The following is a 56,044-nucleotide window of genomic DNA, read 5'->3' on the forward strand; positions in this document are numbered from 1 at the left end:
CCATCCTGACTTCGACATCGTCCCTTGCCACACGCATGATTCTTCTCCCTTGAAGAAATACTGCATAAATTAGACCGGTCGGTCTATTTCTACTCTACGCTTCACTCCGGCGCTCTCCTAGGGGTAGGAGCCAGATACTTTCTCGGCTTTCCGCGGCCTCCGTTGCGATGCGCACCGGGAACCGCAAGGTGGCCTGCGAGAATCGAGTTTTTATGCACGCCCGCAATTTGCACCGATCGGGGCGAGCGGTGACCGGCCAAGTTCCGAAGCCTGCGAATTTCGCCTCGCCAAGCATGGTTGAATCCCCAGGCCCGCGGATTGGCTCACCGAATCACGCATGGTCTTGGTCGGCAAAATTCTCAATGCACTCTGGCAGCGACGGGAGACAGCAGGAGCGCAACTGGGCTCTGCAAAGTCATTGCAGAGCCCAGTGGCACTCACTTCATGGTGCTGGCGGCTAGATCCGCACCAGCATCTTGCCGGTGTTGGCGCCGCGCATCATGTCCAGGAACGCATCCACGGTGTGCTCGATGCCGTCGACGATGGTCTCGTCGTAGGCGATCTTGCCCGCGCCGAACCAATCCCCCATTTGCTGCCCGAATTCTCCGGACAGGTGCAGGTAGCTGGAGAGGGTGAAGCCCTGCAGCTTGAGCCCGCGGGTGATCAGGTTGGCCATATTGTCCGGGCCGGCGGCTTTTTCGGTGGTGTTGTATCCGGAGATCGCCCCGCACAGTGCGGCGCGTCCACCGTCGTTGAAGGAAGCTAGCGCCGCTTCGAGATGCTCGCCTCCGACGTTGTCGAAGAACACGTCGATTCCCTCGGGAGCGGCGGCGGCCAGCTGGCCGCGCACATCGCCGTCCTTGTAGTTGAACGCCGCGTCGTAGCCGTACTTGCTGGTGAGCAATTCGACCTTCTCGGCGCTGCCGGCAGAACCGATGACCCGCTTGGCTCCGAGCAGCTTGGCGATCTGTCCGGCCGCGGTACCCACGGCACCTGCGGCGCCGGAAATGAAGACCGTCTCCCCGGCCTTCAACGAGGCAATCTCGGTCAGGCCAACATAGGCGGTCAACCCGGTCATCCCAAGGATATGCAGGCGCAATGACAGGGGCATGCCCGGAATCTCGGGAACCTGGCTGAAGCTGGAGGCTTCTTCCTGGACGGTATCGGACCAGCCGTGCTGGTGGAGCACCACCGTTCCGACCGGCAGCTCTTCGGCTGCGGACTCGACGACGCGGCCGATCGCGCCTCCCGTGATCCGTTCGCCAATCCCGTAGGGCGCAACGTAGGAACGCGCGTCGCTCATTCGTCCGCGCATATATGGGTCAACGGATAGGAATTCGTTGCGTACTCGCACCTGGCCGGCACGCAGCGGCCCGAAGGCGCTGGTGGTGACGTTGAAGTTTTCGGCAGTTGGCCAGCCGGTGGGACGGCTAGCTAGCTGGATCTGCGTACTGGTAAATTCGCTCATCCTGATGAGTACCTTTCTGGGGGCGGTTGTCGGGTACGGAAATAACCTAGAGGGCCAGACCGAGGATCATGAAGATCACCGCGAGGAGCGGCAGCACTCCCTGCTTCAGCGCCGCGGAGGCCTTGTCCGGACTGGAGATCAGCAGTACCGTGGCGGCAAGCACCATGGAACCGGCACCGGTGAGCACCAAGGTGGCTGCGATCACCGGCTGGCCCATGAGGAAAAGCACCACACCGAGCAAAACCGCGATTCCGAGGAACAGGTTGTAGAAGCCTTGATTGAAGGCCAGTTCCTTGGTGGCCTTCGCTTCCGCCTCGCTGGTTCCAAAAATTGCGCGCGCTCGCGGGGTGGTCCACCACACGGATTCCATCAAGAAGATGTAGACGTGAATGATTGCTGCCAACGCGCCAAGCACGAGTCCGATAATAACCATGATGGAGGGCTCCCTACGGGCTTAGTGGCCCAAGTTATTTTGTAATGACCATTTCAATATATACTGGAATGGTCGTTACCGAAAGTGGAAAGGTATGTGATGGCAAGAACACTAGCTTTCGACCGCGCGGAAGTCATCGAAAATGCTCGCTCGGTTTTCTGGTCGAAGGGCTTCGAGGCTACCTCAGTGCCCGAGCTCGAAGCCGCCACGGGACTCAGCCGCTCGAGTATCTACAATTCCTTCGGTTCCAAGCGTGGCCTGTTCGATGCGGCTGTCGTCAGCTACCTCGAAGAAATCGTGCGGCCTCGGCTGCTCCCGCTGCTCGCAGACCAGGTTCCGGACTCGGCGCTCACCGGCTACCTGCAGGGGCTCGCCGCCGTTTTTGCCCGCCCAGAATCCCTGCCCGCCGCGCATGGCTGCCTGTTGATCAATACCGCCAGCGCACCTTTGGCCCAGGACTCGAAGATTTCGCGCATCATCGGCGAATACCGCGCCGAGTTGCAGGCCGCGATACTCCGTGGCGTGGCCAGCGCGCTGCCCGAGGCGAGTGCGGAGCGCGCGGGCATGCTGAGCACCGCGATTACCGGCCTTGTGGTCGCATCTTTCGCCCTGGTGCGCATAGCGCCCCAGGAGGCCGTGCGGCTGCTGGCCACGGCAGAACTGCTGCTCGCCGACTGACCTCCGATTAAACGAGCACACCCGCAGATTCTAAGAAGAATCTGCGGGTGTGCTCGTGATGCGTAAAGACTAGTGGGTGTCCACTGCCTCGACCTCGGTGCGGTCACCGCTCCACTGCGTGTGGAAGGTGCCTTCCTTGTCGACGCGTCGGTAGGTGTGCGCGCCGAAGTAGTCGCGCAGCCCCTGGGTCAGCGCTGCCGGCAAACGGTCGCGGCGCAGGCCATCGTAGTAGGCAAGCGAGGAGGAGAACAGCGGCGCTGGGATACCCAGCTGCACTGCAACCGAGACCACGCGGCGCCAAGCCGGCACGGCCTTTGCGATTGCCTCGGCGAAGGCCGGAGCGAAGAGCAGGTTGACCGGCTTCTCATCTGCCGAGTAGGCGGCGGTGATGTCCTTGAGCAGGGCGGCACGAATGATGCAGCCTTCGCGCCAGAGCCCGGCGATCTCGTCCATCTTCAGTTCCCAGTTGTACTCACCGGCAGCCGAGGTGAGCATGTCCAGGCCTTGTGCGTAGGAGACGAGCTTCGAGGCGAACAGCGCCTGGCGCACATCCTCGATGAAGTTCTCCGGCAGGGTGACCTCGGTGGTGTTGGCCGCCAGGACTTCCTGGCCCACCGCGCGGATCTCGCGCTGCGAGGACAGCGAACGGGCGAAGACCGATTCGGCGATGGCCGAAACCGGCGAACCCATATCCAGGCCGGACTGCACGGTCCAGCGACCGGTGCCCTTCTGGCCTGCCGAGTCCTGGATGACATCAACCAGTGGCTTGCCGGTGGCGGCATCGGTGTGGCCGAGGACCTCTGCGGTGATCTCGATCAGGAAGCTGGAGAGCTCGCCCTTGTTCCAGTCGGCGAAGATCTCTGCCTGCTTCGCCGGCTCGATGCCAGCGGCATTGCGCATCAGGTCGTATGCTTCGCCGATGACCTGCATGTCGGCGTACTCGATGCCGTTGTGCACCATCTTCACGAAGTGGCCGGCACCGTCGGTGGAGATCCATGCACAGCATGGAGCGCCATCGTCGGCCTTGGCTGCAATCTTCTCGAGCATCGGGCCCAGAGCCTTGTAGGACTGGGCCGACCCGCCTGGCATGATCGATGGGCCGAGCAGTGCACCCTCTTCGCCACCGGAGACGCCAACGCCAACGAAGTGCAGACCCTTTTCGGTCAGTGCCGCTTCGCGGCGGCGGGTGTCGGTGTAGTGCGAGTTGCCGGCGTCGATGACGATGTCGCCCTCTTCGAGCAGTGGCACCAGCTGATCGATGACCGAATCAACCGGACCGCCGGCCTTCACCATGATCAGCACGCGGCGCGGGGTCTCGAGATTCGCGACCAGCTCTTTGAGCGATTCGGTGCGGATGAAGTCACCTTCATCGCCGTGCGCCTCTAGCAGGGCATCGGTCTTGGCGACCGAGCGGTTGTGCAGGGCGACAGTGTATCCGTTGCGGGCGAAGTTGCGGGCGAGGTTCGCGCCCATCACGGCCAGACCTGTGACACCAATCTGTGCAGGCATAAAAATAAGTCTCCATCAGTTACCGGGGAGTTGTACCGTTTTTTGGAAACCGGGAACTCACGGCCTCCATCACGGCCATGTGACGGGTTCTATTCTACGCGTGCGCACCCATCGATTCCCAGACCTGAACGCTTTTTAAAGCATATTTATTTTTCGCCTCGGCTGTGCCAGCGCATCTTGACCAGCAGATATTGGCTAAACTGACGCCATGGCAACTAGTCTGCACGCTCATGTGGTTGAGCACCTCGGCTCCCGAATCGTCAACGGGCAGATCCCGCGCGGATCGATCATCCTGGCCGCCGAGCTGGAGGCAAAGCTCCAGGTTTCCCGTTCCGTGATCCGTGAAGCGGTGCGCGTTCTAGCGCAGTGCGGCCTAGTCACCAGCACCAAACGCGTAGGCATCAGGGTTCTGGGGCCCGAAGAGTGGAATCCTTACGACACTCAGGTCATCCGCTGGCGCCTGGCGAGCGAGCAACGCGGCGCCCAGCTGCGCTCGCTGACCGAACTGCGCATCTCGGTGGAGCCGATGGCCGCAGAATTAGCCGCAGAGTTTGCCCCCGAAGCGATGCGCAAAGAGCTTCTGCTGATCTCGGCCCAGATGAATCATTACGGACGCCAGGGCGATTTGCGTCGCTTCCTCGAACTGGATATTCGCTTTCATTGCCTGGTGCTCGCCGCCTCGGGCAATGAAATGTTCGCGAATCTGGCCACCCCCATTGCCGCGATCCTGCGCGGACGCACCGAACTGGGCCTGATGCCCGAACGCCCGCATGAGGAGGCCCTGGCCTGGCACCAGTCGGTTGCCGAAAGCATCTCCCATTTGGATGCGCTCGGCGCAAGGCGCAATATGGAAAGCATTATGCGCCGCACGCACAACGAAATCTGCAGCCTGTGGGACGGCGCACCGCGCGTATTCGTCGATCCGAATACGAAAAAATAGCGCCGCGCGACCACGGACCCCGACCCGCCCCCGAGTGAGCCCGACACCTTTAATCGCTGGTCAGAGATTTATTCTGCGCTTGCGAGCTGTGGCAGAACACCCGAAAAAACTGTTTTCGATGTGACGTAAGTCAATTATGGTTAGTGGCACGCGGCGACAGGCCACGAACAATTGCATAGTCTTCCGAACACTCGTGGCCGGTGAATCCCGGAGCACGCTCGGACACCGGTGGGGCTCACTTCGGCCAGCCTCATTCACCCCCGAGCCCCGCCGCGTACGGAAACCTTGGGGCGCAGTTACCGGGCATAACGGTTCCCCGACGAGAAGTGCCTGAGTTGTGCATCGGGCATGAAACTGGTTCAACACGGCGCTCGCTTTCCGCCGTGAACCATGCGCTGAAGGGTAGACCGCTGATGTACTTCCCAGCCGTGGTGGACAACAATTCCACCGATATTCTCGCAGTAGCCAATTCGCCGGTGCTTTGGGCCTGCGCCGTCGGTGTTTTCTTGGTCATCGTGCTCCAGAGCATCATCTACATGAAGGCCGCCAAGATCGCGGCGCCTCATATAGGAATGAGCCAGGCGGAGATCAAGAGAAGCTTTAATGCAGGCGCCATCTCCGCTTTGGGCCCGTCGCTGGCAGTAGTCATGGTGGCGGTCGCCTTGCTCACGGTCTTCGGAACCCCGGCCGTGCTGGTCCGCATTGGGCTGATCGGATCGGTATCCTATGAAACCGCGGCCGCGGCCATCGCGGTGAATTCCACCGGCGCCGAACTCGGTGGCCCCACCTATACCCAAGCGGTCTTCGGTCTGGCGCTCGCGGCCATGAGCCTTGGCGGTGCCATGTGGATGATCGCCACACTGGTGCTCACCCCGCTGCTCAAACGCGGTGATTCGGCGCTGCGCAAGGTCAACCCCGCCATCATGATGATCGTTCCGGGGGCCGCGATGGTCGCCGCCTTTATGGTGCTCGGCATCGGCGAGCTTCCCAAATCCTGGATCCATGTGGTCGCCTTCGGTTCCTCGGCGGTGATCATGACCCTGCTGATGCTCCTCGCCAAACGCGTGGACCGGCCCTGGATCAAAGAATGGGCACTGGGCATCGCCATCATCTTGTCATTGGCCATCACGCACCTCGCTACGCGTGCCTAGCCCACACCGGATTCAAGGAGCACATCATGAGCAATTCCACCGAAATCCACGAGGCGCTCGGAACCTTCGACAAGACCACCTCGCGCTGGGGCCGGATCACCATGATCATTGGCCTCTTTTTCTCCCTCGCGGCCCCAACCTATCTGGTCTTCTTCTCCGGGCTCGATATTGAACTCGCCGGAGTCCTCGCCGCCTTCGCCGCCCTAGCGGCGGTTTTTGGCGTGATCTGGGTCGTTGAACCGCTGACCTATTACCCGATCCTCGGCGCCTCGTCCATGTACCAGGCATTCATGATTGGCAACATCTCCAATAAGCTGCTTCCCGCGGCCATGATCGCCCAGTCGACCATCGGGGTGAGGCCCGGAACCCGCAAGGGCGAGCTGTCCTCGGTCGCTGCCATCTGTGGTGCGGCCGCGGTTCACCTGACCTCATTGTTCATTTTCGTCGGGCTGCTCGGCGCCTGGCTGGTCAGCGTGATTCCCGCCGATATCGTGAACACCGTCCAGGTCTACATCCTGCCCACGGTGATGGGTGCGGTTCTCATCCAGGCAATCGTCAGCCAGAAGTCCCCGCGCGCCGCGGTGATCGCGTTGGTGGTCTCGCTGATCGTGGTCTTCGTACTGTCGCCGCTCTCCCCCAAGATGGCGCTGTTCTCCACCGCGATCGCCGTGATCTCCACGGCCGTGCTGGCCTGGGTGCTACGCGACCGCAAGAGCCTGCCGTCCACGGAAGACTCCGAGGGCGAGGTGCCGCCGGAGGGTCCGGTGTATTAGCAACGAGCCGATTCACTGCGGCGGTTCTGCGTGGTTCCGCCGCACCTACTTGTCAAAGGACCAGGAACTCCGATGAGCAACATCCCGCAGCCACTGAAAATGACCGAGGCCATGGCGGCCGATCTGCTCGACACCTACAAGCATTTGCATGGCAGCCCCGAACTTTCAATGCAGGAACAGCAGACCGCCGCGTACCTCGCGGCGCGTTTGGAGGCGCTTGGGCTTGAGGTATTCCGCTGCGGGGGCACCGGGGTGGTGGGGGTACTGCGCAATGGGGCCGGGCCGGTGATCGGGCTGCGCGCGGACACCGATGGGCTGCCCGTCCTGGAGGACACCGGCTTGGATTATGCCAGCCGGGCCAGCGGGGTTTTGGAGGACGGAACCGAAGTTCCGGTGATGCATGCCTGCGGGCACGACACCCACATGGCCACCGCGCTCAAGACCGCCGAGCTTTACGCGCAGGGAACGGAGCATTGGGCCGGTAGCATCGTTTTCATTCTGCAGCCCGGTGAGGAAACGGCCGCCGGAGCCAAGGCCATGGTGGACGACGGCCTGTGGGACAAGGCCCCAAAGCCCGAGGTGATCTACGGGCAGCATGTGATGAACGGGCTGGCCGGAACGATTACCATCATGGAGGGCGCCGCGATGACCACCGCCGATTCCTTCCGGGTCACCGTGTATGGCCAGGGTTCGCACGGTTCGATGCCCGAGCATTCCATCGACCCCATCGTGCTCGGCGCGGCGATGGTGATGCGCTTGCAGACGATTGTCTCGCGGCAGGTGGCCCCGCAGTCCGCCGCAGTGGTGACCGTCGGTTCATTCCATGCGGGGTTGAAGGAAAACGTGATTCCGGACCGGGCGATCTTCACCCTCAACGTGCGCACCTTCGACCCGAAGGTCCGCGAGACGGTCCTTGGCTCGATCCGGCGCATAATCACCATGGAAGCCGGCGCCTCCGGTGCCCCGGAACCACTGATCGAAGACATCTCGCACTTCCCGCCGCTCTACAACGATCCGGCGGAAACCGCGAGGCTCACCGAAGCATTCCACGCCGAATTCGGCGCGGAACGGGTCCTGCCGGGCCAAGCGGTGATGGGAAGCGAGGATTTCGGAGCCCTTGGCGCGGCGATCGGCGTGCCAAGCGTGTTCTGGTATTTCGGTGGAAACGACGCCAAAACTCTGGCCGCCGGAACCCCACCGGCGAACCACTCACCGTTTTTCGCACCGGTGCTCGAACCGACCTTGAGCACCGGAGTACGGGCCGCGGTGCGCGCCCTGTACTCGAAAGTCGGCAAGTAACGGCTGCGGTGGACTTAGCTGCCCGATGACAGGCGACCTACTACCCGGCATTCTTAAACAGCTTGCCTCCCGGAATCCACAGATTCCGGGAGGCAAGCTGTCGCCACATATCCAAGAGGCTAGGCGAACATGCTGGCAATCGCATAGAGCACCATGACCACGGCGAAACCGACGAGCGAGATCAGGGTCTGGCTCACGGTCCACACCCGCAAGGTGGTGGGAACGTCCATTTGGAAGAAGCGGGAGATCAGCCAGAAGCCCGAGTCGTTGACGTGGCTGGCAATGACCGAGCCGGCCGCCAGCGCAAGGACCATCAACACTACCTGCAGCGCGCTGAGCGAGGCGTCGGCCAGCACCGCAGGCTGGACGATAGCAGCCGCGGTGGTCAAGGCAACGGTTGCCGAGCCCTGCGCCACGCGGACGACGGCGGCAATCAGGAAGGCCGCAACGATCAGCGGCAGTCCGACATTCTCCAGCGAGGACGCAATGGCGTCGCCGATTCCGCTGGCGCGCAGGACGCCACCGAACATGCCACCGGCACCGGTGATCAAGATGATCGAGCATACCGGGCCGAGCGCCGAATCGACGATCGTCTCGATCAGGGTCTTGTCCTTGCCCTTGCGGAAACCCAGCAGGTACATCCCGAGCAAGACGGTGATGATCAGCGCGACTGGAGTTTCACCCAGGAGCCGCAACCATTGAACCCAGGTTGCTTCCGGATCAACCACGCCTGCGGAACCGAGCATGTTCAGCCCGGTGTTCAGGAAGATCAAGCCCAGCGGGAGCAGCAGCAAGCTGAAAACGGTTCCGACCGATGGGGAGGATTTGAAGTGGTTCTTGTCCTGGCCGTTGCCCAACGCGGCACCCAAGATATCGGGAACCGGGATGTCGAACTTGCGGCCGACGAACTTGGCGAAGAGGTGCCCGGCAATGTACCAGGCGGGAATCGCAACAACCAGACCCATGATCAGCACAAGACCCACGTTGGCGCCCAGCAGGCCGGAGGCTGCCACCGGACCCGGGTGCGGGGGTACGAAGATGTGCATGGCAGAGAATGCGGCCGCGGCGGGAATACCGTAGAACAGCAGCGATCCGCCGAGGCGGCGAGCCACGGTGAAGATGATCGGCAGCATGACCACGAGGCCCGCGTCGAAGAAGATCGGGAAGCCGAACAGCAGCGAGGCGACGGAGAGCGCCAGCGGCGCACGGTCCTCGCCGAATTTATCGATCAGCCAATTCGTCAGCACCTCGGCGCCACCGCTGGTTTCGAGCATCCGGCCGAGCATTGCACCCAGACCCACGAGGAGGGCCACGCTGGCCAAGGTGCTTCCGAAGCCGCTGGTCATCGTGGAGATGATCGAACCTGCCGGAATACCGGCGGCAACGGCCGTAAGTAGGCTGGTCAGCACCAGCGCCACGAAGGCGTGGACGCGGAATCGGATAATGAGCAGCAGCAGCAACGCGACGGCCGCCACGGCTACTCCAAGGAGGCCTGGGGTTCCCAGCGTCCAGTTCATTTCGAGCTCAGATGTCATTGTCTTCCTTGATCAATGGAGGTTATTAGCGCTTCGGGTCTAGTGCTGGAGTTGGAGCTGCTGGAGCAGATCATTGACGATTTGCTCTGGAGTGTGTGCAATATCCCCGAGGAGCACATGCTCATCGCTGCCTGGTTCTTCAAGCGTAGCCAGCTGGCTGATCAACAGGGAGCTCGGCATGAACTCGTGTTCTCGCGCCGCCATGCGTTCGCCAATCAAGTCCTTGCCACCGGTGAGGTGAACAAAGAGTGTGCTCGGTTCGTGGGATCGAATCAGATCCCGATAAGCCCGCTTGAGTGCAGAACAAGCGATGACCACCGGTGCGCCTGCCGTACGGCTCGACGCCAAGGTGTTGCCGATGATCTGCAGCCATGGGGTGCGGTCTGCATCCTCGAGGGCAATTCCCGCGGCCATTTTGGCGCGATTTTCCTCCGGATGCAGCGCATCCCCATCGATGAATTCCTGCCCTAGGTGAGCGGCGAGAAGGGCTCCAATGGTGGATTTGCCGCTTCCTGAAACGCCCATCACGATGATGGGCAGGTTGTTCAATGTCATTATTCACTCCGTCGTGCGCGAAACATATATCAGCTTTTATTGGCCTTGCTTGATATAAAAGCAGATTTAAACAGACTAGAAGCGCCACCCTCGCGTGTCAAGGAAAAAATCCCTCGAATCCGAGCTCCACAGAGTCCATGCATGTCAGCTCGCGGATCACCGCGAATACTCGTAAACCTTCATGCGGCGGTTGAGAGTTTTCCAAAAATTCTCTTAAAAAATTGCCAAGGTCGTGGAACTCCTACTCAAAGACGGGTAGTGTCACCACCAAGTAGGTCAAACCCGACCACTTCTGATAGTTAGACCATTGGAGAGAACCATGGGATTTATTGGATGGATAGTTCTGGGATTGATTGCCGGAGCTATCGCAAAAGCAATTTTGCCAGGCAAGCAAGGCGGCGGCTGGATCGCAACCTTGGTCCTCGGCGTGATCGGCGCGCTCGTTGGCGGATGGATTGGCAGCGCCATCTTCGGCAAAGGTGTCAACGAGTTCTTCTCGCTTTCAAGCTGGTTGCTCGCTATCGGCGGTGCGCTCCTTGTCCTGGTCATCTGGGGCTTCATCACCAAGAAACGGGCTTGATCAGCTCCCGAGGCGCCTACTCCTCGGGCTTAAGGTCTCAAGGGGCCCGGAAATCGACATTAATCGATTTCCGGGCCCCTTGCCTTGCCATCCGCCGCTAAACCCGCCAGCGTAGTCGCGCGTCCGGCCTAGATGCCTTGCAGGTCTAGACCTTTCCGGCTCTCGACTTACCCTTCTTGCCCGTGTCCGCATGCTTGCATTTCGATCCCGGGTGAATGCTGCCCGCCGCGTATCTGATCTTGATGTTCTCCGGAATCTGCGGCATGGCAGCGACTTTTTTACCGGTTGGCTTGATCGGCTTTACCTTGGCAGCCTTTGGCTCCGGCAACTTCTCAGGACCTTTTTCATGGCATTCTTTTCGGCCTTGGTTACCGGCAAGGCGTATTTTTTCTTCACGCTGATCTGGGTGGCCACATATTGGCACCGGAAGGATTTATTTTTCGGCATCCACTCGGCCGCGTTCTTGCGCCTTTTTGGCGATTTGCCGACGCCGAGGAAGCCATCAGTTTCAACGGTTCGTTGGCTAACGTCTGCCGCTGCGGCTGGGGCAGTTTCTGGCCTCCGGAAATCCACGCATTCTTCAGTGCCGCCACATGATTAATGTCGACCGAAGCTACCGAGCCAATCGCGAGCACGGCTAGAAGACGGCGCAGCATTTGCCTCTCCCATTTGCGCGAGTGAATGACGATGGTTGAGAGGTGATCGGGCTTGCTGATCGGCCACAGCAAGCTTTGACGGAATCTTCAACCACATAGGTAGCTTAACCCGCCAATTCCCCGAGAGCGCTCCGGCACGAGGGCCGGAGGCAGAACCGAAATTGAGCGCCTTGAACGACGAATACCTTTCGTTCACAGACACGTCATCGGTGCATTTGATGCCCAATAGTGTGGAAAACGAAGCTGCTGGTCTCACGTAGACTTCAAGCAACTAGGCACACGTCTTCGACTAGCTAAGGAACCGCATGACAGGCAACTTCTCCGAAGCCAACGAGCCGACCCCGCCGAGGAAACGTCGGGAGCCGACCCCAGGAACCGAACGGACCAGATGGCGCGGTGTCATTCATGCGTGGAGCACCCCGCTGGTCATCATCTTGGGCTTGCTCTTGGTGGTTCTCGCTCAGGGTGCGGCCGCGGAATGGTCTACCGCCGTATTTGTGCTCACCTCGATTACGCTGTTCGCGACATCGGCCATGTACCACCGGGGCAATTGGAGTCCGCAGACCATGGTCTGGTTCCGGCGCGCCGACCACGCGAATATTTTCCTGCTGATCGCCGGTACCTATACTCCGATTGCCATCCAGATCTTGGAGAGGCCGCAAGCCACGTTGACGCTGTCGATCATCTGGGCCGGCGCCGTACTCGGGGTTCTGGTGAAGACCTTTTGGCCATCAGCACCACGCTGGTTCTCCGTAGCGCTCTATATCCTGCTCGGCTGGGGTGCGGTCATGGATATCCCCTCCTATTGGGCAGCGAGCCCTGCGGTTCTGCTGCTCATTCTGGCTGGCGGCTTGTTCTATACCGTGGGTGCGGTGTTCTACGCGATGAAGCGACCGAACCCGATCCCTACGGTCTTCGGATTCCATGAACTATTCCATGCCTGCACGGTCTTGGCCTTCCTCTGCCACTGGACCGCGGTGCTGCTGGTAGTCCGCTAGGGGCGCGCAACGAAAAACGGCTTCGATCTTCCACAAGGGAAGATCGAAGCCGTTTGGCTTGGGGCCGCGCCCGAGGGCTAGCGCAGCTTGTAGCGCAAGCGAATGAAGGCCAGGCCGATCAACGAAACCACGGCGATGGCCATGTAGTACAGGCTCGGCGCGTCCAAGGATCCGGTCACGCTGAGCAGCCAGGTCAGCACCAGCGGCGCGATTCCGCCGAGCAGGGTCACCCCGACGTTGTAGGTCACCGAGATGCCCGAACCGCGAATGGCTGCCGGGAACAGCGAAGAAATCAAGGCTGGCAACGGTCCGAAGTAGAAGGACATGATCACGCCAAGCAAGGCGATCACCAGGATCATCACCGGGATGCTCGGGTTGCTTGTCATCAGCTTGAACAGCGGCCAGGCGAGCACCAGCGCGCCGACCGCAGCCCAGGTCATGACCTTTGCCGGACCCACCCGGTCAGCGAGGTGCCCGATCAATGGCACGCTGATCAGCGTGATGGTGCCGGCGACAACTCCGCCGAGGAACGCGGCATCGGCTGGGATATTCAGATTCGTCACCGCGAAGGTCGGCATGTACAAGATCATGTACACCGAGATCGTGGCCACGCCGATGGCCGCCGATCCGGCCAGGAGCCGCCCGTAGTGCTGGCTGAACAACTCTCCCAGCGGGGACTTGACCTTCTTGGTGGTGATGAACTCCTCGGTCTCTTCCAGGCGCGCACGAATATACAGTCCCACCGGACCGATGAGCAGGCCTACGAAGAACGGCACACGCCAGCCCCAGCTTTCCAAGGACTCCTGGGATAACTGGGTGGTCAGCACGTAGCCGAATCCGGAAGCCAAAAGCATCGAGACGCCCTGCGCGGCGACCTGCCACGAGGAGTAGAACGCCTTCTTGTGCGGCGCGCTTTCGATCAGGAATGCAGTGGCGGTGCCGAACTCGCCGCCGGCGGAGAAGCCCTGGATCATGCGTGAGAGCAGGATGATCAGCGCACCCCAGACCCCGACCATCGCATAGGTGGGAGCCACCGCCATGATCAGCGTTCCGACCATCATCAGCATCAAGGTGAGCGTCAGCGCCTTTTTCCGGCCCTTGCGGTCCGCATAGCTGCCGAGCACCATGCCGCCCAGCGGCCGGATGAGGTAGGAGATGGCGAAGGTCGCAAAGGTCAGGATCAGCGCGAAGCTCGCATTGGACTCCGGGTAGAACAGCTTGGCGATGGTGGTGGCGAAGGTGGCGTAGACAATGATGTCGAACCACTCAAGGGCGGCGCCAATGGAGGAGGAAATAACCGCCTTGCGGGCTACGGCCAGCTGCTGCGGGGTAGCTATCTGTTCGCTGGTGCTCATGCGGACAGCTCTTCGGCCAGACGCAGAATGAAGTTCTCGCAGTCAACGAGCTGCTGCAGTTCGATGAACTCATCCGGGGCGTGCGCCTGCGCGATGTCGCCCGGGCCGCAGACGACGGTGGGGATTCCGGCGGCGGAGAACAGGCCGGCTTCGGTACCGTAGGTGACCTTTTCGTCGGTGGCGATCGCACCGCAGGCGGCGCTGAGGCCAACGATCTCGGCGTCCTGGACGGTTTCCAGTCCCGGGGCGCCGGCAATCTGCTCGAACTCCACCGAACCTGCCGAGTTGACCTGTTGCATCTGCGCTTCGAGCTCGCTTGCGTAGTCGCGGAAACGCTGAATCAGCGCTGCGCGATCCACGACCGCCAGCGAACGGAATTCAAAGTGCACCACGCATAGCGAAGGGATCGTGTTCACCGCGATGCCCCCGTCGATGCGGTTCACGTTCATGGTGGTGGTCGGCTCGATGAAGGCGGCATCCGACGGGCCGTCGGTGCGCAGTTCCTTGGAGACCTCTTCGACGAAGCTGGCGAAGCGCAGCGCGTAGGAGATCGCATTCAGGCCCTCGCCTGGCAGCGAGGAGTGCGCCGCGACGCCGTTGAACGCCACTCGGAAAACGTTCATGGACTTGTGCCCGCGAATGGCGCGCATGCTGCTCGGCTCCCCCACGATCGCTCCGCGCGGGGCGAGTTCCTGGCGGGTGATCTCCTCCACCAGGCTGACCGCACCCACGCAGCCGACCTCCTCGTCATAGGACAAGGCCAGGTGGATCGGCTCGGCTAGCTTCGCGGCCGTCAGCTCGGGAAGCTTGGCCAGGATGACGCCGATGAAACCCTTCATATCGCAGGTGCCCCGGCCGTAGAGCTTGCCGTCGCGGACCTGGGCGCTGAATGGTTCGCTGGACCAGTCCTGCCCGTCGACCGGGACCACGTCGGTGTGTCCGGACAGCACGATGCCTCCGGAACGCGATCCGTCGGCCGCCGGGATGGTGGCCAGCAGGTTCGCCTTGCTGCCATCTTCGTTGTGGATGAGCTGCGAGCTGATGCCGGCCGCGTCGAGCTTGCCGACCACCAGGTCGATCAGTGGCAGGTTGCTGTCGCGGCTGGTGGTATCGAGGCTGATCAGTTCGTTGATCTGCGCCATGGTCGCTTCGGCTGGTGAAGCCATAATGAACTCCCGGTCTTCGTGGTAACTACGATCTGCCAATGCTTTCACACCAAGTCACCGCCGCAAAGAAGATTTCAGACTATGGCCAACACCTAGCGGGCCGATGCCCCGCCAGGTGGCCTCAGTCCAGCCCTGCGCCGCGCAGGTAAGTGGTGACGAGTGTGGCGAAGACTTGGTCCTGATCCACGCTCGCCGGACCTTGGGCGAGCGACTCGGCCAGCAGCGGGTACTTGCCCGTCCCCAGGGCCCAGATCAGTGCTGCTGCGCCCTTCCCGTCGCCGTCGCCCGCCGGTTCGCCTTGTTCGTTCTGCACGAAGGCCGAGGTGATGGCGGTCAGCATGGCGATGGTTTGAAGTTTTGCGGCCCCGGTGAGCGCGGTGAATTGCAGCGCCGCCAATCCGCGCTCCAGATACGCCAGCGTGTGCGGCCCCAGCGCGCGCTTGGCCAGCAGCAGCGGCGCCACCCACGGATGCCGGTGCATGATGTTCCGCCCCTGCCTGGCCAGGGCGAGCAGCTGCTCGCTGGCGCTACCGTCCAGGCCATTGAGCTCATAGCCGGAACTCACCTGGTCGATCATGAGATCCACCAATTCCTCAACGGAGTCCACATAGCGATAGAGCGAGGCCGCGCCCGAACCTATTTCAGCGGCTACCCCGCGGATGGAGACCGCGCCGATCCCCTCCCGGTCTGCCAGCTCCACGGCCGCCTGGGCAATCTTTTCGCGCGAGTGCTGGGGCTTCGGGCCGGTGCTGCGCCGGGCGCAGGCCCCAACGGTGGCCGGTTGCTTTTGCTTCACTACGGTGTTCCTCCCAATTGCGCCTTGGCTGGTGTAATCCCTTGCTTCCATTTGACTATATACTTAATTGCGAACGATGATCGCAATTAAGTATCGAGGGAGAAAAATGCGTGTACTCATGGTGACCCCAGGCACTCGGGGCGACGTGGCTCCGATGGCCGGGCTGGGCAAAAAACTGCAGGAGCACGGCTTTGCGGTGTCCATTGCCGCCAACGCCGTGCATGCGCCGCTGATCACCTCGGCCGGATGCGACTATCACGAGTTGCCCGGCGACATGAGTGCGCTAGTCAGCCCCGCCGCCCCGGGGGCCAAACCGAGCGCCAGCCAATTGTCCTGGTATATGCGCGAGCTCGGGGCCTATTTCGACTCGGCGGCCACCGGCACGCTCGAAGCGGCCGAACAGGGCGCGGATGTGATCATCGCAAATTCGGTCGCCCCCTACGCCTATGATGTCGCCGAAGCCTTCGGCATCCCGGTGATCGGCGCTCATCTACAGCCCAACGAGCCCAGTACGGCCTATGCGCCGATGGTCCTAGGCACCGCACGCAGCTTCGGCGCCCTGGGAAACAAGGCCTTGGGTTCCCTCATCGGCTCCGGCAAAGCACCGTACGACGCCCCGGTGGCACGGATCCGCGCCGCCCTCGGACTGCCCAAACGCACCCGGGCCTCCGGCGAACGCCAACGCAGGCGTGCCAACGCCCCGGTATTGCATGGCTTCAGCTCATCGATCGTCCCGCGCCCCGCGGACTGGCGCTCGGGCTTGAGCAACTGCGGGTATTGGTGGCCGGCAAGCGATGAAGCTTGGACGCCACCTTCCGCGCTGGCCGACTTCCTCGCCGAGGGCCCGGCTCCGATCTTCATCGGCTTCGGCAGTACCGAGGCGCTGGATCCGGAGTTCATGCTCGACGTGGCGCGTCGCAGCGGCCGGCGGGCGATCTTGCAGGGTGCCCCAGAAATCAGCGAGCCGGGCATTCTCGGGATCGGAGCTGCCCCGCACCAGTGGCTGTTCCCGCAGATGGCCGCGGTGATCCACCATGCCGGGGCAGGCACGACGGCCGCAGGCTTGCGCGCCGGAGTCCCCACGATCGCGGTGCCAATTTTCACCGACCAGCCCTTCTGGGCCGCCCGGGTACACGCGCTAGGCGCGGGCGTGGAGCCGGTGAAGTACAAGGATCTGAGCGTCGACCGGCTGGCTTCCGCCATAGATCAGACGCTGTCCACGGACCACTACGCCGCCAACGCCTCGCGCATCGCTCGGCTGCTGGCCGAGGAAGAAGACAGCTCGCTGCCGGTGGCCAGGGCCCTTCGCGAGGCCGCAGCGGCTCGCTAGCAACGCCGCCGCAATCGCATTGGACCCCGGACGCGCCAACGGCACCCATCGAATAATCGATGAGTGCCGTTGGCCAAAAATCGTTTACTTGTTCAGATCGTCGCGGACATCCTTGGCGGCGTCCTTCACTGCTTCGCCAGCCTGCTTGGCCTTGGCAGCTGCCTGGTCTTTGACACCTTCAGCTTGCAGGTTCTCATTGTTGGTTGCGTCGCCTACGGACTCTTTGACCTTGCCGGAGGCTTCCTGCGCCTTGTTTTTGAACTTATCGCCCAAACCCATTGGATGTTCTCCTATCAATTGATCGAACAACTTACTTTTCCGACGCTACCTGCCAAGGCCTAGTGCGAACTGTCCGGAACCTTGGCGTTGGCTGACAGTTCCGCTAAGGCGTTGTTGCCAGCAGTGCACGAAGCTGCTGCTTGTAGTTTTCGAAGGCCGCGCGGCCCTTGCTCGTGAGCGCAATGTAGGTGACCGGCGATCGCCCCTCGAGGATCTTCTCCACGCTCACGTACTGGCTGTCCTCCAACTTGCGCAGGTGCGTCGCCAAGTTCCCCGAGGTCATTCCCAGCAGCCCCTGGAGTTTGGGAAAGGACATGCTGTCGCCTGCGCGCAGGGCATCGAGCACGGTGATGGTGCGCAGTCTTGCCTGCGCATGGATCACCGGGTCAAGCTCTTGCATGCCCACCGCGAACCACCTCGCCCGAAACCAATGCGGGCCGAGCTCCATGCAGCAGCCCCAGGGCGATCAGCCCAAGTCCGCCGAGCACACCGGCCAAGAGGTTATAGGGGGCTGGCACCGCCAGCGAGATGAGCCCGACGAGAAGAATCCACGCGCCGAAGATCAATTGGGTCCGATCATTCCAGATCAGCGATCCGGCGACCACCAGCACACCGACCACCAGGCACAGGGCCGCCAGCGAGAAGGCCAGCAAGCCCATGGCGTCGAGCCCCGAGGCATGCAGGCGCCACCCGAGCAGTCCGGCGAAGATCATGCCCAGGGTGAAGGTATTTCCGTAGATCGCGCCTTCGACCATCGAAGGACCCTTGGTGCCCACCGCGCGCTTGGCCGAGTGAACGGCCGAGAATACGATGGCAAGCACGAAGGCGATCACCGCGATACCGACCCCGAGCAACCTGGGCAGCAACGGTGCGCCGAGCGGTGCGAACGTGAAGAAGATCGCCAGGAAGGCGATAACCCACCCGGTCCCCCAGAGCGAAAAGAGCAAGCGCTGATCCGGGCTCAGGGCCTCGCGTGTTTGCCGCGCGTCGACCTCGATGCCCTGCAGGATCCGGGCCGGATCCACCTCATGCCCATTCTTGTTGTCCATGGCGTTACCTCTCCCTCGCCGAGCCGTCCGCGCAATCCACAAAGTAGTTCGCGGTGGAAAGCACTTTGCATTACAAAGTTAAAGATAGCACTCGCCCACCCGATAGTGAAGAGACCATTTCCGCAAAGCCCGGCGCCGGCCAACCAGGTTTTCCCGAACCCCCTGGAACACACAGGTCACAGGCCCTCAGAGACGGTTTTGACCTAGTGAAAATGCAGCGGAACATATGCACAGCCAGCGCGTTCTGGGCGCAGGTCCGCTTCGCGCACGGTGATCTTCGTCAACGGCGGCAAGCCGGCGATCGGAGCACGCCGGCCCGGTTTCCTCGGTATCATTGGAACTATCGAACTTCGCAGCAGTTCTGCTCGTGCGCGGTTGCCAATCGGGTGAGCACCACGAAACGACGAGGTCGATTTTCATCTCCCACGCACCCAATGCTGCCGATCAATTGATCTCCTGGGAACACCAGAGTGTGCGCACCACGGCCACTTGGTGGTCGGCTAATGCGCGCTCGGCGCCCAAGGATCTAGTTGTCGTCGACGATCGGCTCACCGCGGATGCGGCCATGAGATACGCCGCCCGGGGCACCGCAATGCTGTGGCTCGGCGACTTCCACAATGCCAAGCAGCTGCTCGCGGCCATCGATCGCCGCCTGGCCAAGACTGGCAAGGCCTCCCGCAAGCAGCTGACCGACGCCGAGAAGTTCTATGCCATCCGGCAATCCCGCGCCCAGCGCTCACGGATGATGTCCCTGCTCCTGGTTCCGCTGAATTTCGACACCCCCGGAGGCACCGCGACGCTGCCGCTGTCCCGGGCCCCGCTGGTCGGTGCCGCGGTGGCCTTTGGCTACGCGCAGCAGGCGCAGCCCGCTTCGGGCCACGCGGTAGTCAGCCTGCAGGAACTGACCGGCATGCTCGGCGCCTACCAGTGGTTCCTCAACGGGGTTGACGTTCCCGCACTGGGAGCGAAGATCCACCCCCACTACGGCACCTTCCTGCCCACCCGCCACGAGTATGTTGATCTGGTGGCCAAGGCGCCGCTCAATACCAAGGAGCTGGCCTTCGACATCGGCACCGGCACCGGGGTGCTGGCCGCCGTGCTGGTGGCCCGCGGGATGAAAAGCGTGCTCGGCACGGACATCCATCAGCGCGCGGTGGATTGCGCGAACGATAATTTTGCGCGTCTGGGCCTCCAAGACGCTGCGCGAGCCGAGCTGACCAGCATGTTCCCCGCAGGCAAGGCCCCCTTGGTGATCTGCAATCCACCGTGGCTGCCCGGGAGCGCGCCAAGCTCGCTGGACGCGGCGGTCTACGATCCGGGAAGCAAAATGCTGCTGCAGTTCCTGCGCGGATTGCCCGAACACCTGACCGCGGATGGCGAAGGCTGGTTGATCATCTCGGACCTCGCCGAGCTGCTCGGCCTGCGCACCCGTGAGCTATTGCTGGAAGCCATCGATCATGCGGGCCTGGAGATCATCGACCGGCTCGACACCTCACCAACCCACGCCCGGGCCAAGGACCACTCGGACGTTCTGCACGCAGCGCGCTCGCGGGAAGTCACCTCGTTGTGGCGGCTGCAAGCCAAACGCTAAGACACAACTATGCGCTGCGTCCAAGCACGGCGACCAGGAAGTCGTCGGCCGCCCGATGCATATTCCAGGTGGAGTAGCGCTGCTGCAGCTCGAGTCCGGCCTGCGCGGCATCCGCTTCGAACTCGGCGAAATCGTAGCCCCGCCCGGCGCCAAAGCCGACAACGAGCCGGCCTTCCGACGCCAAATGCCCGCGCAGCCGTTGCAACGCAGGCAGCCGTTCATTCTGGGCAAGGAAGGTCAGCACATTTCCGGCGCAGACGATGAGGTCGAATTCTTGGGCTGCGCCGGATTCGTCGTTCAGCGTGAACGTCGCAAGGTTTCCGGCGTGCCACTGCGCTGCCGGGTAATCCTCGCGGGCGACCTCGATAAGGTGCTCATCCAAATCGACGCCGACTACTTGGTGCCCGTGCTCGGCAAGCCAGCCGCCGATGCGGCCGGTGCCGCAGCCGGCATCGAGTATCCGGCTCCCCCGCTCGGCCATGGCATCAATCGTTCGGGCTTCACCGAAAATATCGTTGCCCTCAGCGACAATTGTCCGCCAACGCTGAGCGTAGTTCTGGGCGTGGTCGGGATTGGCGCGCACCGCGGCGAGCCATACATTTTCTTCGGGAGCACTCATGCCTCCAGTTTCCCACGCCATCGGGCACAAACAGCATTCAAGGCGCGGCCATGGGTATTTTTACCCATGGGTCCGCGGTGCGACGTTGCATCAATCGCCCGACGCGGACCTGGCCGCTGGCTGCGTAAGGTGAAATCCATGATCGGTTCGGGGGCTTCCCGGCACCGTAAACCAGCGAGGTTTTCGCTGATTTCCATGGCTCGCATGGAGGATGTTATGTCCAACCACAAGCAGGAAAAATCAACACCCACCCAGCCGGCGCGCAACGTCGACACACTGGTCATCGGCGCTGGCCAGGCCGGGCTCTCCGCGGCCCAGCAGCTCAAGGAACGCGGCGGAGACTGCCTTGTGCTGGAAGCCGGGGAAAGGATCGGCGACCAGTGGCGCCACCAGTACGATACGCTGCGCTTGTATACCACCAATCGGGTCAATCATCTGCCCGGGATGAAGTTCCCCGGCGAACCGGGCGGCTTTGCCAGCAAGGACGAACTGGCCGACTTCCTGGAGCACTATGCGGCCAGCTTCGAGCTGCCGGTGCTCTGCCGGGCGCGGGTCAGCTCGCTCACCGGGTACGGGCAACGCTTCGTGGCACAAACCGCTGCGGGAGAAATCCACGCTCAGCAGGTCGTGATCGCCACCAGCCCCTTCGGCCAGCTGCCGGCCATCCCGCAGCTGGCCGATGAGCTCGACGAACAGATCCTGCAATTGCACTCCAGCGAATACCGCCGCCCGGGACAGCTCAAACCCGGCCCGGTGCTGGTGGTCGGCGCCTCGCATTCGGGCTGCGATATCGCGTGGGAAGTTGCCCAGCGGCACCCGACGATGCTGTGCGGACGCGACACCGGTGAGGTCCCAGTGCCCTGGGGCAGTCCGCTGATCCACGTGGTCGTTCCGCTGGTGATGTTCGCCCACACCTACCTGGAAACGCGCAGCACCGCCTTCGGCCGGCGCAAGCGCCTCGAGGTTCTGGAGCACGGGGCGCCGCGGCTCCGGGTGAAACGCGCGGATCTGGCCGCCAGGGGCGTGAAATGGCACGAGCAGCGAGTCACCGGGGTTCGCAACGGCCAGCCGGTGCTTGCCGACGGCACCGTGCTGGAGGTGGACAACGTCATTTGGGCCACCGGATTCCGCCACGATTACTCCTGGCTGAAATTGCCGGTGCTCGATGAATCCGGCTGGCCGCGCGAATACCGCGGCGTCGTCCAGGACGTGCCGGGGCTGTACTTCTGCGGACTGGCCTTCCAGCACTCTGAGGCTTCGATGAACCTCTTCGGAGTGGGGCGCGATGCCGCCTACGTCGCACGGCAGATCATCCCCCGTGCCTCGAGCCCGCACAAGGCCGCGGACACCGAGCGGATGATTGCATAGCAAAGTCCATGGGCGTAGCCTCGCAAGTGAGGCTACGCCCATGGATAATCCCGAATCTGACCCAGCGCACCAACCGGAGCATCAGGATCTGCTGCCCGAGCAGCTGATGGCCCGAGGCACGCACGCCCATTTGACCGGCGAATCCGCCCGCGGTCTTGACCTGCTGCACCAGGCTTTCGTGAAATTCGGCGAGCAGCATCAACCGGCGCAGGCATTGCAGGCGGCCTTCAGGATCACCATGGTCTATGGCACCAGCGGACAGCCTGCGCTGTTTAATGGCTGGTTGGCTCGCTCGCGCGCCCTGCTGGCCGAGCATGAAACCGGCGGCGTCTTGCCGCCGGCCCTCGAGGTGGCCGCCGGATACCACGGCGTGCTGCAGCTGCATCAGGCGCTGATGAGCGGCGGGTTTGCCGTCGTGACGGAGAAAGCCGCCGAAATCCTGCGGCTCGGACGCAAACACCGCAACGCGGACCTGCTGGCACTGGCCCTGGTTGCCAGCGGCCGCTCAAGCATCTACGCCGGGCGGGTGCCGGCCGGCCTCGACATGCTCGACGAGGCCATGGCCCTGGTCCTGGCCGGGGAATGCGAGGCCATACCCACCGGGCTTGTCTGGTGCGCCGCCATCGAAGCCTGCCAGGAAATCGGCGCCATCGACCGGGTATCCCAATGGACCGAGGCACTGGCCAGCTGGCGGGCGGAGCGCCCGCAGATTACCGCTTTCGGCGGGGAATGCTCGCTGCACACCGGGCAGATCCTGGCCCTGCGCGGTTCCTGGGGTGCGGCCATCGACGAGTTCACCACCTCTTGCCACCGTTTCGAGCTCCGCTCCCAGCCCTATTCCGCAGGGGTCGCGCAGCGCGAACGCGGGGATCTGCTGCGCATCCAAGGAGACTTCGATGCCGCCGAGACGGCCTACCAGGCTGCGGCGGAGCATGGCTGCGACCCACAGCCGGGACTAGCACTGCTGTGGTTGGCCAATGGCTCAACCGACGCTGCCCTGGCCGCCATCCGCCGGTGCCTGGACGAACGCCAGCTGCCCGCCCAACGCCTCGCGCTCTTGCCGGCCGGCATCGAAATCGAACTGCAGCTGGGCACCCGGGATGCGGCGGAGCGGTTGCTGAGCGAGTTGGACGGACAGGCTGATGCCACCGGCTGCCTGATCACCTTGGCCGCGGCCGCCTATGCCCACGCCGAGGTGGAGCTCTCCAAGGATGATGCCCACGGAGCACTGCCCTATGCCCGCAAGGCGGTACAGGACTTCGGCCAGATCCGTGCCCCCTATCTCTGCGCACGCTCCCGGGTCCTGTTGGCCCGTACCCTGCTGGCGGTCGGTGACACCCGCAGCTTTCATGCGGAAATGCAGGCCGCCACGGCCACCTTCGAGCAGCTGGGCGCCACTCCGCAACGCGCCGCGGCCCAGTCGCTGCAGCAGGAGGTCGGCCACGCTGAGCCCGCTCCGGGCGGACTGACCGCTCGCGAGGTCCAAGTGCTGCAATTGGTGTCTGCCGGACACAGCAACCGGCAGATTGCGCAAAAGCTCTATCTGAGCGAAAAGACGGTCGCCCGGCACCTGAGCAATATTTTCACCAAGATCCAGGTGCCATCGCGCACCGCGGCCGCTGCCTGGGCCTACGAGCACTCGTTGACCTGACTTCGCTCAGGTACGCCTCCGGGCCCGGTGCCTCGCGTGGGCCCGGGTCCGTACTTGGATTCTCCGGGCATGGCGAGCAATGCGGCCTTATATCGAGCTCCCTCGCTTTAAACTATGGAGATAGTCCGGGCGCACCCGTGCGCTCTGTGCCTGACCAACTGGGACTTGCCTCATGGATAAATCGCATGGCTAATCGGCAAAGCCTCAACTGGCCAAATTATCGAGCGACGTAAATGTGCGTGCACTACCGCCCCACCTCCTGGGCAGCCAGATGCAGCGCAACTATGGCCCGAGCAATCGCCAGTCTCCCGTAAGTCGGCTTCTTTCCGCCGGGCTCAAAGCACCGCACTGGCCCAATGGTTTTCGTTGTCGGGCCCTTATTCGACCAGTCTGGGCATTCGCATGCCGTGGCCATGGCAGTCTGGTCAGGCCGGATCGTCCCGTTTCGCGATCAAATACGAGAAAACCCGCTTCATTTAGCCTGATTAGACTAAATGAAACGGGTTTTGCTTGGTGGGCCCTACCGGGATCGAACCGATGACATTCACGGTGTAAACGTGACGCTCTACCAGCTGAGCTAAAGGCCCTGACCATTGCTGAACGAAGAACTTTCTTCGCGCCAACAGAGAATAACTTTACTTGCGATTCCCTATCGGCGCAAATCAACAGGCAGTGACGTGCGTCTCCCGCATCACGGCTCGGTCCAAGCTCACCCAGATTGCGCCACGACTGGAAGCGTTAAAACCAGGCCTGCGCAAGGAGCTGCAGGGAACGATCACGCACAGCTGGATCGAAGGCGTAGGTCGTCGTAATGAGTTCATCCGCACCGGTTCGCTGCACAAACGCATCCAGCTCAGCTTTCACCGTCGAGGCATCGCCCACCGCCTTGATCTTCAGCATCGGGTTTCTCGTGGCGCCGTGGCTTGCCAGCGTCGCTGGGTCCACCGGAGGCTGCAGCTTGCGCGATTGTCCGTGCTGAATATCTTGGAACATCTGCTCTATCACCGTGAATTCTCGCGCCGCTTCCTCATCGGTGTCCGCGACCATCACGTTGATGCCAGCCATCACGTAGGGCTTTTCAATCTGAGCCGTCACCGACTGCGGATTGAATGCCTCTCGGTAGACTTTCAGCGCGTGGTCAACTTGTTCCGGAGCGAAGTGCGAGGCGATCGAAAACGGCAGACCTAATTGTCCGGCAATAGAGGCACCATTGACCGTGGAGCCAAGCACCCAAATCGGCACGTTCATGCCGGCCGACACCGCAGAGACGATCGGCATGCTGTGGGCCGTGCCGGTTTCCCCGAACCAGCCCTGCAGGTCATAAATGCTCCGCGCAAACTCTTGCGGCTCAGCCGAGGAACGACTGAGCGCCTGCGCGGTCATACCGTCTGTTCCTGGTGCGCGGCCAAGGCCCAGATCGATCCGATCACCGTGCATGTTAGCCAAGGTTCCATACTGCTCGGCGACCATCAGCGGAGAATGGTTGGGCAGCATCACGCCACCAGACCCCACGCGAATCCTCTCGGTGACCGAGGCAGCCTGCGAGATGAGCAACGCCGTGGCGCTCGAGGCAAGACTTGGGGTGTTGTGGTGTTCGGCAAACCACAGCCGATGGTACCCAAGTTCATCTGCCAGCCGGGCGGTCTTCATCGAAGCGGCGATCCCCTCGCGAGCTGTGGAGCCTTCAGAGATGGAGGCAAGATCAAGAATGCTCAACGGAACAGGCAAATCGTTTCCTTAAGTTAGAATTTTTGCAGTATTTTCTTCGCAAAACGGAATTTCGTCGCTTTAAGCAGTAACCACGCTGAGCGCATTCCTATTCCAATGCCCTCCGGCTCACAGGCACTTTCGTCAGCAGGACACCGATCACGATCAACTTTCCCCGGCATCCGTACCGGCCACGGAGAACAGCCGTCCACTGAAGATCCTCGTTCTATAAAATCAACACTCTCCGGTGAACCCCGTGCCATTCAAACGATATGCATTACTTAGGGTTGCGCCACGACACCGCAGGGGCCTCAAGGTCGATTCCGATCCCCAGCATGGTCGGGTGTGGATGTCTTTGTGGAACGCCGTGTCTACTTTCGAACCCTGATGACGCACATCGCTGAGGAATCAATCGTCAACGTCTAGATGCTTCTTGGGATTGGCAGTCGAGGGCTCTTGGGCTTCGTCATCACTTCTGCCGAAGCTCTCGATGATCTGCTGCCGGTAATCAAGGGTTAAGTGCCAAAAAAGGTGTACAGAAGCCACCCAAAACACATGACCGCTAGGACTAACATCACGAACACAAGCTTTGAGATATTGCTGCACGAAAACAGCGGCCCACCCTGAGGGGCGAGCCGCTGAATCGTGTTTTCAAATCGGCTATTTGCCGATTTGAACTATGAAATTTTGGTGGGCCCTACCGGGATCGAACCGATGACATTCACGGTGTAAACGTGACGCTCTACCAGCTGAGCTAAAGGCCCAAATCTCTATGCTGTCTTGCGTTTATCCAAGCCAACGAGAGATAAATTTACCGGCATTTTCATCACCGTGCAAATCGAGGGAAGCCGGCGTGCGGCGAGCAACGTCACCACGACCTCTTGACCGCCTCGAAGTAGCCTTCCAGACGGCGCGGTTCGGTCATCGAGCTGGTCATCACATCTTGCACGACGCCGTTCACCAGATAGAGAGTCAGGCGCGTTGCCACACCCTTTTCCTCGTCAAAGGCGCCGACCCCCTGGGCTACTGCCCCATGTGGCCAGAAGTCGGCGAGCAGGTCGAATTCGATTCCAAGCTGCTCGGCGTAGGTGCGCAGCGCAAACTTGTGATCCACCGAGATTGCCACCACTCGCACCTGCCGATCGAGGAACGTTTGGTGGTGTTCTTGGATTTCTGCCAGTTCGGATCCACAGACGCGGGAAAATGCCCACGGATAAAAAACCACCAGCACCCGGCCCGAAGCGAGCTGGGTGCTGGTGATCGTTTCGCCGTACTGATTTTCCAGCGAGAAATCGAACAGGCGTGAACCTGTTTCGATCATTAGTTCTTCTTGCGTGGTGCCAGGCGGATGGCGGACCAATCCTCGGAGACACCCTCGGTTGTAGTTACATGAAGCCCCGCGGTGGGAGCATCCTGTTGAATCTGGGTTGGGGACACATGTCCGGCCCGACCCTGCTTAGGGGTTAGCAGCCAAACAATGCCACCTTCATCAAGGCAATCCAATGAATCCATTAGGGCGTCGACTAAGTCACCATCGCCGTCGCGCCACCAGAAAATGACTGAATCGACTACGTCGTGGTCGTCTTCGGTGAGCAATTCTGAACCGGTCAGGTCCTCGATAGCATCGCGAAGATCGAAGTCCACGTCTTCGTCATAGCCCAGTTCCTGAATAAGGTCTTCATCTTTGAAACCCATAATCTTAGCGGGTTCCAGGTTTGCCGATACGGCGTCGCTCACTTCATTTCCTCCTGCTGCTACAAAGCGTTACTAACAACAAAACACTCTTTTGCTGTCCCATTCAAGCGCTAACGACGTAACACGCCGGTAATTCTACCTCGATGCATTGTGACTAACATCATTCTTACACGACCATTGCCCACATAGCTCCTGTACTGAGTTGCACATGTCACTCAATAAGTCAGATATAAGCCGTTTTTGGGTCAAAAACGTGTACTTTTCACTTCCCCATAAGAACTAGAGTATGGGTTGAAACGAGATGCTCACGTCACTCAAGTGTGCCTGTCTCAAAGTCCCAACCCGTTGAACGGTCCAAAACTTAGACCAGATCGACGGAGCCGCAATTCAATCAAGGAGCTTCCGTGGCTGTAGAGGAACACATCTCCCAGATCCGTAGTGGTTTGACTTACCAGCTATCCGATCGGGATCCTGAGGAAACTCAGGAATGGTTGGACTCATTCGACTCGCTCGTCGAGGCGCAGGGCACCGAACGTGCCCAGTTCATCATCCGCTCGCTGCTGCAGCGTGCCGGCGCGAAGTCTGTCGGTGTCCCACACGTGACCACCACCGACTATGTGAACACCATTCCGGTGGACCAGGAACCAGAATTCCCGGGCGACGAGTCCGTGGAACGCCGCTTCCGCGCATTCATGCGCTGGAACGCAGCGATCATGGTGCACCGCGGCCAGCATCCTGACATCGGCGTCGGCGGACACATCTCCACCTATGCCGGTGCGGCCACCCTCTACGAGGTCGGCTTCAACCACTTCTTCCGCGGCAAGGACCACGCCGGCGGCGGAGACCAGATCTTCTTCCAGGGCCACGCCTCCCCAGGCATGTATGCCCGCGCCTTCCTCGAAGGACGACTGAGCGAAGAGGACATGGACGGCTTCCGCCAGGAGAAGTCCAAGGAAGGCCACGCGCTGCCTTCTTACCCGCACCCGCGCTCGATGCCGGACTTCTGGCAGTTCCCGACCGTGTCGATGGGCCTGGGCCCGGCAAACGCCATCTACCAGGCGCAGTTGAACCGCTACATCCACAACCGCGGCATCAAGGACACCTCCGACCAGCACGTCTGGGCCTACCTGGGCGACGGCGAAATGGACGAGCCGGAGTCGCGCGGATTCCTCCAGCTGGCAGCCAACGAAAAGCTGGATAACCTCACCTTCGTAGTCAACTGCAACCTGCAGCGCCTCGACGGCCCGGTCCGCGGCAACGGCAAGATCATGCAGGAACTCGAAGCCTTCTTCCGCGGCGCCGGCTGGAACGTCATCAAGGTCGTCTGGGGCCGCGAGTGGGATGCCCTGCTCGAAGCCGATCCGGACGGCGCTCTGGTCGACGTCATGAACCAGACCCCGGATGGCGACTACCAGACCTACAAGGCCGAGTCCGGCGCATTCGTACGCGAGCACTTCTTCGGCCAGCGCCCGGAGACCAAGGAGTTGGTCTCCGAGTACAGCGACGACGAGATCTGGAACCTCAAGCGCGGCGGCCACGATTACCACAAGGTCTACGCGGCCTATAAGGCAGCCACCGAGTTCAAGGGCAAGCCAACGGTCATCCTGGCGAAGACCGTTAAGGGCTATGGCCTGGGCACGCACTTCGAGGCGCGCAACGCGACCCACCAGATGAAGAAGCTGACCCTGGAAGATCTCAAGGGCTTCCGCGATCACCTGCGCATCCCGATCACCGACGAGCAGCTCGAAGCCGATCCGTACCTGCCGCCGTACTACCACCCAGGCGTTGACTCCGCGGAGTACAAGTACCTGATGGAACGCCGGTCGGAACTCGGCGGCGCGGTGCCAACCCGCCGCAAGGAGACCAGCACGCCGATCTCCCTGCCCGGGGACAAGTCCTACGCCTTCGCCAAGCGCGGTTCGGGCAAGCAGCAGGCGGCCACCACCATGGCCTTCGTGCGCCTGCTCAAGGACCTGATGCGCGATAAGGACTTCGGCCACCGCATCGTGCCGATCGTGCCCGATGAGTCGCGCACCTTCGGCATGGACTCCTTCTTCCCGACCGCCAAGATCTACAACCCGGCCGGGCAGAACTACCTGTCCGTGGACCGCGATCTGGTGCTGGCTTACAAGGAATCCCCTGCCGGACAGCTGATCCACCCGGGCATCAACGAGGCCGGCGCAGTCGCGGCCTTCACCGCCGCGGGCACCAGCTACTCCACGCACGACGCGCCGCTGATCCCGATCTACGTGTTCTACTCGATGTTCGGTTTCCAGCGCACCGGCGACGCCTTCTGGGCGGCCGCGGACCAGATGACCCGTGGCTTCATCATCGGCGCCACCGCAGGGCGCACCACGCTGACCGGCGAGGGCCTGCAGCACGCCGACGGCCACTCGCCGCTGCTTGCCGCAACCAACCCGGCAGTGGTCACCTACGATCCGGCCTTCGGCTACGAGATCGGGCACATCATGCGCTCGGGCCTGGACCGGATGTACGGCGGGAAGCACGAAGATCCAAACGTGATGTACTACCTCACCGTGTACAACGAGCCGATCTCCCAGCCTGCCGAGCCGGAGAATGTGGACGTCGAGGGCATCGTCAAGGGCATCTACCTGCTGAAGGAAGCGACCACCGACGGGCCGCGCGCCCAGCTGCTGGCCTCCGGCGTGGCGCTTGCCTGGGCCGTGGAAGCCCAGCAGATCCTCGCCGATGAGTGGGGTGTCTCGGCCGATGTCTGGTCGGTGACCTCCTGGAACGAGTTGGCGCGCGACGGCCAGATCGCCGACGACAAGGTGCTCACCGATCCGGCTTCGGCCCGTCCGGTGCCGTTTGTGACCTCGAAGCTCGAGTCCACCACCGGTCCGGTTATCGCCACCACCGACTACATGCGTGCGGTGCCGGAGCAGATCCGCCCCTACGTCCCGGGTGAATTCCACACCCTGGGCGCGGACGGCTTCGGCTTCTCCGACACCCGTGCCGCGGCGCGTCGTTTCTTCAAGATCGACTCGCACACCCTGGTGGTCAAGACCCTGGCCTCGCTGGCAGAACGCGGCGAGATCCCGGCGGACACCGCGGTGAAGGCGCACGCCAAGTACGACCTGAACAACCCGAACGCCGGAACCTCCGGCAACGCGGGCGGCGACTCCTAGCCTCGAGCTAGGCCAAGCCGAGACGGCAAGGGCACGAAGGCAGTTCAACTGCCTTCGTGCCCTTGCGGTTATTAACCTCATATTCGCTTCGCGGCGGGGCAAACCTACGAGCGAGTACCGGAAAACTTCCGTATGCTGTGAATTATGAGTCCTCAGGTCGAACCCACATCGAGCGTGCGCTCGCGCGCCGTGCGTTTGCCCAAACCGACGCCGGAAACCATCCGCCGGCTCAAGAGCCACCTCGGGGTGCTTTCCACCACGGCGCTGAAATACCTGGACCAATCCCTGCCTTGGTACCGCTCGCTGGAACCGGCCGAACGCGCCGCCCTCGGGCTGGTCGCGCAGAAGGGCATCTCCACCTTCGTCTCCTGGTACGAGGAACCCGAATCCACCCCGGCCTGGGTGATGAACGACGTCTTCGGCGCCGCCCCCACCGAGCTGACCCGCTCCATCTCGCTGCAGAAAGCGCTGGCGCTGCTGCGCACCATCGTGGAGGTCGTCGAATCCCAGGTGCCCGATATCGCCGCGGAGAACGAACAGGCCCAGCTGCGCGAGGCGGTACTGCGCTACTCGCGTGAGGTCGCCTTCGCCGCCGCCGACGTATACGCCCGGGCCGCCGAAACCCGCGGCGCCTGGGACTCGCGGCTCGAAGCCCACGTGGTGGACGCGGTGCTGCACGGTGAATCCCAGGATTCGCTCTCCTCGCGCATCGCGGCCATCGGCTGGAAGTCGCAGAAGAACATCCGCATCATGGTAGGCACCACCCCGGGCTCGAACTCGGTGACCTTCGTCGCCGCGCTGCGCCGGATGGCGCTGCGCTATTCCAGCGACTCGCTGGTGGGAGTGCTCGGCGAGCGGGCGATCCTGATGCTCTCGGATACCAAATTCGAGGAAGCCGACCTCTCGCGCTTTGCCAGGTTCTTCGGGCCCGGACCGATCGTCTACTCTCCGATGGCAGCCACGGTCAAGGATATGCACACCGCCGCCAGCGCCGCGGTGGCCGGCTATGCCGCGGCCAAAGCCTGGCCGCAGGCGCCCGCGCCGGTGGGCGCCGATGACCTGTGGCCCGAGCGCGTCTTCAACGGCGACCAGATGGCGCGGACCGCGCTGATCGAGCGCGTCTACCTGCCCCTGCTGCATGCGGGCAACGGCCTGCTCGAAACGCTCTCCAGCTATCTTTCCCTGGGGCACTCCTTGGAGGGGACCGCCCGGGCGCTGTTCGTGCACGCGAACACCGTGCGCTATCGGCTCAAGCGCGTCTCCGAGGTGACCGGCTGGGATCCGCTGGTGCCCCGCGACGCATTTGTGCTGCAAACCGCGCTGGTGGTCGGCCGGCTCGCCGAGGCGAACTAGCCGCACCCCGGTTTTTATGGAGACCGCACAGTTCAACCGGCGCAACACAAGCGCATTACATGGGTTTTCATGCTCGGCGTACGATAAGCTTTTGTAGAGTTCCTACAAAGAGCCACCACGAGCTTGGTACCGAAATACCGCGCGTGAAGCCGCAACTATTTGGAAAGCTGTAAGAGTGCTAGCAATCGTTTGCCCCGGACAGGGCTCCCAGACCCCAGGTTTCCTCACCGACTGGCTCGAAGTGGATGGCGTTCGCGACCATCTCTCGGCCCTGAGCGAGATCACCGGACGCGATCTCATCGCCCACGGCACCGTCTCGGATGAAGAGACCATCAAGGACACCGCCGTCGCCCAACCGCTGATCGTCGCCGCCGGGCTGGTGACCGCGCGTGCCCTGTTCGGTGCGCAGCTGCCCGCCGGTGCCGTCCTCGCCGGACACTCGGTCGGCGAAATCACCGCCTCGGCCCTGGCCGGCGCGCTGGGCGAAAACGATGCAATGAGCTTCGTGCGCACCCGCGCCAACGCGATGGCCGAAGCCGCAGCTGCCACCCCTACCGGCATGGCAGCGGTCCTCGGCGGAGACCCCGATGAGGTGCTCGCCAAGCTTGAAGAGCTGGGACTGACCCCGGCCAACGCCAATGGCGGCGGGCAGATCGTCGCCGCAGGCACCCTTGAGCAGCTGGAAACGCTGGTGGCCAACCCGCCGGCGAAGGCCCGCGTGATCCCTTTGAAGGTCGCCGGCGCATTCCACACCAGTCACATGGCCCCCGCGGTGGGCGTGCTCGAAGAACTGTCGAAAACGCTGGCCCCGCAGGCCCCGGCTCAGCTGCTGCTCTCGAACTTCGATGGCGCCCCGGTGGCCAACGGCGAGGCGAACCTCGGCTCGCTGGTAGCCCAGGTCTCCCGCCCGGTCCGCTGGGATCTGTGCATGGAGACCCTCGCAGCCCAGGGCGTCACCGGACTGCTGGAGCTCTCCCCCGCAGGCACCTTGGTGGGCCTGGCCCGCCGCGGACTGAAGGGCGTGAAAACCCTCGCGCTGAAAACTCCCGAAGACCTGGGCGCGGCCCGCGACTTCGTCGCCGAGCACACCGCCAACTAGCAGACGGGCAGCTTTCCGCAATCATGAGCGTGCAACTGAAAACTCCGGCCACCAACGCCTACAGCCGCATCCTGGGCACCGGATCCTTCCGCCCGGATGTCGTGGTGACCAACGACGACGTCTGCCAATGGATCGACTCCTCGGACGAGTGGATCCGCCAGCGCACCGGCATCATCACCCGCCACCGCGCGGATGCGAACACCTCGGTGCTGGATATGGCCGAAGCCGCCTCCCGCCGCGCTTTGGAGGACGCCGGAATTACCGCCGAGCAGCTGGATACGGTCATCGTCGCCACGGTCACCTTCCCGCATGCCACCCCGTCGGCCGCCTCCGCGCTGACCGAACGCTTGGGCGCTACCCCGGCCCCGGCCTATGACATTTCTGCCGCCTGCGCCGGCTACTGCTACGCGGTGGCTCAGGCCGACGCACTGGTGCGTGCCGGGCTGGCCCAGCACGTGCTTGTGGTCGGCGTGGAGAAGCTCTCGGATTACATCGACAATTCCGAACGCACCATCTCGTTCCTGCTCGGCGACGGCGCGGGCGCCGTGGTCATCGGCGCCTCCGAGGTTCCGGGGATCTCCCCGTCGGTGTGGGGTTCGGACGGTTCGAAGTGGAATGCGATCAGCATGACCCACTCGCAGCTGGCATTGCGCGAATCGGTGCTCGGCAGCGAAAACGAGCTGCTGGAAAGCGCCGTGGACGAACCGCTGGAGGAACACGCCAACCCGTGGCCGACGCTGCGCCAGGACGGCCAGACGGTCTTCCGCTGGGCGGTGTGGGAAATGGCGAAGATGGCCCGCAAGGCCTTGCACGAGGCCGGGATCGAAGCCGAGGATCTGGCCGCGTTCATCCCGCATCAGGCGAATATGCGCATCATCGACGAGATGGTCAAGCAGCTGAAACTTCCCGAATCGGTGGTGGTGGCCCGCGATATCGCCGAAAACGGCAATACCTCCGCCGCCTCGATTCCGATGGCCATGGACCGCATGCGCCGCGAGCACCCTGAGGTTTCGGGCAAGCTCGCCTTGCAGATTGGTTTCGGCGCCGGGCTTGTCTTCGGCGCTCAGGTAGTACTCCTGCCCTAAGCTTTAACCCGAAGGCGAACACCGCCTGGTGGGAACCAGTAAAATTTTCACTAAGCCGGACAGTGCCCCGCACGGGGAACTGCGCCACACACAATGACCGGAATATTCCGGCACTACGAGAAAAGGAGCCACCTGATGGCTAGCAACGAAGAAATCCTGGCGGGCCTCGCCGAAATCGTGAACGCCGAGACCGGCCTGGACGTTGCCGACGTGCAGCTGGACAAGTCCTTCACCGAAGACCTGGACATCGACTCGATCTCGATGATGACCATCGTCGTTGAGGCAGAGGACAAGTTCGAGGTCAAGATCCCGGACGAGGAAGTCAAGAACCTGAAGACCGTTGGCGACGCAGTGAGCTTCATCGCTGCCGCACAGGCCTAAGCATTATCGCCCACCCGTAGCGGTGCGGCAATCCGTCGTGCGGGAAAGCCGCACGCACGGGCCGGTACGTGAAGCCGGCCCCCAATATTTTTACACCGCCCAGTAGAGAGTTTGATGATGGCGCGCAAAGTAGTGATCACCGGTCTCGGAGCCACAACCCCCATCGGTGGGGACGTCCCCACCCTTTGGGAGAACGCCCTCAAGGGCGTCTCCGGCGCCGCCACCCTGACCGATTCCTGGGTGGAGGAATACAACCTGCCCGTCACCTTCGCAGCGCGCGCCTCGGTCCCGGCCACCGATGTGCTTTCCCGCGTGGAAGCCAAGCGCATGGACCCTTCCACCCAGTTCGCCGTGGTTGCCTCGCGCGAAGCGTGGAAGGACTCGGGGATCGAAGAATTCGACCGCAATAAGCTGGCCGTCGCCTTCGCCACCGGCATCGGCGGGGTCTGGACCCTGCTGGACGCTTGGGACACCCTGCGCGAAAAAGGCCCACGCCGCGTGCTGCCGATGACCGTGCCGATGCTCATGCCAAACGGCCCGGCAGCTGCCGTGTCGCTGGACTTGGGTGCCGAAGCCGGCGCGCACACTCCGGTCTCCGCTTGCGCTTCGGGCACCGAGGCCATGCATGTGGGACTGGAACTGATCCGCTCGGGCAAGGCCGATATCGTCATGGTCGGCGGTGCGGAAGCCGCGATCCACCCGATGCCGATCGCCGCTTTCTCCTCAATGCAGGCGCTTTCGCGCAGCAACGACAACCCGCAGGGTGCCTCGCGCCCCTACGACATCGACCGCAATGGCTTTGTGATGGGCGAAGGCGCCGGAGCGCTGGTGCTGGAGGCCGAAGAACATGCGCTGGCACGTGGCGCGCGCATCTACGCCGAACTGGCCGGTACCTCGGTCACCTCCGACGCGCACCATATCACCGCGCCGGACCCTCAGGGCCTGGGCGCGACTCGTGCGCTGAAGGCGGCCATGTTCGATGGCCTCATCCAGCCCGAGGACGTCGTCCACGTCAACGCCCATGCAACCTCCACCCCGGTCGGCGACAAGCCGGAATACACCGCGCTGAAGGCCGCTCTGGGAGATCACCTGGACGATGTCTGGGTCTCGGCCACCAAGTCGCAGATGGGCCACCTGCTCGGCGCCTCCGGTGCCGTCGAGTCGGTGCTGACCACCTTGGCCATCTACAACCGCAAGGCTCCGGTCACGATCAACCTGGACAACCAGGATCCGGAGATCCCGTTGAAGGTCGTCACCGGCGAGCCTGCGCTGCTTCCGGCAGAAGGCAGCATCGTGGCGCTGAACAATTCCTTCGGTTTCGGCGGGCATAACGCCGTGGTGGCAATCCGCAGCGTCTAGCGACCGCTTGATTCGATGGCGGGGTGCCTCTAGTTCTCTAGAGGCACCCCGCCATCGGTGCTTTAACCACCGGTTGGCGGGGCAAAACTATTGTTCACCGCCCCCAGCGTTGTTAGGCTCGGCGGTATCGGCAACCTAGGGAGAAGGGAACTGCCATGCGCAAGCTCATCGCGACAGCGTTTGTTTCGGCGGACGGGGTCATGGAGGCCCCGGGCGGCGAACCGGGGTACCGGAACACCGGGTGGACCATGTCCAGCGTCGATTTTGATCCCGCGGCCTATGAGCTGAAGGGAGCCGAACAAGATGAAGCCGAAGCCATGCTGCTGGGCCGAGTCAGCTACCAATCCTTCAGCGCCGTCTGGCCGGATTTGACCGAGGATTTCCCGAAGTACAACGCGATGCCTAAATACGTGGTCTCCACGACACTGCACGATCATGATCTGGTGGACAACTGGGGCCAGACGCAGATCTTGCGATCTGCCGCCGAGGTGGCGCGGCTCCGTGCCGGCGATGGTGGACCGCTGATCGTGCACGGGTCCGCGACCTTGCTTCATTCCCTGCAGGAGCACCAGCTGGTCGACCGGTACCACCTGTTGGTGTTCCCCGTGCTGCTCGGCGCGGGCAAGCGGCTGTTCAGCGAGGCTTCGTTGCCGGCGCAGAAAATGGCGCTCATCGATTCGGCCGTGTATTCCAATGGCATCCAGAAGAACGTATACGACGTGGTGCGCTAACGAACGGCCAGCGGCAAACGGGACCCCGATTCACATCGGGGTCCCGTTTTATTGCGGTAACACCCCGCACCACCGGGGATTTACTCGGGAAGACGCAGTCGGTCTCCCGGAGACTTATTAACCAGTTGTTAAACCACCTGGTTGAGCCATCGAACAGGGATATCTTCACCTGCATGGCGGAAAGGTTCAAGTTCTTCGTCCCAGGCTTCGCCGAGGGCAATGGACATCTCTTGGAAGAAGACCGCCGCGTTCCCGTCGCCCTTTTCGTAGGCCCAACGGATGCGCTCTTCGCCGACCATGATATTGCCCGAGACGTCGACGGTTGCATGGAAGATCCCCAGATCCGGGGTGAAAGACCAGCGGCTGCCATCGCAGCCTTCACTTGGTTCTTCGGTGATTTCGAATCGCAGATGCTGCCAACCACGCATGGAAGAGGCGAGAGTCGCCCCGGTGCCCTGCGGCCCGGTCCAGCTAATTTCGGCGCGACGAAGTCCAGGCGCTACGTGCTGGTCGCTCCAGTCCATCTTGACCGGTCCACCCAGCACCGCCTCTATGGCCCACTCAAGATGTGGGCATAACGCGGCAGAGGCCGAGTGAATAAAGATCACGCCTCTGGTCATCGGTGCAGACATGCCATCCTCCGTTACGATGTTGATCGTCTTCCCCTACGTCAACTTCGTCGAAGTGCACTTCCTACCGACAAGTACCATTTTGCCCGAACTGTCGAGCTTTCGCCAGCTGTACCTGGAACTTCTCTTAGATTTCACCCAAATCATCAGGCACGCGGGTGCGCTTGGCGGTAACTCTGCCGCAGTCGCTCCACCGAAACGTGGGTATATAGCTGCGTGGTTGCCAAGGATGAGTGTCCCAGGAACTCTTGCACGGCACGCAGATCTGCTCCGCCGTCGAGCAAATGCGTTGCCACGGTGTGCCGCAGCGCGTGCGGACCGCTCGCCGAGGTGTCCCCCAACGATTCAAGTGCCTGTGCGATTACCTGGCGAGCCTGGCGGACATTGAGCCTGGCCCCGCGGGCCCCGACCAGCAAGGCGCCTTCCGCTTCGGGCAGTGCCACGACGCGACGGTGGTTTTTCAGCCAAGGTTCGATGACGCGCTCTGCAGGCTTGCCGAAGGGGACCACGCGTTCCTTATTGCCCTTACCCATCACGCGCAAGGTGCGCCGCTCAAAATCAATGTCTGCGATATCCAAGGACACCAGCTCGCTAATGCGCAGCCCCGAGGCGTAGAGCAGCTCCGCGATCACCCGATCGCGGGCTGAGATGGCCTGGCGTTTTTGTTCCGCCTGCCTCTCGGACTTGGTCTTCGGGATATCGGAAGATTCAACGGGCGGCTCGGCTGCCGGTCGGGAGAGCAACCGGTCGATCTGCCCGGACTGCAATACATGCGGCAGGCGCTGTTCCTTCTTCGGTGCCACCAATCGAAGCGCCGGATCCTTGGCGACAATTTTGTGCTTGAGCGCCCATGCAAAGAAATTCTTCACCGACGAGATACGCCGGGCGATGGTGGTGCGGGAAATTTGGGCCTCGTGCAGCTCCGCCAGCCAATCGCGGAGCATTTCCACACTCACCTCGTTCAGCTGCCGGACCATGCACCTTCCGGCCAGATGGCCAGCCACGAGGCGCAGGTCAATGCCGTAGGCACGCAAGGTATTCTCGCTCCGGCCGCGTTCCAGGCGAAGATAATCCAGATAGTCGGCGATTGGCTCGGCAATGGCCGCCGGGATCTGTATAGGTGCGGGGTGGGCAGGTTCGGGCTTCATCTCCTTCAATTTACCGCGTTCTTCGCCGAAACGGATCCGCGGCGCACCAACCGCCAGCGCGCCCCATTGGACTCGACCTTCCCGAGCCGTTCCAAGGCACTCAGCGCACGCAGGGTGTCCAGAATCGGAATGCCGCTCAGAGCCGAAATTTCATCCGGCACGTTTCCCTGCACGAAATTCATCACGTCGTAGATCATCGACTGCGGCCTGCTCAGCCCGTCGGTGGGCCGTGCGTCCTGGGCATCCACGGTTTCTGGCGCCGGTGGAATTGGTTCGGCTGGCACACCGATCAGCTCCAGCACATCTGCCGCGCTGGTTACCAGGGCTGCGGTACCGGCGGCGAGCAGCCGGTGGGTGCCGGCCGAGTTTGGTGAATAAACACTGCCCGGAACCGCGGCGACATCTCGCCCAAGATCCACCGCATGACTCGCGGTGTTCAGAGCCCCGGACCGGTGCCGAGCCTCCGTAACCAGCGTAAGCCTGCTGATCGCGGCGATTAATCTGTTGCGATTGAGGAATCTGAAGCGAGTGGGCGCGGTCCCCGGAGGCACCTCGGAGAGCAGCAACCCGGTGTCGATGATCTGCCCGAGCAACGTCTCGTTTCCCGCCGGATAGGGCCTATCCGCTCCCCCGGCCAGAATCGTGATCGTCGGATAGCTTGGCGCCTCCAGATCCGTGACCGAGAGCGCCGCTCGGTGGGCGCTGGCGTCGATTCCGTAGGCGCCACCCGAGACAATGGTAAATCCGCGCAGGGCCAATTTGCGTGCCAGCTCGGAGGTGATCTGGTGTCCATAGTCGCTGGAGTCTCGCGAGCCGACAATCGAAATGCAGCGCTGCGCCTCCTGCACGGCCAGCAGCTGCGGACGTCTGGTGCGCCACCATAGGCACAGTGGCTTGCCCAGACCGAGCTCATCGAGCTGGTCCGGCCAGGCTGCATCGGTCGGGGTGAGTAATCCGCCGTTAAGCGCAGAGATGCGGTCGAGTGCGTCCAACGGGTTGCTGAAGCCCAGGCGTTTGCGCCAGCGGGTGAGCGCCACCGGCAGGCTCATCGTCCGGCTTCCCGAAGCACCCTGCCCCAGCACCTCGGCCAAGGCAGTTGCCAGCCCGCCAGGTACATGGTCTTCGCGGCGAATGAGCCGCACGAGTTCGGCCGGGCTCATCAGTTGCAGCAGTCCATTGCAGGCGTAGTCGTTCGGCTCAATCAGCGTGTTGAGTTCTGCGAGGCACAACTGCTCGGGAGTGTAGGAACAATGCATGACCGATCTCCTATCGGGGCTCGAGGTTTTGCCGAAAATGCAGCGCAGCGTCCAGATCGTCCACCGTCGGCCCTTGGTGTTCTTGCTGGTCGGCTATGGTCCACGCGACACGCAGCATGCGGTCCATGCCGCGGGCCGAAAGATCCGCCCGCTCCGAGATGCGTTCCAGCGCCCGCCGAGTGTGCTGCGGGTAGTGAAGTTCTCGGCGCAAGACCTTGGCCGATAGGCGTGCGTTGCAATTCAGTCCCCAAGGCTTGAGTCTTTCGGTGGCCCGCGCACGGGCTTGCAGAACTCGCTCGCGGACCTGCGCACTGGCCTCGCCGGCATCCCGCCCCAGTAGTTGCTGGCCGGTGACCGCGTTCATGCGAACCTGGAGGTCGATGCGGTCCAGCAGCGGTCCCGATAGCTTGGAGAAGTAGCGCCGCCTGGCGTTGGGGGTGCAGGTGCACGCGGTGCCGGTTCCAAAGTTGCGTCCGCAAGGACACGGGTTGGCGGCCAAGATCAGTTGGAAACGCGCAGGCAATTGTTGATGTCCGCTGGCTCGGGCAAGGTTGATCCGCCCTTCCTCGACCGGTTGACGGAGCGCATCGAGCACACCGGCTTGAAATTCTGTGGCTTCGTCGAGGAACAATATTCCGGCATGGGCCCGGGTGATCGCACCGGGGCGGATGGCTCTGCTTCCGCCGCCGAGCAATGCCGACGCCGAGGCGGTATGGTGTGGCGCGACGAAGGGTGGTGTCCGTTGAAGTTGATTGATGCCGCCTTGCCCGCCGCGGGTAATCGAATGGATCGCCGTCGCTTCGAGCGAGTCGGGGTCATCGAGCGGTGGGAGGATACCCGGCAGGCAGCGCGCCAGCATCGTCTTGCCCGCTCCGGCCGGTCCCACCATGATCAGATGGTGACCGCCCGCAGCCGCGATTTCCAGGGCCAGCTTGGCTTCGAACTGACCGTTAACCAGGCAAAGGTCCTGGGGCGGATCATCGGCCACGGGCGCTTGTTCGGTTGGTTGGCGCCGATGCCGAAGGTAGGTGCGAATACTTTCCACCGGTGCCCCGCAAAGTTCGAGCACTTCCCCGAGGTGCTCCGCCCCGGTGACCCGCACGCCGGGGACGAGTGCCGCTTCCTGGGCGTTGGCCGCGCTGACCACCACATGCGTGTAGCCGGCGCCGAGCGCAAAGCGTACGGTGGGGAGCACCCCGGCCACCGGGCGCAAGGTGCCGTCGAGGGCCAACTCGGCTACGAAGATCGTCCGCACAGGGACGGACAACTGGTTGTCCGCGGCCAAGGCCGCGATGACGATCGCCAAGTCGAAGCCCGAGCCGAATTTCGGCAGCGTGGCTGGGCTGAGATTCACCGTGAGTTTCCGATTAGCCAAGGGAATTCCGCTGTTTCGGGCGGCGGCCTTGATCCGTTCGCGGGCCTCATTCAGCGAGGCATCCGGTAGGCCGAGAATCAGGAAGCCGGGAATGCCGTTGCCAAGGTCCGCTTCCACATCGATCAGCGCCGGTTGCACTCCGTGCAGGGCGACCGCACAGGTGCGCGCCACGCTCACGCCCTCACCTGCTCATGATGTTCGCAGCTGAACCCTGCGGCCTTGGGGTAGACCTCGACGATGTCGATACGCAAGATTCCGATGTAGCGTTGGCGGGCTTGACCCCATTGGATCAGCAACCGCTGCAGGCGCCGATACTTCCTCGGAGTAATCGCTTCGAACCCGGTGCCATAGCGTACCGAACTCCGGGTTTTCACCTCGATCGCAAGGACAAACCCGTCGGCGTCTGCCGCCACTAGATCGAGCTCCCCGGATTTGCAGCGCCAATTGCGATCTAGGATCGTATAGCCCTGTGCGGTGAGGTAATCGGCGGCGGCTTGTTCGCCCTGTGCGCCGAGAACTTGGTGTTTGTTTTTCATGACGAAGCTTTCATATAGGTCTCATGACTTGTCATTCAGCATGCGGGCGCACGGGTTCAGCGCTTGGAGCCTGGCTGCCAGTTGTGGACAATCGGTGAATTCAGGCAACTTCGATCACCGGATTTCCCGCCCCGCGAACCGATCTGCCTGTTAGATCTGTTTCTCACTGACGGCAATATCCGACTGCGGCCGCGGCAGGCAGCAATGGACCGCGCCACTTCTGGGGTCCTCGCAACGTGGTGAAACGACACCATGATGGTGCGCAACTTTCATGGAATAGCAACCAACCAGGGAATTCTTGATCATCGCATTCCCTCAGGACTCTCCATCGATACAAAACTCGCCCACGGGATTTAACGCCCGTACATGTATCTATAAAACATTCCTACTCACCACCGCTCTTACTGATATTTGATAAATTCTCCCATCCAATTTCGGTCGCTCGACCGCGAAAAATTGGGCACTTGAAATACGTGCTCCCCAGAAACTTCGTTCCTCGAAATAGCCCTCATGAAAGCTCCAAATCCACATGAACCAATTCTTCAAATTCGCAAGATTTCAATTGACCCAGGGCAAGGTGAGCCTGACCCGCGAAGGTGGGATACCGCTTGATTCGGGCACTGCTCGAACCACAGCATCCAGACTCAAGCCACTACATAGGACTATTAAAGATAGGTTCACTTATCAGTTTTTGACTCCGGGTCTATAACAATTGGGTAACGTGCGATTCAGCGCCTAGAATCCGCGATAAGTTGAGGTTTTAGGAGCATGATATTGGAGGATTTTGCACTTAGCCAGAGAACTATTCTCCGGCAATTTGTTAGTGTGGATATCCGGTCTCGACATGCAGTTTGTGTCGACCAAGAATAAAAGAATCAAGGACCCTGCACGAGCTGAAGGCTTACTTCGGGCCGTGCAAGCAAGAAGCGAGTGCCAGCGATCTTTAGTTCGAGGATTCGACTGCTGCGACCGCGGCTTGTGGTCCCCAATCGGCCCGTGCCTTCACAGGTAGACGGGCAGTGGAGACAATGACCAGCAACATCGCCGTCAAGGTCGAGAACTTGTATAAGGTCTTCGGTCGCAAACCGCAGGAAGCGGTGAAGAAGCTCAAAGCCGGTACGAAGCGGCAAGATCTGCCTGCATCGAACACCGCAGCCGTCATCGATGCCTCCTTTGAAGTCAAAGAAGGCGAAATTTTCGTCGTCATGGGCCTCTCCGGCTCGGGCAAATCCACGCTGATCCGCACGCTGAATGGCCTGTGGGACGCTACCTCGGGGCAGATCACCGTCGGGGAAGACAAGATCACCGGGATGTCCGCCGCGAAGCTGCGCGAGGTGCGGAGAAAACGCGTTTCGATGGTTTTCCAGCACTTCGCCTTGCTGCCGCACCGCTCCGTGTTGGCCAATGTGGCCTACCCGCTCGAACAGCAAAGCGTGGGCCGGGCCCAACGGCTGTCCACCGCCGCAAAAACCTTGGATCTGGTCGGATTGACCGGCTGGGGCGACAAGATGCCCAGTGAACTATCCGGTGGCATGCAGCAGCGCGTAGGCATCGCCCGAGCGCTGGCTGCAGACACCGAGCTGCTGCTCATGGACGAGGCGTTCTCCGCCCTTGACCCGCTGATCCGCCGCGAGATGCAAGAACAGCTGGTTCAGCTGCAAGCCAAGCTCGGCAAGACCATCGTGTTCATCACTCACGATTTGAATGAGGCAATGTTCCTCGGGGACCGGATCGCGGTGATGCGCGACGGGCAGATCGTCCAGGTGGGCACCCCGGAGGAAATCCTGATGGATCCGGCCAACGACTACGTGGCCCAATTCGTGCAGGATGTGGACCGCGCCCGCGTGCTGACCGCCTCCTCGGTGCTCGAGCCGACCAGGGCGGTCATCCAGGAGACGGCCGGGCCGCGCAATGCCTTGCGCACCATGCACGAGATGTTCCTCTCCGCGGCGATCGTCACCGACCGGGACCGCAAGGTGCTGGGCATGATCACCGACCGGGACGCGCTGAAGCTGGTACGCCAGGGCGAGACTTCCATCGTCTCGAAGATCCAGCCGCTGGAATCGGTGAACCGCGACACGCAGCTGATTGACCTGTTCGTTCCCTCGGTGGAGTCCCCCTTGCCGGTGACCGTCACCGATAGCGAGAACCGCTTGCTGGGAGTGATCCCGCGGGTGACGCTGCTGGCGGCCCTGGCTTCCACTGCCCCACCGACCGAAGAAATGACGGTGCTGGATCAGCCGCTGCCGGGCAATGTTGTCAGCGCGGCCCTGCAGGGCGCCGGGGAGGAAAACTAATGGACGACTTTATTATTCCGGTAGGAGATGCCGCCGAAAAGGGCGTCGACTGGGTCGTAGACAATATGGGCCCGTTCTTCGATTTTCTCCGCGCGGTCTTTGTGGAGATGTACGACGGGGTCTACTACGTGCTGGGCACCCCGCACTTCTCGATCATCATCGCGTTGGTGGCGCTCATTGCGCTCTTCGCCCGCGGCTGGCAGTTCATGCTCGGCGCGGCGCTCGGGCTGGTTTTGATCGTGGGCATGGACCAATGGGATAACGCCATGGTCACCTTGGCTCTGGTGCTGGTGGCAACCTTCTGGGCGCTGCTGATCTCGCTGCCGCTGGGAATTTGGGCGGCGAAGTCGCAGACCTTCTCCCAGATCGTCCGGCCATTTTTGGACTTCCTGCAGACCATGCCGGCCTTCGTCTACCTGATTCCGGCGCTGATGCTCTTCCGCGTCGGCGTGGCCCCGGGCATCGTGGCCACCATCGCCTTCGCGCTGGCCCCCGGCGTGCGCTTTACCGAACTGGGCATCCGCTCGGTGGACCGCGAAGTGGTCGAGGCCGGGCAGGCCTTCGGCTCCTCCTCCGGGCGCATCCTGCGCCAGATCCAACTACCGCTGGCGCTGCCGACCATCATGGCCGGCGTCAACCAGGTCATCATGCTCTCGCTGTCCATGGTCGTGATCGCCGGCATGGTCGGCGCCGGCGGCCTCGGCGGCGACGTGATCGCCTCGCTGGGCCGGCTGGATACCGCGCTGGGCGTCGAGGCCGGTCTGGGCGTGGTGATCCTCGCGATGATCCTGGACCGGCTGACCAATGCCTTCGGACGGCAGTCCGGGCTCTTCGCCTGGTTCGCCAAGCGCCGCAAGGCCGCAGCCAAGGCGAAGGAACAAGAACTCGCGGCCTGAACCCCGCGCCGAACCACCAATGAAACCGGCGGCTTAGCCCGCCACCCCGAAAGGAAACACGCACATGAAACGCAATTCCCTCAAAGTCGGAGCGGTTCTCGCGGCCAGCGCACTGGCGTTGACCGCCTGCGGCAACGACGGCGGCAGCGAAGCCGCCGGAGAAGACAAGAAGCTGAATATCGCGGTCTTCAACGGCTGGGATGAAGGCATCGCCAGCAGCGAGCTGTGGAAGGCGGTGCTGGAGGAGAAGGGCTACGAGGTCGAGCTGACCAACTCCGACGTCGCTCCCCTCTTCCAGGGCCTGTCCTCGGGCGACTACGACCTGACCACCGACGTGTGGCTGCCGGTCACGCACGCCTCCTACCTGGAGGACTACGGCGATGACATCGAGGATCTGGGCGCGTGGAACACCGAGTCGCGGCTGACCGTAGCCGTCAACGAGGACGCGCCGATCGATTCGCTGGACGAGTTGGCGGCGAACGCGGACAAGTTCAACAATCGCATCGTGGGCATCGAGCCCGGTGCCGGACTGACCGAGGCCATGAATGAGGCGGCCATCCCGGAATATGGTCTGGACGATATGGAATTCCTGACCAGTTCCACCTCCGCGATGCTCACCGAGCTGGAAACCGCGACGAAGAACAACGAGAACATCGTGGTCACCCTCTGGGAGCCGCACTGGGCGTACAGCGCATACCCGGTGAAGAACCTGGAAGACCCGAAGGGCTCGCTGGGTGACGCCGAAGGCATTCACACCTTCAGCCGCGCAGGCTTCGCCGATGACCACGCCGAGGTGGCCAAGTGGATGGGCGACTTCAAGATGGATCTGGAGACCCTCTACGACCTGGAGAACCTGCTGTTCGTCGAGAACGACACCGATGACTACCAGCCGCTGGTCAAGCAGTGGATGGAAGAGAACCGCGAGTTCGTCGACGGCATGACCAGCTAACCCACGCCGCGTTAGCCGTTTTGCGCACGAAGGCTCCCAACCAGTTGCTGGTTGGGAGCCTTCGGTGCATTCGGTGCGTTTAGCCCTGCAGCCCTTCTTTGGGGATCTGCAGTTCGTCGCGGTTCAGCTCCTCGACGTTCACATCCTTGAAGGTCAGCACCTTCACGGTCTTCACGAAGCGGCCCTGGCGGTAGATATCCCAGACCCAGGCGTCGGTGAGGTTCAGTTCGAAGTACACCTCGCCGGAGTCGGTCAGGGTCTTCACATCGACCTGGTTCGCCAGATAAAAGCGGCGTTCGGTTTCCACCACATAGTTGAATAGCCCCACCACAGCCTTGTACTCGCGGTACAGCTGTAATTCGAGGTCTGATTCGTAGTTTTCGAGGTCTTCGGCAGCCATGGTTCGTCCTTTGTCTCTAGGTTTTACCTTGGGCCTTTTCGGGCTTGGAAGTCAAGTTCCAACTTTTCCGGTGCAATGCGCAGGGGCCAAGTTTTTCGATTGCCGCCCGATGCGTGGCGGTGGCATAGCCCTTATTGATTTCCCAGCCGAAGGCCGGATGCTCGGTGGCGGCCTGGACCATGATCCCATCGCGCTCCACCTTCGCCAGGATCGAGGCGCCGGCGATCGCCTGGCAGGTCATATCTCCCTTGATGATGGTGCGCACCGGAATGTGCAGTCCCACCGGTTCGCGGTCATCGTCCAGCAGGTCGAAAAGATCTTGCTCCGGCGCGGTGAGCCAGTCGTAGCTGCCGTCCAAGAGGATCGCCTCCGGGGCCACGGCGCTCTGTGCGACCGCGCGGGTGCCGGCCAGGCGCAGCGCCCCGGTAACCCCAAGCTGATCGATCTCCGCGGCGCTGGCATGCCCCACGCCGTAGCCGAGCGCCCATTCGCGCACCGGGGTCACAAGTTCTTCGCGGCGCGCGGGGGTGAGCAGCTTCGAATCGCGCAGTTCGGGGAATTCGGTCACGTGCTGCATGTCGATGACGCTGACGCCCACCGTGATGGGGCCGGCCAAGGCGCCCCGGCCCACCTCATCCACCGCGCCGATGAAGCGCACGCCGTGCTCGGCCGCCAGGGCCCGCTCGTGCTCCAGGGTTGTGGGCTGTGCCTTTGCCGTTGCCATGGGTCAGGTTCCTACTTGCTGCCGGCGTCGGGGACGTTGGCGAAGACTTCTTCGTGGGTGTCGATCCCGCCGATTCGATTCAGCGGCCAGGAGATGACCGAGGCACGGCCCTGCACGGACTCCAGGTCCACGAAGCCGCCTTGGACATCGACGTGGAAGCGCGAGTCGGCGCTGGCGCCGCGGTGATCGCCCATTACCCAGATCTTTCCCTCCGGGACCGTCACCTGGAACTTGATATCGCTCGGTGCGTCGCCCTCGAAGATGTAGGATTCGTTGATGGGTTCGCCGTTGATGGTGAGCTTGCCATCGGAGCTGCAGCATTCGACGGTGTCCCCCGGCATGCCGATGATGCGCTTGACCAGGTACTGTTCGTCGGCGGCCGGCAGCACGCCAACCCAGGACAGCGCGTTCTCGAAGGCGGTCGGATCGTTCTCCAGGGACGGCAGCCACTGCAGGTCGTCGCGGAAGACCACCACGTCGCCGCGTTCGAGATCGAACGGGCCGGGGGTCATCAGGTTGGCGAAGATGCGGTCGTTGATCTGCAGCGTGTTCTCCATCGACCCCGAGGGGATGTAGTACGCACGGAAGAAGAACGTCTTGATGAGCAAGGAGAGCGCAATAGCAATGACGAGTATGATCAGCACTTCTCGTACAAATCGCCAAAGCCGGTACAACGGGCCCCGCGTTGGGGGTACTTCTGCGGATTCGGCGCTCACGTTCGGTTTCTTACCTTTCACTGTCTTGCAATAGTTCTCATCTTACTTGGCGCGCAGGTCGTTGCGCCGGAGGCCAGCTCAGCGTGTAAAAATCGCGGCTTAACGCGCAAAGCCGGCCAAGCATCAGGTGTGCTTGGCCGACCTTCAACGCAACCGGTTAATTGGCGCGGGTGGCGATGCCGCCGCTCTTCTGGTATTCGACCGGGATGCCGCCCAGTGGCTTCTCCGCTTCCAGCAGGGTCTTGATTTCTTCTAGGTGGCTGGAATCCACCGACAGGGTCAAACCACCGATTTTCGGATTCAGGGTGTAGCCGTGGATCGAAACGTTCAGTGGGGCTTCCAGCCCCGCCTGCCACTTCATCACGTCCTTGATGGCCTGGCGAAGGTCATCGGCGGAGTACTCAACTAGGTGCGGCTCCGCACCGGCTTCCTCGATGGCCTTCATCTGGCTTTCGTCGGTGGTCGACACGTTGAGCTTGCCGTCTTCGATCCAGCCCTGCACATAGTCCTCCCCCAAGGTGGCGGACAATGCGTCATTGGTTTCTAATAGTGCGTTTTGGTCCACAACATTCTCGCTGCCGGTAGGTTCAGTAGTTCCTTCACCGCTCGTGGAGGCCTGCCCGCAACCGGAGAGCATGAGCCCTGCGACGACTGCGGTGGATGCCAGTGCAAGTGAACGACGAGCTGATGGGGATTTGTAGATCATGGTACTACCGCCTCAAGGTCATTAGGATCACCTAGGAAGATGATAACTGGACTTCTGCAAAGTATTCGGTGAGGCACATGTGTGCCAAGTGAAAGTGCCCCGCAACCGTTGCCGGTAGCGGGGCACTTTCGGGTCGTGGCCGAAGCTACAACCGTTTAGGGATTATCCCTTAGCTGTGGCGACGGTTTCCGCGGCGGAACAGCAGGAACATTGCGCCTACGAGAGCCAGGGCTCCACCAGCGGCGATCAGCGGAACGGTGCTGGAACCGGTATCGGCCAGCGGGTCCTTCTTCTCAGGCGACTTGGTTGGAGTCTGGTCATCCTTTGGAGCCTCGGTTGGCTCTTCGGAATCATCCTCGGTTGGAGTTGGCTTAGCCGTCTCGGTTGGCTTCTCCGTTGGAGTAGCCGACTCGGTTGGCTTCTCCGTTGGAGTAGCCGATTCGGTTGGCTTCTCCGTTGGAGTAGCCGACTCGGTTGGAGTAGCCGACTCGGTTGGAGTAGCCGACTCGGTTGGCTCCTCAGTTGGAGTAGCCGACTCGGTTGGCTCCTCAGTTGGAGTAGCCGACTCGGTTGGCTCCTCAGTTGGAGTCGCGGTTGGCTCCTCAGTTGGAGTCGCGGTTGGCTCCTCAGTTGGAGTCGCGGTTGGCTCCTCGGTAGGAGTTGGGGTCGGCGTCGGAGTTGGCTCCGGAGCCGCAACGAGTACCGAACCGGTTGCATTGCCCGACTTGTTGTAGCCGTTCACTGCGGTCATGCGGAAATTGAACTCGCCTTCTTCTGCAGGTGCAACGAAGGTGAAGGTTCCATCTGACTTGACGTCAGCGAGCTTGTACAGCTTGCCGTCAACAACGATACGAACCTGGGTGCCGGCCGAAGGGCCTTCAACAGTACCGGTGATGGTTGCGCCTGGCTTGACTTCAGCGCCAGCTGCTGGCGAGCTCTGAGCCGGGGTGTTTACAGCGAACTTGACGGTGTAGCCACCGGTGTAGTCCTTTGCCTTGACGTCAGCCAGCGAGGTGTAGAAAGCGAGATCGTCGGCGTTGTCTTCGATACCGTCTTCACCGCCGGAGTTTGCCGAGTTGATGCCAACAGCCTTGTTGCCAACGAGCACTGCTCCACCGGAGTCGCCCTGGTCCAGAATGCCCTGGTTAGGGTTCTCAGCGGTGTAGCCCCAGACGGCACGAATGTCATCATCGTAGCCGCCGACGAAGAACATGCCTTCGCCGAGAATGGTCGAGCAGCTCCAACCGGTGGTGCGACCCACCGAGCAAGCCTCGGAACCAACGGCAGCCTTCGAAACGCCGGTTACCTGGATAACCTTCGAACGCTCATCGGCGCCAGCTGGCCACTGCGTTACTTCGTTGTGCAGGGTCAGTTCAGGGTTGATGTCGTCAATGACTGCGATATCGGTACCTGGCTCGGCCTGATCCAGCTCATCCTGGGTCAGGTCCGGGGTGATCGGAACACCGTAGTTGTTCGGTCCACCGAACTGGCTGAACCCAAAGGTACCGAGCGCAGCGCTGATGCCTTCTACTTCATTTGGTGCGGTGTGTTCAACGACGAAGGTGTTCTTGAATGCGCCGTCTTCGGTGCAGTGCCCTGCGGTCAGTACTGCATCGGCGCCCTCTGGGTTCCAGGCGTTGAAGCCGATGGAGCAGAGGCCTTCAACATTGTCGCCGGTGCGCGCTGCGCCGTAGCCCATGCCACCGTAGATGTCGGTCAGGGCGCCAGGCTTTACCTCGCTACCCTCCACGAGCTTCACATTGGTTGCTTCTTCGGCGAACTCTTCCAAGGTCAGCAGTTCTTCTTCTGCTGCCTTGGTGGCCGTGGCCTTTGGCGTAGCCTTCTTCTCGATGCTGGCTGGCCCGCTTGCAACGATTTCGAACGGCTTACCGCTACCGGTATTCATGATGGCGGTCAGTCGAGTCATTTCGACTGGTGCAACATTGTCGCGAAGTTCGTCGTAGACGTCATTCACGTTGGAGATCTTGCCGACCTCAGCGTTGATCTTCAGGCTGACAGCCTTAGGAGCTGCGCTTGCGACTACAATTTCCTTGGCTTTCTTGGCATCTTTAGCGCCAACTTCAACCTCGGCCTTGCCGTCTTTGACGCTGGCCTTGACCTTTACGCCTTCGGCTTCAAGCTTCTTGGTGACCTCGGCAACGGTGTCGTTTGCCTTTGCGTCTTCAAGGTACTTCTCCGGCGACTTGTTCAAGTCGCGCTCGATAGCCTCGTCCAAGCCCTTGGTGTCTACTGCGACATCCGAGGCAGATGGCGTAACGCTCGGGCTCTGCGAAGGTGCCGGAGTGCTTTCAGCCTTATCGGCTGCGACTGCGGGAGCAATGAAGCTACCGCCAACCACCAGTGCGGTGGCTGCGGCAGCGACAATGCCGCGCTGCGCAGTCATGTTCTTTGGTTTTGGCATTAAAGCTTCTCCCAGTTAAGTGGTGCGATCGCTTGAAGGTCGCGACCCGGTCTGGGCGCACTTCAGAGCAGTGTGTTGTTACCAAATTGAAACAATATCGGCTTTACAGAGGGAGTTTCAAGGAGCGAGTCCAACAAACGGAGATATTCACTCGAACATTTACCCTTGTCATTCCACCGCCGAGGGATCTTCTTTTGAATCAATGCCGAACCAAGGAGATAGTTTAAGATTGCATTTCGGTTACTTACCGCTAGTCAACTAAGTGCGGGCTGAGAATTCGCAATGAATTCTCAGCGGTCTCGGAAAAGCTTGTATTTTCAAGCATTGGTTGCACGGGGGTATTCGCGCTGGGTGAAAAGTTTTTAAAGTTTTTCGACTGTTCGGGGATGTTGCGGGCTTATTACTCGATATCGGTGCGCTGATCCAGCGGCCAAACAATCTGCGTTGCCTTACCGACGACCCGATCGACACTGATCATACCGCCGCCACTTGATCCGAGCAGGGCCCTGGAGTCTTCAGACCTTGACCGGTGATCCCCCATAACCCACAATCGCCCCTCGGGGACGACCCCGATGAATTCTTGTTCGCTGGCCGCATCTCCTTCATATATATACGGCTCGTCTGTCGGCACACCGTTGATACTGAGCTTCCCATCCGAGCCGCAGCAGTCTACCGTGTCACCGCCAACGGCAATCACGCGTTTAATGTAGGTATTTTCGGTCCCGCTAAGGCGCAGCGCGCCGAGCAGGTCATCGGCGAAGGATGCGCGGGCGTATGGAAGAAATGAACCGCGGCCGTCGAAGACGATTACATCTCCGCGTTGCGGATCTGCGTGGGCATAGGCGCGACGGTCGACCATGACGCTTTGCCCGGGATTAAGCGTGCTCTGCATCGAGATGGACTCGATGCGGTAGACATCCAGCACCAGTGCGCGGATGAATAGGGTGGCGATAAGGCCACAGATGACGGCGAGAACAACGAAGCGCCAGACCCAAAACCAGGTCCGGCGCTTCGTGATTGCTCGCTCGGGGCTAGCAATCTCGTTCATCAGAGAACAGAGATTACTTCTTGCCGCCGAAGTCGCGCTTCTCGCGGATACGCGCAGCCTTGCCGTGACGATCGCGCATGTAGTAAAGCTTTGCACGACGCACGTCGCCCTTGGTCACTACCTCAATCTTGTCGATGATTGGGGAGTGAACTGGGAAGGTACGCTCAACACCGGTACCGAAGGAAACCTTACGCACGGTGAAGGTCTCGCCCAGGCCGGAACCGTGGCGACCAAGGACGTAGCCCTGGAAAACCTGAACACGCGAGTTCTTACCTTCGATGATGTTGACGTGAACCTTCAGGGTGTCACCCGGAGCGAAGGCTGGAACGTCGGAGCGCAGCGAAGCTGCATCTACTGAGTCAAGAATATGCATTGTGCATCCTCTAGGATCAATGCCACAGGTCACCGAATCCTCGTAGCGGAGCTCATCAACCGATAAGGCGATCTCTCCGAAACGTGTTACCACCGGCAGCCTGTCGCTGCCGATGCGGCGGTTTTTCCGTGTCCCTCATCCCCCTGTGGCAGGAGTAGGACAAAAACACACCAAGAAACAATTTTGCCATATTCTGCCTAGGGGCGCGAGTATGCGCACCCGGCTCGATGGTGATCTAGGACTCTTTAGCCCAGTCCAGCTCCGATTTTGCGATGATTTCTCCGTCGACAACGGCGAATCCAGAGTGCCAGAGAGCATCGCGATCCTTGCGGTTCAGCTTGCTCGCATCGAGCAGTTGGATGAGATCCGGACGGCGAGTGGCGGTACGGCGAATCTGTTCGTCGCGGCGGAAGCGGGCCACCCGTGCGTGGTTGCCGCCGAGCAATACCTCCGGCACCTCGCGGCCGCGCCAGGCGGCAGGCTTGGTGTAGACCGGGTATTCGAGCAGCACATCCGAGTGGGATTCTTCGACCAGGGATTCCGGGTTGCCGATCACTCCGGGGATGAGTCGGGCGATGGCCTCAACCATGACCATCACCGCTACTTCTCCCCCATTGAGCACATAGTCCCCGATGCTGACGGGGATGACGGTGAAGTTCTCGTGCGCGTATTCGATGACGCGCTCGTCGATTCCTTCGTAGCGTCCGCAGGCGAAGACCAGGTGCTCTTCTTCGGCGAGGTCATAGGCCATCTGCTGGTCGAATACCGCTCCGGCCGGGGAAGGAACGATTAAGATTGGTTTGCGATCCGCCGGGGCCGAAGCACGCACGGTGTCCAGCGCCTGGCCCCATGGCTCGGGCATCATCACCATGCCGGCGCCGCCGCCGAAAGGGGTGTCGTCGACCTTGTGGTGGCGGTCGGTGGTGAAGTCACGCAGGTTGGTGACGTTCAAGTTGAGGATTCCGCCCTCGCGGGCGCGGCCGATCAGCGATAGATCCAGCGGTGCAAGGTACTCCGGGAAGATGGAGACTACGTCGATGCGCATAATGCTTACTTTTCTTCCTCGGAATCGTCCTGGTTCAGCTGCAGCAGCCCGGCTGGCGGGGTGATGGTCAGCGTGCCGGCTTCCAGATCAACGTCGGGGACAAATTCGTCCACGAACGGCAGGTAGATCTCCTCGCCATTGTTGTCCTCGAAGACCAGGAGGTCTTGGGCCGGGTTGGTGCGCAGCGCGGTGATCACGCCGACCTGCGTGCCTTCGTGCATCACCTTCAGATCGAGAAGCTCATGCTCGTACCATTCATCCGATTCGCTTTCTTCCTCGCCGGTGACCTCGATTTCGAGGCGTGCCTGGCGCAGGGTTTCTGCGGTGTTGCGGTCCTTGATTTCTTCGAAGGCGACCAAAAGAATGGTTTTGTTCCAGCGCGACTTGCTGACGGTCAAGGTTTTGACCGGACCGTCGATGACGTGGAGCACCTCGCCGGGTGCGAAACGTTCATCTGGGACGTCGGTGAGGACCTGAACGGTCACTTCGCCACGGATTCCGTGGGGCTTGCCGATACGTGCTACCTGCAATCGCATAATCTGGTGATCATTCTCCTTGGATTCACGGGACGGTGCCACGCGCTGTGGTGCCAAAAGCTGGCGGGTGAAACACGAGAAGGAGTTTCCGCCCTGTTGAGCGGAAACTCCTTCTGTGGTGAGATCAGCTTGCGCCTGACCTCAAAGTTGCTTGGCTAGCGGCTACGATCGGTGTCGATAACATCAACACGAATCGGCTCCTTAGCCAACGCTGCCATCACGGTACGCAGTGCCCGTGCGGTACGTCCCTGGCGACCGATCACACGACCGAGATCATCCGGGTGCACACGCACTTCGAGCAGGTCGCCGCGGCGGTTGGACTTCAGGGCAACCCTGACGTCTTCCGGTTCCTCGACTACCCCGCGAACCAAATGGTCCAGCGCATCGGCAAGCATGATTACTCGGCCTCGGTGGCTTCAGCTTCTGCCGGCTCGGCAGCTGGCTTCTCGGCCTTCTTGGTGATGGCCTCCTTGAGGATCACCGAACCCTTTTCAGGAGCAACGAATGCAGGCTTAGGCTCGGCAACCTGGTAGGTGCCTTCCTGGCCTTCGATGCCCTTGTGCTTCTGCCAGTCACCAGTGATGGTCAGCAGCTTGTGTACCTGCTCGGTTGGCTGGGCGCCAACGGAAAGCCAGTACAGTGCACGCTCGGAATCGATCTCGATGATCGATGGGTTCTCGGTTGGGTGGTACTTACCGATCTCCTCGATGGCACGGCCATCGCGCTTGGCGCGCGAGTCCATAACAACAACGCGGTAGAAAGGTGCGCGCATCTTACCGAAGCGCTTCAGACGAATCTTTACGGCCACTTTAGTGGTCTCCTGTTTCTCAACATGGGCGAGCCAAACGTTTCGCGCCTGTGGGGCAGGCCGTACTAGTTCAACTCTAAAAAAGGACAGGATCTATCACGGAGAGAGGGTCCACAATAAATCGAGTACCTTCCAATCATGCCAGAGACTCACAAGCGATACCAACTCAATCTTTGTGGGATGCGCTACTGAGCCGGCTACTCCCGGGCTCGGGTTAGGCGACGGCAGAGAAGTAGCTATTGCGCCGCGGTATTTGCGCCGGGTCCAGATACTTGGGCAGCAGGATGTGCGGCAGGCTATCGACCATGGCAATTCTAAGCAATCTTCGATGGATTGCCGTGTGGTGCTGCCGGCAGAGCACCGCGCAGTTTTCCACGCAGGTCTTGCCGCCGCGTTCCCACCAGTTGCAATGGTGGTATTCGAGCATTTCATGCGGGGCCGTGCATCCGGGGACGATGCACCCGCGGTCCCGGGCGAAGGCAGCTCGCTTGATCGGCTCCGGGAAGAGCCGCTGGGATCTGCCGACATCGAGCACCTGGCCGTTGCCGCCGAAGACGATCGGGATGATCTGGGCATCGCAGAGGAGCTGGCGAAGTTCGCCGGGGTCGAGTTCCACACCGTGCGCGGTCAGCCCCTTGGCTTGGGCCAGGTCTTCGAGGTTCTGCGCCTGCATGTTCACCAGGATCTGCGGGGTAACGGTCTTGGCGCCCGGTGCCGAGTGGGTCAGTGAGGCGAGCAGCGCGTTCAGGCGGCGCTGGGCCACCGTGACCTGGTCCGCTTCGGCCGCATGGTCCGCGGCCCCTGTTGGTGCCTCCGGGCCGGGAGTGGGATTTCCGGCTGACTCGGGTGCGGAGGCTTCATGCTCCGCCGGGATCTGCGCCCACGCCGGGGCGGGCCGATCGCTGTCGAATAGCGTTTCGGGGGCCGGTTCGGGTGGGTTGGCGGCGCGCGCTGCTTGGCCGCTTCGGGTGCGCGGGTTGTCCGCCTGTCCGACAAATGAGCGGAATTGCTCGGCTTGGGCTCCTTTGACGCGCACCAGATAGGTATCCACCCCGTTGCGGGTGCCGCGGCTGAAGAACCCGCATTCGGGCTCGGTGGCCTGCGCGTGGGCTTTGCGGTAGCCGGCCAGCAGGTCCGTGAACTTCTTTTCCCCGGTGGCGCGGTCTTCTTCGGTGAGCAGCTTGACCGCATGAGCCTGCATCGGCCGTCCGTCTCGGTGCGTTGCCACCGGGTCCAGTGGCGCGCCCTCGAAGCTGGTATCTGCCGGTTCCAGCTGCTCCAGGCTGCGGGCGGTTTTGGCGACGCGTCGCGGGTCGAGGCTTTCATGCCCGGAATGCAGTGTTGCGAGCTCTGCGAAGCGCGGCGACAGTGCGCTGCCGTCCATATTGCGCCGGGCCACCAGCAGGTGGGCGTCGTTGATCCGCCGGTCCGCCTCGTGGAAGTCCAGCCCGAGCCAGCCGGCGGTGAACCCGGCGGCATTCCGGTAGGGGGTGCGTCCGGATTCCTGGCGCGCCGGCCGGGAGTAGTCTGCCCGGTGGTCGCGGACCGCGCTCAGCTCTTCTTCGGCGAGCAGATGCGCGCCGGTTCCCTCGCAGTGGGCCGCCGCGCGAAGTTGCTCGCGCACGGCGTAGCGGAAGATGTTTTCGATGCACAGCGCGTGGGCGGCGGCCACGCGCGGGTCCGTTGATTCGCGCAGCCGGACCGAAAGCTTCTGCAGCACCTCCAGGCACAGCTCCATGACCTCGAGGAGCACGGCGATGGCGCCTTGCGGGATGCTCCCGGTCACGAATTCACGCAGTCCGGTCAGTCCGGCCGCTAGCTGGGAAATACTCATGCAGCCAT

At 61.9% G+C, this 56,044-nt stretch carries 55 protein-coding genes and 2 tRNA genes (1 of these 57 only partly in view); 22 read left to right on the top strand and 35 right to left on the bottom strand.

From position 1 onward, the window contains the following. The 3 genes from CQ019_RS05680 to CQ019_RS05690 form a co-directional block, all read right to left on the bottom strand. On the bottom strand, positions 1 to 31 hold the 5' end (the start) of the coding sequence (locus CQ019_RS05680) for a hypothetical protein (RefSeq protein ID WP_219844238.1). Its footprint begins 350 nt before the window's first position; the window shows 31 of its 381 coding nt (coding positions 1-31); it begins with the start codon at positions 29 to 31; its stop codon lies off the left edge, out of view. A gap of 426 nt (positions 32 to 457) precedes the next feature. Further along, positions 458 to 1,468 carry an NADP-dependent oxidoreductase gene (locus tag CQ019_RS05685; RefSeq protein ID WP_105569116.1) on the bottom strand — a complete coding sequence of 337 codons (1,011 nt, stop codon included), beginning with the start codon at positions 1,466 to 1,468 and terminating at the stop codon, positions 458 to 460. A 46-nt stretch (positions 1,469 to 1,514) separates the two neighbouring features. Beyond that, complete coding sequence (locus CQ019_RS05690) at positions 1,515 to 1,901, bottom strand: DUF1304 domain-containing protein (RefSeq protein ID WP_105569117.1); 387 nt, start codon at positions 1,899 to 1,901, stop codon at positions 1,515 to 1,517. A 99-nt stretch (positions 1,902 to 2,000) separates the two neighbouring features. Between CQ019_RS05690 and CQ019_RS05695 the strand changes: the two genes are divergently transcribed. Then, positions 2,001 to 2,579: a TetR/AcrR family transcriptional regulator gene (locus tag CQ019_RS05695; protein WP_105569118.1), complete on the top strand. Its 579-nt coding sequence runs from the start codon at positions 2,001 to 2,003 to the stop codon at positions 2,577 to 2,579. 69 nt (positions 2,580 to 2,648) lie between these two features. On the opposite strand, the gene gndA is transcribed toward CQ019_RS05695, so the two are convergent. Beyond that, on the bottom strand, positions 2,649 to 4,088 hold the full coding sequence (gene gndA, locus CQ019_RS05700) for an NADP-dependent phosphogluconate dehydrogenase (protein WP_105569119.1): 1,440 nt from the start codon (positions 4,086 to 4,088) through the stop codon (positions 2,649 to 2,651). Between the two features lie 208 nt (positions 4,089 to 4,296). On the opposite strand from gndA, the gene CQ019_RS05705 reads away from it, so the two are divergent. The 4 genes from CQ019_RS05705 to CQ019_RS05720 all read left to right on the top strand — a co-directional run bounded on the left by CQ019_RS05705 (position 4,297) and on the right by CQ019_RS05720 (position 8,251). Continuing rightward, positions 4,297 to 5,028 (top strand): FadR/GntR family transcriptional regulator, encoded by a 732-nt coding sequence (locus tag CQ019_RS05705; protein WP_105569120.1) that lies wholly within the window; start codon positions 4,297 to 4,299, stop codon positions 5,026 to 5,028. A 413-nt stretch (positions 5,029 to 5,441) separates the two neighbouring features. Next, positions 5,442 to 6,179 carry a DUF5058 family protein gene (locus CQ019_RS05710; RefSeq protein WP_105569281.1) on the top strand — a complete coding sequence of 246 codons (738 nt, stop codon included), beginning with the start codon at positions 5,442 to 5,444 and terminating at the stop codon, positions 6,177 to 6,179. A gap of 26 nt (positions 6,180 to 6,205) precedes the next feature. Beyond that, complete coding sequence (locus tag CQ019_RS05715; protein ID WP_105569121.1) at positions 6,206 to 6,952, top strand: hypothetical protein; 747 nt, start codon at positions 6,206 to 6,208, stop codon at positions 6,950 to 6,952. Positions 6,953 to 7,024: 72 nt separating this feature from the next. Beyond that, a complete protein-coding gene (locus CQ019_RS05720; protein ID WP_105569122.1) occupies positions 7,025 to 8,251 on the top strand; it encodes an amidohydrolase in 1,227 nt (408 codons plus the stop codon). Between the two features lie 119 nt (positions 8,252 to 8,370). On the opposite strand, the gene CQ019_RS05725 is transcribed toward CQ019_RS05720, so the two are convergent. Continuing rightward, positions 8,371 to 9,786 (bottom strand): GntP family permease, encoded by a 1,416-nt coding sequence (locus CQ019_RS05725; RefSeq protein WP_096286984.1) that lies wholly within the window; start codon positions 9,784 to 9,786, stop codon positions 8,371 to 8,373. A gap of 39 nt (positions 9,787 to 9,825) precedes the next feature. Next, entirely contained in the window at positions 9,826 to 10,341 is a 516-nt protein-coding gene (locus tag CQ019_RS05730; RefSeq protein ID WP_217990385.1) for a gluconokinase, read from the bottom strand. Between the two features lie 319 nt (positions 10,342 to 10,660). Between CQ019_RS05730 and CQ019_RS05735 the strand changes: the two genes are divergently transcribed. From CQ019_RS05735 to CQ019_RS05745, 3 genes are all read left to right on the top strand, one after another. Further along, positions 10,661 to 10,921: a GlsB/YeaQ/YmgE family stress response membrane protein gene (locus CQ019_RS05735; protein WP_096286986.1), complete on the top strand. Its 261-nt coding sequence runs from the start codon at positions 10,661 to 10,663 to the stop codon at positions 10,919 to 10,921. 346 nt (positions 10,922 to 11,267) lie between these two features. Beyond that, positions 11,268 to 11,522, top strand: a complete 255-nt coding sequence (locus CQ019_RS18450) for a hypothetical protein (protein WP_141393552.1) — start codon at positions 11,268 to 11,270, stop codon at positions 11,520 to 11,522. A 360-nt stretch (positions 11,523 to 11,882) separates the two neighbouring features. Next, positions 11,883 to 12,575: a hemolysin III family protein gene (locus CQ019_RS05745; protein WP_096286990.1), complete on the top strand. Its 693-nt coding sequence runs from the start codon at positions 11,883 to 11,885 to the stop codon at positions 12,573 to 12,575. A 77-nt stretch (positions 12,576 to 12,652) separates the two neighbouring features. Here CQ019_RS05745 and CQ019_RS05750 read toward each other — a convergent pair whose 3' ends face one another. The 3 genes from CQ019_RS05750 to CQ019_RS05760 form a co-directional block, all read right to left on the bottom strand. Beyond that, positions 12,653 to 13,930: an MFS transporter gene (locus CQ019_RS05750; protein WP_096286993.1), complete on the bottom strand. Its 1,278-nt coding sequence runs from the start codon at positions 13,928 to 13,930 to the stop codon at positions 12,653 to 12,655. Beyond that, a complete protein-coding gene (gene argE / locus CQ019_RS05755; protein ID WP_181148255.1) occupies positions 13,927 to 15,096 on the bottom strand; it encodes an acetylornithine deacetylase in 1,170 nt (389 codons plus the stop codon). Before argE ends, CQ019_RS05750 begins: the two co-directional genes overlap by 4 nt. A gap of 121 nt (positions 15,097 to 15,217) precedes the next feature. Further along, positions 15,218 to 15,892 carry a TetR/AcrR family transcriptional regulator gene (locus CQ019_RS05760; RefSeq protein WP_181148256.1) on the bottom strand — a complete coding sequence of 225 codons (675 nt, stop codon included), beginning with the start codon at positions 15,890 to 15,892 and terminating at the stop codon, positions 15,218 to 15,220. Between the two features lie 106 nt (positions 15,893 to 15,998). Between CQ019_RS05760 and CQ019_RS05765 the strand changes: the two genes are divergently transcribed. Then, a complete protein-coding gene (locus CQ019_RS05765; protein WP_105569123.1) occupies positions 15,999 to 17,222 on the top strand; it encodes a glycosyltransferase in 1,224 nt (407 codons plus the stop codon). 84 nt (positions 17,223 to 17,306) lie between these two features. Here the strand turns inward: CQ019_RS05765 and CQ019_RS05770 are convergent, their stop codons facing one another. The 3 genes from CQ019_RS05770 to CQ019_RS05780 form a co-directional block, all read right to left on the bottom strand. Then, positions 17,307 to 17,501, bottom strand: a complete 195-nt coding sequence (locus CQ019_RS05770; RefSeq protein ID WP_096286999.1) for a CsbD family protein — start codon at positions 17,499 to 17,501, stop codon at positions 17,307 to 17,309. A gap of 103 nt (positions 17,502 to 17,604) precedes the next feature. Beyond that, the gene (locus tag CQ019_RS05775) at positions 17,605 to 17,901 is read right to left on the bottom strand and encodes a transcriptional regulator (protein ID WP_096287053.1); all 297 of its coding nucleotides are present in this window, start codon (positions 17,899 to 17,901) and stop codon (positions 17,605 to 17,607) included. Further along, entirely contained in the window at positions 17,888 to 18,550 is a 663-nt protein-coding gene (locus CQ019_RS05780; protein WP_096287001.1) for a hypothetical protein, read from the bottom strand. The genes CQ019_RS05775 and CQ019_RS05780 overlap by 14 nt, the downstream gene beginning before the upstream one ends. Before the next feature lie 472 nt (positions 18,551 to 19,022). On the opposite strand from CQ019_RS05780, the gene CQ019_RS05785 reads away from it, so the two are divergent. Continuing rightward, positions 19,023 to 20,141, top strand: coding sequence for a methyltransferase (locus CQ019_RS05785; protein WP_308727236.1), 1,119 nt, complete (start codon positions 19,023 to 19,025; stop codon positions 20,139 to 20,141). 7 nt (positions 20,142 to 20,148) lie between these two features. Here the strand turns inward: CQ019_RS05785 and CQ019_RS05790 are convergent, their stop codons facing one another. After that, positions 20,149 to 20,760, bottom strand: a complete 612-nt coding sequence (locus tag CQ019_RS05790) for a bifunctional 2-polyprenyl-6-hydroxyphenol methylase/3-demethylubiquinol 3-O-methyltransferase UbiG (protein ID WP_105569124.1) — start codon at positions 20,758 to 20,760, stop codon at positions 20,149 to 20,151. A gap of 216 nt (positions 20,761 to 20,976) precedes the next feature. On the opposite strand from CQ019_RS05790, the gene CQ019_RS05795 reads away from it, so the two are divergent. Further along, entirely contained in the window at positions 20,977 to 22,128 is a 1,152-nt protein-coding gene (locus CQ019_RS05795; RefSeq protein WP_105569125.1) for an NAD(P)/FAD-dependent oxidoreductase, read from the top strand. A 40-nt stretch (positions 22,129 to 22,168) separates the two neighbouring features. Continuing rightward, on the top strand, positions 22,169 to 23,779 hold the full coding sequence (locus CQ019_RS05800; RefSeq protein ID WP_105569126.1) for a response regulator transcription factor: 1,611 nt from the start codon (positions 22,169 to 22,171) through the stop codon (positions 23,777 to 23,779). A 511-nt stretch (positions 23,780 to 24,290) separates the two neighbouring features. Here CQ019_RS05800 and CQ019_RS05805 read toward each other — a convergent pair. The 5 genes from CQ019_RS05805 to CQ019_RS05825 all read right to left on the bottom strand — a co-directional run bounded on the left by CQ019_RS05805 (position 24,291) and on the right by CQ019_RS05825 (position 27,181). Continuing rightward, positions 24,291 to 24,366, bottom strand: a tRNA-Val gene (locus CQ019_RS05805). Between the two features lie 151 nt (positions 24,367 to 24,517). Beyond that, on the bottom strand, positions 24,518 to 25,507 hold the full coding sequence (locus CQ019_RS05810; protein ID WP_105569127.1) for an LLM class flavin-dependent oxidoreductase: 990 nt from the start codon (positions 25,505 to 25,507) through the stop codon (positions 24,518 to 24,520). 667 nt (positions 25,508 to 26,174) lie between these two features. After that, positions 26,175 to 26,250 (bottom strand) — tRNA-Val (locus CQ019_RS05815). 104 nt (positions 26,251 to 26,354) lie between these two features. Further along, positions 26,355 to 26,807, bottom strand: a complete 453-nt coding sequence (locus CQ019_RS05820; protein ID WP_105569128.1) for a redoxin domain-containing protein — start codon at positions 26,805 to 26,807, stop codon at positions 26,355 to 26,357. After that, a complete protein-coding gene (locus tag CQ019_RS05825; RefSeq protein WP_096287059.1) occupies positions 26,807 to 27,181 on the bottom strand; it encodes a DUF3052 domain-containing protein in 375 nt (124 codons plus the stop codon). The genes CQ019_RS05820 and CQ019_RS05825 overlap by 1 nt, the downstream gene beginning before the upstream one ends. Positions 27,182 to 27,585: 404 nt before the next feature. Between CQ019_RS05825 and aceE the strand changes: the two genes are divergently transcribed. The 7 genes from aceE to CQ019_RS05860 all read left to right on the top strand — a co-directional run bounded on the left by aceE (position 27,586) and on the right by CQ019_RS05860 (position 36,338). Further along, the gene (gene aceE / locus CQ019_RS05830; protein ID WP_105569129.1) at positions 27,586 to 30,330 is read left to right on the top strand and encodes a pyruvate dehydrogenase (acetyl-transferring), homodimeric type; all 2,745 of its coding nucleotides are present in this window, start codon (positions 27,586 to 27,588) and stop codon (positions 30,328 to 30,330) included. A 144-nt stretch (positions 30,331 to 30,474) separates the two neighbouring features. After that, complete coding sequence (locus CQ019_RS05835) at positions 30,475 to 31,683, top strand: CdaR family transcriptional regulator (protein WP_105569130.1); 1,209 nt, start codon at positions 30,475 to 30,477, stop codon at positions 31,681 to 31,683. 175 nt (positions 31,684 to 31,858) lie between these two features. Continuing rightward, positions 31,859 to 32,782 carry an ACP S-malonyltransferase gene (locus CQ019_RS05840; RefSeq protein ID WP_105569131.1) on the top strand — a complete coding sequence of 308 codons (924 nt, stop codon included), beginning with the start codon at positions 31,859 to 31,861 and terminating at the stop codon, positions 32,780 to 32,782. Between the two features lie 23 nt (positions 32,783 to 32,805). Then, a complete protein-coding gene (locus tag CQ019_RS05845) occupies positions 32,806 to 33,867 on the top strand; it encodes a beta-ketoacyl-ACP synthase III (protein WP_105569132.1) in 1,062 nt (353 codons plus the stop codon). A 135-nt stretch (positions 33,868 to 34,002) separates the two neighbouring features. Then, entirely contained in the window at positions 34,003 to 34,248 is a 246-nt protein-coding gene (locus CQ019_RS05850; RefSeq protein ID WP_096287019.1) for an acyl carrier protein, read from the top strand. A gap of 117 nt (positions 34,249 to 34,365) precedes the next feature. Then, complete coding sequence (locus CQ019_RS05855; RefSeq protein WP_105552470.1) at positions 34,366 to 35,607, top strand: beta-ketoacyl synthase; 1,242 nt, start codon at positions 34,366 to 34,368, stop codon at positions 35,605 to 35,607. A 155-nt stretch (positions 35,608 to 35,762) separates the two neighbouring features. Then, positions 35,763 to 36,338: a dihydrofolate reductase family protein gene (locus tag CQ019_RS05860; protein WP_105569133.1), complete on the top strand. Its 576-nt coding sequence runs from the start codon at positions 35,763 to 35,765 to the stop codon at positions 36,336 to 36,338. A 128-nt stretch (positions 36,339 to 36,466) separates the two neighbouring features. Here CQ019_RS05860 and CQ019_RS05865 read toward each other — a convergent pair whose 3' ends face one another. The 5 genes from CQ019_RS05865 to CQ019_RS05885 form a co-directional block, all read right to left on the bottom strand. After that, on the bottom strand, positions 36,467 to 36,970 hold the full coding sequence (locus tag CQ019_RS05865) for a DUF3145 domain-containing protein (protein WP_105569134.1): 504 nt from the start codon (positions 36,968 to 36,970) through the stop codon (positions 36,467 to 36,469). A 143-nt stretch (positions 36,971 to 37,113) separates the two neighbouring features. Further along, a complete protein-coding gene (locus tag CQ019_RS05870; protein WP_105569135.1) occupies positions 37,114 to 38,115 on the bottom strand; it encodes a tyrosine recombinase XerC in 1,002 nt (333 codons plus the stop codon). A gap of 5 nt (positions 38,116 to 38,120) precedes the next feature. After that, entirely contained in the window at positions 38,121 to 39,371 is a 1,251-nt protein-coding gene (dprA, locus tag CQ019_RS05875; RefSeq protein ID WP_105569136.1) for a DNA-processing protein DprA, read from the bottom strand. Positions 39,372 to 39,381: 10 nt separating this feature from the next. Continuing rightward, entirely contained in the window at positions 39,382 to 40,923 is a 1,542-nt protein-coding gene (locus CQ019_RS05880) for a YifB family Mg chelatase-like AAA ATPase (protein ID WP_105569137.1), read from the bottom strand. After that, positions 40,920 to 41,282 carry a YraN family protein gene (locus tag CQ019_RS05885; RefSeq protein ID WP_105569138.1) on the bottom strand — a complete coding sequence of 121 codons (363 nt, stop codon included), beginning with the start codon at positions 41,280 to 41,282 and terminating at the stop codon, positions 40,920 to 40,922. The genes CQ019_RS05880 and CQ019_RS05885 overlap by 4 nt, the downstream gene beginning before the upstream one ends. 1,028 nt (positions 41,283 to 42,310) lie before the next feature. Here CQ019_RS05885 and CQ019_RS05890 point away from each other — a divergent pair. The 3 genes from CQ019_RS05890 to CQ019_RS05900 all read left to right on the top strand — a co-directional run bounded on the left by CQ019_RS05890 (position 42,311) and on the right by CQ019_RS05900 (position 45,424). Then, positions 42,311 to 43,579 carry a glycine betaine/L-proline ABC transporter ATP-binding protein gene (locus tag CQ019_RS05890; protein ID WP_105569139.1) on the top strand — a complete coding sequence of 423 codons (1,269 nt, stop codon included), beginning with the start codon at positions 42,311 to 42,313 and terminating at the stop codon, positions 43,577 to 43,579. Further along, entirely contained in the window at positions 43,579 to 44,475 is an 897-nt protein-coding gene (locus CQ019_RS05895) for a proline/glycine betaine ABC transporter permease (RefSeq protein WP_105569140.1), read from the top strand. Before CQ019_RS05890 ends, CQ019_RS05895 begins: the two co-directional genes overlap by 1 nt. Before the next feature lie 64 nt (positions 44,476 to 44,539). After that, on the top strand, positions 44,540 to 45,424 hold the full coding sequence (locus tag CQ019_RS05900) for a glycine betaine ABC transporter substrate-binding protein (RefSeq protein ID WP_105569141.1): 885 nt from the start codon (positions 44,540 to 44,542) through the stop codon (positions 45,422 to 45,424). Positions 45,425 to 45,503: 79 nt separating this feature from the next. Here CQ019_RS05900 and CQ019_RS05905 read toward each other — a convergent pair whose 3' ends face one another. From CQ019_RS05905 to CQ019_RS05960, 12 genes are all read right to left on the bottom strand, one after another. Further along, a complete protein-coding gene (locus CQ019_RS05905; protein ID WP_096287037.1) occupies positions 45,504 to 45,824 on the bottom strand; it encodes a DUF2469 domain-containing protein in 321 nt (106 codons plus the stop codon). A 16-nt stretch (positions 45,825 to 45,840) separates the two neighbouring features. Continuing rightward, positions 45,841 to 46,548, bottom strand: coding sequence for a ribonuclease HII (locus CQ019_RS05910; RefSeq protein ID WP_105569142.1), 708 nt, complete (start codon positions 46,546 to 46,548; stop codon positions 45,841 to 45,843). Positions 46,549 to 46,559: 11 nt separating this feature from the next. Then, on the bottom strand, positions 46,560 to 47,264 hold the full coding sequence (gene lepB, locus CQ019_RS05915; protein ID WP_105569143.1) for a signal peptidase I: 705 nt from the start codon (positions 47,262 to 47,264) through the stop codon (positions 46,560 to 46,562). Between the two features lie 157 nt (positions 47,265 to 47,421). Next, positions 47,422 to 47,970 carry a hypothetical protein gene (locus CQ019_RS05920; protein ID WP_105569144.1) on the bottom strand — a complete coding sequence of 183 codons (549 nt, stop codon included), beginning with the start codon at positions 47,968 to 47,970 and terminating at the stop codon, positions 47,422 to 47,424. A 169-nt stretch (positions 47,971 to 48,139) separates the two neighbouring features. Next, on the bottom strand, positions 48,140 to 50,392 hold the full coding sequence (locus CQ019_RS18220) for a trypsin-like serine protease (RefSeq protein ID WP_146113329.1): 2,253 nt from the start codon (positions 50,390 to 50,392) through the stop codon (positions 48,140 to 48,142). 400 nt (positions 50,393 to 50,792) lie between these two features. Continuing rightward, complete coding sequence (gene lepB, locus CQ019_RS05930) at positions 50,793 to 51,440, bottom strand: signal peptidase I (RefSeq protein ID WP_105569145.1); 648 nt, start codon at positions 51,438 to 51,440, stop codon at positions 50,793 to 50,795. A gap of 13 nt (positions 51,441 to 51,453) precedes the next feature. Continuing rightward, on the bottom strand, positions 51,454 to 51,813 hold the full coding sequence (rplS, locus tag CQ019_RS05935; RefSeq protein ID WP_105554629.1) for a 50S ribosomal protein L19: 360 nt from the start codon (positions 51,811 to 51,813) through the stop codon (positions 51,454 to 51,456). A gap of 235 nt (positions 51,814 to 52,048) precedes the next feature. Then, positions 52,049 to 52,858 carry a tRNA (guanosine(37)-N1)-methyltransferase TrmD gene (trmD, locus tag CQ019_RS05940; protein ID WP_096287886.1) on the bottom strand — a complete coding sequence of 270 codons (810 nt, stop codon included), beginning with the start codon at positions 52,856 to 52,858 and terminating at the stop codon, positions 52,049 to 52,051. Positions 52,859 to 52,863: 5 nt separating this feature from the next. Further along, positions 52,864 to 53,394 carry a ribosome maturation factor RimM gene (gene rimM / locus CQ019_RS05945; protein WP_105569146.1) on the bottom strand — a complete coding sequence of 177 codons (531 nt, stop codon included), beginning with the start codon at positions 53,392 to 53,394 and terminating at the stop codon, positions 52,864 to 52,866. Positions 53,395 to 53,549: 155 nt separating this feature from the next. Further along, positions 53,550 to 53,789, bottom strand: coding sequence for an RNA-binding protein (locus CQ019_RS05950; RefSeq protein ID WP_105554626.1), 240 nt, complete (start codon positions 53,787 to 53,789; stop codon positions 53,550 to 53,552). Positions 53,790 to 53,791: 2 nt separating this feature from the next. Beyond that, positions 53,792 to 54,202, bottom strand: coding sequence for a 30S ribosomal protein S16 (rpsP, locus tag CQ019_RS05955; protein ID WP_105554625.1), 411 nt, complete (start codon positions 54,200 to 54,202; stop codon positions 53,792 to 53,794). Between the two features lie 214 nt (positions 54,203 to 54,416). Continuing rightward, a complete protein-coding gene (locus CQ019_RS05960; RefSeq protein ID WP_105569147.1) occupies positions 54,417 to 56,036 on the bottom strand; it encodes an HNH endonuclease signature motif containing protein in 1,620 nt (539 codons plus the stop codon). Positions 56,037 to 56,044: the final 8 nt, after the last annotated feature.

Source organism: Arthrobacter sp. MYb229 (assembly GCF_002975405.1).
Lineage (GTDB): Bacteria > Actinomycetota > Actinomycetes > Actinomycetales > Micrococcaceae > Glutamicibacter.

Excerpts from the sequence above, each read along its gene's own strand:
- CQ019_RS05685 (WP_105569116.1), bottom strand. The coding sequence starts at position 1,468 with ATGAGCGAATTTACCAGTACGCAGATCCAGCTAGCTAGCCGTCCCACC.
- CQ019_RS05690 (WP_105569117.1), bottom strand. The coding sequence starts at position 1,901 with ATGGTTATTATCGGACTCGTGCTTGGCGCGTTGGCAGCAATCATTCAC.
- CQ019_RS05695 (WP_105569118.1), top strand. The coding sequence starts at position 2,001 with ATGGCAAGAACACTAGCTTTCGACCGCGCGGAAGTCATCGAAAATGCT.
- gndA (WP_105569119.1), bottom strand. The coding sequence starts at position 4,088 with ATGCCTGCACAGATTGGTGTCACAGGTCTGGCCGTGATGGGCGCGAAC.
- CQ019_RS05705 (WP_105569120.1), top strand. The coding sequence starts at position 4,297 with ATGGCAACTAGTCTGCACGCTCATGTGGTTGAGCACCTCGGCTCCCGA.
- CQ019_RS05710 (WP_105569281.1), top strand. The coding sequence starts at position 5,442 with ATGTACTTCCCAGCCGTGGTGGACAACAATTCCACCGATATTCTCGCA.
- CQ019_RS05715 (WP_105569121.1), top strand. The coding sequence starts at position 6,206 with ATGAGCAATTCCACCGAAATCCACGAGGCGCTCGGAACCTTCGACAAG.
- CQ019_RS05720 (WP_105569122.1), top strand. The coding sequence starts at position 7,025 with ATGAGCAACATCCCGCAGCCACTGAAAATGACCGAGGCCATGGCGGCC.
- CQ019_RS05725 (WP_096286984.1), bottom strand. The coding sequence starts at position 9,786 with ATGACATCTGAGCTCGAAATGAACTGGACGCTGGGAACCCCAGGCCTC.
- CQ019_RS05730 (WP_217990385.1), bottom strand. The coding sequence starts at position 10,341 with ATGACATTGAACAACCTGCCCATCATCGTGATGGGCGTTTCAGGAAGC.
- CQ019_RS05735 (WP_096286986.1), top strand. The coding sequence starts at position 10,661 with ATGGGATTTATTGGATGGATAGTTCTGGGATTGATTGCCGGAGCTATC.
- CQ019_RS18450 (WP_141393552.1), top strand. The coding sequence starts at position 11,268 with ATGGCATTCTTTTCGGCCTTGGTTACCGGCAAGGCGTATTTTTTCTTC.
- CQ019_RS05745 (WP_096286990.1), top strand. The coding sequence starts at position 11,883 with ATGACAGGCAACTTCTCCGAAGCCAACGAGCCGACCCCGCCGAGGAAA.
- CQ019_RS05750 (WP_096286993.1), bottom strand. The coding sequence starts at position 13,930 with ATGAGCACCAGCGAACAGATAGCTACCCCGCAGCAGCTGGCCGTAGCC.
- argE (WP_181148255.1), bottom strand. The coding sequence starts at position 15,096 with ATGGCTTCACCAGCCGAAGCGACCATGGCGCAGATCAACGAACTGATC.
- CQ019_RS05765 (WP_105569123.1), top strand. The coding sequence starts at position 15,999 with ATGCGTGTACTCATGGTGACCCCAGGCACTCGGGGCGACGTGGCTCCG.
- CQ019_RS05770 (WP_096286999.1), bottom strand. The coding sequence starts at position 17,501 with ATGGGTTTGGGCGATAAGTTCAAAAACAAGGCGCAGGAAGCCTCCGGC.
- CQ019_RS05775 (WP_096287053.1), bottom strand. The coding sequence starts at position 17,901 with ATGCAAGAGCTTGACCCGGTGATCCATGCGCAGGCAAGACTGCGCACC.
- CQ019_RS05780 (WP_096287001.1), bottom strand. The coding sequence starts at position 18,550 with ATGGACAACAAGAATGGGCATGAGGTGGATCCGGCCCGGATCCTGCAG.
- CQ019_RS05790 (WP_105569124.1), bottom strand. The coding sequence starts at position 20,760 with ATGAGTGCTCCCGAAGAAAATGTATGGCTCGCCGCGGTGCGCGCCAAT.
- CQ019_RS05795 (WP_105569125.1), top strand. The coding sequence starts at position 20,977 with ATGTCCAACCACAAGCAGGAAAAATCAACACCCACCCAGCCGGCGCGC.
- CQ019_RS05800 (WP_105569126.1), top strand. The coding sequence starts at position 22,169 with ATGGATAATCCCGAATCTGACCCAGCGCACCAACCGGAGCATCAGGAT.
- CQ019_RS05820 (WP_105569128.1), bottom strand. The coding sequence starts at position 26,807 with ATGATCGAAACAGGTTCACGCCTGTTCGATTTCTCGCTGGAAAATCAG.
- CQ019_RS05825 (WP_096287059.1), bottom strand. The coding sequence starts at position 27,181 with ATGGGTTTCAAAGATGAAGACCTTATTCAGGAACTGGGCTATGACGAA.
- CQ019_RS05835 (WP_105569130.1), top strand. The coding sequence starts at position 30,475 with ATGAGTCCTCAGGTCGAACCCACATCGAGCGTGCGCTCGCGCGCCGTG.
- CQ019_RS05845 (WP_105569132.1), top strand. The coding sequence starts at position 32,806 with ATGAGCGTGCAACTGAAAACTCCGGCCACCAACGCCTACAGCCGCATC.
- CQ019_RS05850 (WP_096287019.1), top strand. The coding sequence starts at position 34,003 with ATGGCTAGCAACGAAGAAATCCTGGCGGGCCTCGCCGAAATCGTGAAC.
- CQ019_RS05855 (WP_105552470.1), top strand. The coding sequence starts at position 34,366 with ATGGCGCGCAAAGTAGTGATCACCGGTCTCGGAGCCACAACCCCCATC.
- CQ019_RS05860 (WP_105569133.1), top strand. The coding sequence starts at position 35,763 with ATGCGCAAGCTCATCGCGACAGCGTTTGTTTCGGCGGACGGGGTCATG.
- CQ019_RS05865 (WP_105569134.1), bottom strand. The coding sequence starts at position 36,970 with ATGTCTGCACCGATGACCAGAGGCGTGATCTTTATTCACTCGGCCTCT.
- CQ019_RS05870 (WP_105569135.1), bottom strand. The coding sequence starts at position 38,115 with ATGAAGCCCGAACCTGCCCACCCCGCACCTATACAGATCCCGGCGGCC.
- dprA (WP_105569136.1), bottom strand. The coding sequence starts at position 39,371 with ATGCATTGTTCCTACACTCCCGAGCAGTTGTGCCTCGCAGAACTCAAC.
- CQ019_RS05885 (WP_105569138.1), bottom strand. The coding sequence starts at position 41,282 with ATGAAAAACAAACACCAAGTTCTCGGCGCACAGGGCGAACAAGCCGCC.
- CQ019_RS05890 (WP_105569139.1), top strand. The coding sequence starts at position 42,311 with ATGACCAGCAACATCGCCGTCAAGGTCGAGAACTTGTATAAGGTCTTC.
- CQ019_RS05895 (WP_105569140.1), top strand. The coding sequence starts at position 43,579 with ATGGACGACTTTATTATTCCGGTAGGAGATGCCGCCGAAAAGGGCGTC.
- CQ019_RS05900 (WP_105569141.1), top strand. The coding sequence starts at position 44,540 with ATGAAACGCAATTCCCTCAAAGTCGGAGCGGTTCTCGCGGCCAGCGCA.
- CQ019_RS05905 (WP_096287037.1), bottom strand. The coding sequence starts at position 45,824 with ATGGCTGCCGAAGACCTCGAAAACTACGAATCAGACCTCGAATTACAG.
- CQ019_RS05910 (WP_105569142.1), bottom strand. The coding sequence starts at position 46,548 with ATGGCAACGGCAAAGGCACAGCCCACAACCCTGGAGCACGAGCGGGCC.
- CQ019_RS05920 (WP_105569144.1), bottom strand. The coding sequence starts at position 47,970 with ATGATCTACAAATCCCCATCAGCTCGTCGTTCACTTGCACTGGCATCC.
- CQ019_RS18220 (WP_146113329.1), bottom strand. The coding sequence starts at position 50,392 with ATGCCAAAACCAAAGAACATGACTGCGCAGCGCGGCATTGTCGCTGCC.
- lepB (WP_105569145.1), bottom strand. The coding sequence starts at position 51,440 with ATGAACGAGATTGCTAGCCCCGAGCGAGCAATCACGAAGCGCCGGACC.
- rplS (WP_105554629.1), bottom strand. The coding sequence starts at position 51,813 with ATGCATATTCTTGACTCAGTAGATGCAGCTTCGCTGCGCTCCGACGTT.
- trmD (WP_096287886.1), bottom strand. The coding sequence starts at position 52,858 with ATGCGCATCGACGTAGTCTCCATCTTCCCGGAGTACCTTGCACCGCTG.
- rimM (WP_105569146.1), bottom strand. The coding sequence starts at position 53,394 with ATGCGATTGCAGGTAGCACGTATCGGCAAGCCCCACGGAATCCGTGGC.
- CQ019_RS05950 (WP_105554626.1), bottom strand. The coding sequence starts at position 53,789 with ATGCTTGCCGATGCGCTGGACCATTTGGTTCGCGGGGTAGTCGAGGAA.
- CQ019_RS05960 (WP_105569147.1), bottom strand. The coding sequence starts at position 56,036 with ATGAGTATTTCCCAGCTAGCGGCCGGACTGACCGGACTGCGTGAATTC.